We start from the raw sequence: 55,155 nt of genomic DNA on the forward strand, positions 1-55,155 counted from the left end.
GGCGCCGACGGCGGGAGCGGTGACCCCCAGCCCGATCAGCTCGGACGGGTCGAACCGGGTGAACCGGTGGTCGTCCAGGCTCTCGGGCCGGGTGTCCGCGAGGGCCGGGAACGCCTTGAGGGACGGATAGGCCCGGGGGAGGTATTCGGCGAGGCCGCTGGTGTGGTTCAGCAGCATCCGGACCGTGACGGCCGCGCCGCGGTCACCGGGGACCACCCCCGGGAGGTACTGGCCGATCGGCGTGTCGAGACCGATCCGCCCGCGTTCGACCTGCTGCAGGACCGCGGCGGCGGTGAACGTCTTGGTGATGCTGCCGACCCGGTGGCGCATACCGGCGTCGGCCGGGCGGCCCGTGGCCGTATCGGCGACCCCGGCGGCGCCCCGCCAGACCTGATCGCCGTCGATCACCTCGGCGAACAGGCCCGGCATCCCGGCGCGGTGGACGTCCTCCAGGGCTGCGTCCAGTTTCTCCGGATCCAGTGAGTCACTCATGACACGGGTCCTTCCCAGCTCTTCGACTGCCCTTGCACCCCATTATGCACGCACCGCGTGCAACACCAAGTGCTTCGAAGGGCACAAGTGATCGGGCCCGCCGTGCACCGGGTATGGCCACTCCCGCCCCGGGTAGGACCTTCCGTACGAGGGCGTGTCGCCAGGGCCCTGAGAGCGAGGAGTGCCGGACGTGATTCGAAAGCTGCAGGCCGTGGCGCTGGACTGCGCCGACCCGGTACGGCTCGCGGAGTTCTACGCGGAGCTGCTCGGCGGGCGGGTGGTCGCGGACCCGGACGAACCCGAATGGGTCGAGGTGCACGGCTTCGAGGGGACGCCCCTGGCCTGCCAGCGGGTGGACGGCTACCGGGCGCCCGAATGGCCCGGCCAGGACCGGCCCCAGCAGGTCCACCTGGACTTCGACGTGGACGACCTCGAAGGCGAGGAGAAGCGGGCGCTCGCCCTCGGTGCGACCGTCCTGGAGCGGACGGACCAGCTCCGCCCGGACGCCAACTGGCGTGTCTACGCCGACCCGGCCGGCCACCCCTTCTGCTTCTGCCTGCACTGAACCGCCCGGGGTTCCCGACCGTCACCGTCGCCGCCACGGCCCCCGCCGGCTCCGCCCCTGCTCTCGACCACGGCTACGGCTCCGGCTCGGACGGAACGGTGCCCGTCAGGGCGCCTCGGCCGCCGCGGCCAGGATCCGGGCCAGCTCGACCGGCTTGGTGATCATGGGCCAGTGGCCCGAGTCGATGTCCACGCAGTCGACCTGCCCGGCCCGGGACAGTTCCGGCACGTCGTCCGCGTCGATCCACTTGCGCGCCTGGGCGGGCGTGAACTCGGGACACACGAGCACGACCGGGACGTCGTACCTACGCTCGTCGGTCAGCCGCACCACGCCCCGGGCCACGCCCTCGGGGACCGGAACCGCGTCCGCCGCGAACGCGCGTCTCGCCTCGTCGTCGAGGTCGGCGGCCTCCGGCCCCTGGAAGGGCTCCCAGCCCGGAAAACGCATCACTCCGTCTCTGACCTCGAAGAAGTCGGCGTACGGCTGCGCGTCGGCGACCGGGATGCCGCCGATGAGCGCGACCTTGGCCAGCCGCTCCGGTCGCCGGTCGGCGGCCAGCCAGGCCAGGGCGCAGGCCGCGGAGTGCCCCACCACCATGAGCCTGCCGGACGCCGAGTCCACCGCGTCCACCACCGCCCCCACCTGATCGTCGAGCGTGGTGGCCGCCGCACCGTCACCCTGGCCGGGCAGGGTCAGCGGCACCGGCCGGTGACCGAGTGACGTCAGCGTGGACGCGACGCGGTCCCACACGGACCCGTTCAGCCACAGGCCGCCGATGAGCAGGATGTCCATGATCGGTTCCCTTCGGTTCTTCCGACTGGCTTCACCGTAGGAGGAGATCCGGACGATCCACTGCCGGAATCAATTCCCGTCCGCTCCTCTCCCGCGCGTCCGGGACGCGGACTAGCCTGTCCCGGTGCCGAACGACGTCAGCCCCACCGCACGAGCGCTGCGCGCCCTGGAGATCCTGCGGACCCGCCCGGCGACGACGGCCGGCGAACTCGCCGTGCGGCTGGGCGTGACCGAACGAGCGGCACGCCGGTACGTCGGAATACTCCGAGAGGCGGGCATCCCGGTGGAGTCGGCCCGGGGACCGCACGGCGGATACCGGCTGGGGCGCGGGACGAGGCTGCCGCCCGTGCACTTCACGCAGGCCGAGGCCCTCGGCCTCGTCATGGCGGCGCTGAGCGGCCGACCGGCCGTCGCCGATTCCGACGACCTGGTCGGAACCGCCCTGGGCAAGGTCGTCAAGGCGCTGCCGGAAAGCGTCGGCCGGCAGGCCGCACTGCTGCGCGAGTACGCCGCCGCCGCACCCGACCCGTACGCGGCCCACCCGGATCCGGCGGTCACCAGCTCACTCGTCGACGCCGTCGCACACCGGCGCCGTGTGCTGCTCACCTACCGCAGCGAGGCCGGGAACGCGTGGGACGAGGAGGCGGACCCCTGGTCCCTCGTCGTCCGCTACGGGCGCTGGTACCTGCTGTGTCACTCCCACCGCGCCGGCGCGATCCGTACCTACCGGGTCGACCGGGTCGCCGAGGTCCGGGTCACCCGGCACGGATTCGCGGCACCGGGGGACTTCGACCCGGTGGCGGTGCTGGAGGAGAACCTCGGCACCGGATGGCAGTTCGCCACCCGCGTGGTGTTCGACGCCCCGCCGACCGAGGTCGCCCCGTGGATCCGTCCGCCGATGGGACGGCTCGAACCCCTGGATGACGGCTGCGTCCTCGTCGGCAGCACCCGCAACCCGGCCGTGTACGCGCAGGAGTGGCTGGCGAGGGTGCCGTTCGCCTTCCGCATCGAGGGCGGCGAGGAACTGCGTGCCGCGGCGGCCGCGCTCGCGGCGCGCTTCACCGCCGCCGTGCCGGGGGCCCGCGACGCCGCCCGCCCGCCCACGCCGTGAGGCGGCTTCCGGTTCGCCGCGGCCGCATGCGGCCGAGCGCCCCTGGCCCCGCACCGCGGCCGGCCGCCGACCGCTGCGGCCGGCGGGCGGGAGCGGAGTCAGGAGGAGCGGATCGCGGAGATGTCGAACTGGAGGCGTACCTTCTCGCTCACCATGCTCCCGCCCGCCTCGAGCCGCTGGTTGTAGACCAGTCCCCAGTCCCTCCGGTCGATGGTGGTCGTCCCGTCGAAGCCCGCCCGCTCGAAGCCGAACGGGTCCACGACCGAACCGAGGTAGTCCAGCTGCAGTTCGACGGGCCGGGTCGTGTCGCGGATGGTGAGGTCCCCCGTCATCCGGAAGGCCCCCGCCGACTCCTGCGTGGTGGAGGTGGAGCGGAAGGTCATCTCTGGGTGGCGGCGCGCGTCGAAGAAGTCCTTGCCGACCAGGTGAGCGTCCCGCTGCTCCACCCCGGTGTCGACCGAGGCGACGCGGATGACGATCTCGGCCCGGGACTCGGAGGGGCGGGCTCCGTCGAAGTAGAGCGTGCTGTCGTAGTCGGCGAAGGCCCCGCGGACCGTGGTGACCATGGCGTGCCGCACCGAGAAGCCGATCCGGCTGTGCGGGCGGTCGATGGTCCAGTGCCCGGTCAGCGCGCGGAGGGCCGGGTCGGGCTCGGCCAGCGCCGTCGCCGACCGCACGGCGAACCGGTCGTGGTCGGCAGCCGTGTACGGCTCGGCGGTGGCGGTCTGTCGGCGGCTGAAGATACCCATGAGTCGTAGGCCTTTCGAAGTGATCACTTCGTGTTATCACGAAGCGGATCAGCCGCCCACGGCGAGATGGGCGGCCTCGTCCGGGTTCCATCACCCCAGCCGCAAAGCTGCACCGGTTCGACACGCGGTCCTTCACACCTGCACGCGGGGGAACCCCTACCCGAGCCGCCCGAGGGCCTCCCGCAACCGCCGTGCGTCCCGCAGCCGTTGCTCGTAGGTGGCGCCCAGCACGAGCAGCACCAGACCCGCCAGGGCCGGAGCCGCCCACCGGGGAAGCGCGCCGACCGCCTGGACGAGGTACGGGGCGAGTTCGTGCAGCGTGACCAGTGCCAGCACTCCCGCGCCGAGCACCAGCGGCGCCTGGAGCCGGTGCCGGGCCCCCACCAGAGTCACCGCGAGCGCGGCGGCGCCGAGCAACAGGGGGCGCAGCCAGTACGGGTCGTCCCAGGCCGCGAGCAGGCTCGGCACGAGCGTCACGCTCAGCCCGGCACCGTACGCCGTCCACGAGGAGACCGCCGTGTCGCGGCGCCGGCGCAGCAACCCGACGACCAGCGCGGGCACGGTCACCGGCAGGGTGTACGCCTCCGGCACGTCGACGTCCCAGGCAGCCAGACGCACCCAGGCGGCCAGCAGGAGCAGTACGGCAGCCGCCCAGCCTGCCGGACGCCGCTCAGGACGCAGCGCGGTGCCGGCCGCGACGACACCGCAGACGGAGAGCACCAGGGCCAGCACGGGCGGATCCGGCACGGCGAGCGCACAGGCGAGCAGGCCCGCGACCCCGCCCGCCACCTCGACCGGCACGGTCGCGCGCGGGCCGATGGGCCCGGCGCAGACGGCGGCGACGGCGGGCACGACGAGGACGAGCAACGCCGTGTGGTGCGGCGGCCGGTCGGCCCACGCACCGATCGCGCAGGCCAGGGCAGTGGCGTGCGCGAGGGCGGCCGGCGCGGCGAACGGAGCCGGCCCGGGGCGGCACGCCGCGGCCCCGAACAGGACCGTCAGTGAGGCAAGTGCACCGATCGTCGCCTCCGCGGAGCCCAGCGAGAGGAAGGCGAGGTCGACCGAGGAGAGGAGTGCCAGCAGGAGCGCGGTGAGGGCCGGTGACGACGGCCACCGGTCGGCACGGCCGGACCGCACGGCGAAGCCCAGCGCCGCCACGACCACCGCCCCCTGCGCCACCAGCCCGGCCCCGTACGGCAGCCGAAGCACCACCGGGAGCACGGTCACGGCGGACCAGCCGAGGACGAGCGCCCCCACGGTCAGGACGGACCGCCGGGCCGTGGACCGTCCGGCGACGAGCAACACACCTGTCACGGCGGCGAGGACGAGCGGCACGGTGCTCGCGTACGAAGGCCAGGACACGTTCGTGAACACGGCCTCCCGGATGTCCCGCGGTGTGCCGGACCACGGCCGCGCACCCGAGGCCGCCGGACCGAGCACCGTCCCGGCCACCAGGGGCACCGCCCACAGCACGGCGCAGCACTGGACAGCGGTCGACGCGTGGACCAGCCCGCGGACCAGGGGCCGGGGCAGGGGTGTCCGCCCTGCCGCCGGCAGAGCGATCCCGCAGGCCAGGCACCCCGGCACGGTCCACTCGCCGGGCAGCGAGACCCACAGCACGCCACCGGTGCCCGCGACCAGGCACAGTCCCGCGACCGAAGCGACGGCCACGGCGACGTCCGGGTTCCTCACGAACCGGCCGGTGACGAGAGCGACCGCCGCCGCCAGGGCCAGGAGGCCCGCGGCCCGGGCGGCCGACCCCGGGTCGGACGCGCTCCAGCAGAGCCACCCGGCCGACAGGACACCGGCGGCGCCCACGCCCGACGCACCGGTCACGGCGACGACACGTACCGGCAGGGAGGCCGCGCGCAGGGCGACGGCGCTGCTCGCGGCGGCCGTCGCCAGCAGCACGGCCGTGAGGCCGTACGGGCCCGCGCCGGTGGCGACCGCCCACAGCAGGAGGGGAAGGTGGGCGGTCGCCACGGCGAGCGGGACGGGATGCCGGAGCCCGGCGCGTGCCCTCCGGGCGGCCGGGGCGGCCCCGGTGGCGGCGGACCCCTCGGCGGCGGGCGGCACCGGCGAGCCCGTCGCCACGCCGTACGCGCCCCAGAGCGCAGCCAGGACGGCGGACGCGGCCGCCGTGTACCCGACGCCGCCGGTGCCGGCCAACGCCACCTCGTGGAGCGCGTAGGCGTCGAGCACCGTCAGGGCCGTCCCCAGGGCGGCCACGGCCTCAGCGGTCGACCGCAGCCCGCGCCGCAGCAGCACCACGGGCGCGCCCAGCGCCGCGACGGTCAGCGCGCCGAGGACCAGCGCGCGTCCCGCGATCCCCAGGTGGCCCCAGCTGACGAGGGTGAAAGCGATCGCGGCGACCGTCAGCAGCACACCACCGAGCAGCAGCAGGACGTTCTGCACGCCGGGGGCGGTGGCCTCCGGCCGCCGGGCGACAACACCGGCGCCGGCGCCCGGCGGGCCACCCGCCGGCGTGGCCCCGGAACCGGGGCCGGGCCCCTGCGCGGTGGCCGCCCGCAGGATGTGGATCAGCCATGCGCGGCGGTGCAGCAGTGCGGCGCGGCGCAGGTCGAGTTGCCGCAGCTCGGCGTCGAGGAGCCGGAGTTCCTCGGCCGGAGGCGGAAGGTTCGTCATGACTCGGAGTGTGGCCCTCGCCACGTGCCGGGACATGAGCGCGCGTACTCACCCCGTACTCATTCAGCGCCCCGCGGTCACCCCCCGCGCGGTGGCGGCAGAGCCGGGTCCGGTCCCGGAGCCGAGTGCGTCCAGGATCGCCTCGACGCTCTGCTTGGCGTCGCCGAAGAGCATGCTGCTGTTCTCGCGGAAGAACAGCGGGTTCTGCACGCCCGCGTAGCCGGACGCCATCGAGCGCTTGAAGACGACGACCTGCTCCGCCTCCCAGACCCGCAGCACCGGCATACCCGCGATCGGACTGGCGGGGTCCTCGGTCGCCGAGGGGTTGACCGTGTCGTTCGCCCCGATGACCAGCACGACCGAGGTGTCCGCGAAGTCGTCGTTGATCTCGTCCATCTCCAGGACGATGTCGTACGGCACCTTCGCCTCGGCCAGCAGCACGTTCATGTGCCCCGGCAGCCGGCCGGCGACCGGGTGCACGCCGAAGCGCACCTCGATGCCGCGCTCGCGCAGCCGCCGGGTCAGCTCGGCGACCGGGTGCTGGGCCTGCGCCACCGCCATGCCGTAGCCGGGTGTGATCACCACGGACCGGGCCCGCGCGAGCAGTTCGGCCGCTTCGTGCGCCCGTACCTCACGGTGCTCGCCCTGCTCCTCGGCACCGCCCCGCGGGGCCTCGACGCCGAAGCCGCCCGCGATGACGGAGAGGAAGGAACGGTTCATCGCCTGGCACATGATGTAACTCAGATACGCACCGGAGGATCCGACCAGGGCACCGGTGACGATGAGCAGGTTGTTGTCGAGCAGGAACCCGGCGGCAGCCGCGGCCCACCCGGAGTAGCTGTTGAGCATCGACACGACCACGGGCATGTCGCCGCCGCCGATCGAGGCCACCAGGTGCCAGCCCAGGGCGAGGGCCAGGGCCGTGACCGCCACCATCAACGGGAGACTCGGCGCGAGGGTGAACCAGACGGTCAGCACCGCGAAGAGGGCCAGCGCGCCCACGTTGAGGGCGTTCTTGCCGGGCAGCAACAGGGGCCGGGACTTGATCCGCGCCGACAGCTTCAGGTACGCGACGACGGAGCCGGTGAAGGTGACCGCGCCGATGAAGACGCCGATGAACACCTCGGCGTGGTGGATCCCGATCAGATCGGAGGCGATCCGGCCCCGCGAGCCGTGGGCCTCGACCTCCAGGTAGCTGTTCCAGCCGACCAGGACGGCCGCGAGACCGACGAAGCTGTGCAGGACCGCGATCAGTTCGGGCATCTGCGTCATCTCCACGCGCCGGGCCCGCCACAGGCCCGCCGCGGCGCCGATCACCATGGCGAGCAGGATCAGCGCGACCGGCCCTGCGGAGACGCTCCGTGCCGAGACCACGACGGTCGCCACCAGGGCGAGAGCCATTCCGGCGATGCCGTACACGACACCGGCGCGTGAGGTCCGGTGCTGGGACAGACCGGCGAGGCTGAGGACGAAGAGCAGCGCCGCGACCAGGTCGGCGGCGCGCGAGGCGGTCAGGGACGTCATCGGGATCCGCCTCCCGAGAACATGGACAGCATGCGGCGGGTGACGGCGAAGCCTCCGAAGATGTTCACGCTCGTCAGCAGGATCGCCACGAAGGACAGCACGGTGACGAGGGTGCTCTCGTGTCCGATCTGCACGAGGGCACCGATCACGACGATGCCCGAGATGGCGTTGGTCACCGACATCAGCGGCGTGTGCAGGGAGTGGTGGACCTTGCCGATCACGTAGTAGCCGATGACGACGGCAAGTGCGAACACCGTGAAATTCTGCGCCAGTTGCGCCGGAGCGAAGGCGACCATCAGGAAGGTCGCCAGCATCCCGAGGCCGATGAGTCCGAAGCGTCCCGCCGGGGTGAGCCGGGGCGGCCTGGTGCCCACCGGCGGGGCGGAGGCGGCCGGTGGTTCGGTGGCGGGCGGGGCCGCGGACACGGCGACCGGGGGAGGCGGCCAGGTGACCGTGCCCGCACGGACCACGGTCACGGTCCGCTGCACCACGTCGTCGAAGTCGAGCACGATCCGGCCGTCCTTGCCGGGGGTGAGCAGCCTGAGCAGGTTGACCAGGTTGGTGCCGAAGAGCTGCGAGGCCTGGGCCGGCAGCCGGGAGGCGAGGTCGGTGTAGCCGATGAGGGTCACACCGTTGGCGGTCACCACGCTCCGGCCCGCGACCGTCCCCTCGACGTTGCCGCCCTGGGCGGCCGCCATGTCGACGACGACGCTGCCGGGTCTCATCACCGCGACGTCGGCGGCGCTCAGCAGCCGCGGGGCGGGGCGTCCGGGAATCAACGCGGTGGTGACGACGACGTCCACGTCCCGGGCCTGCTCGTGGTAGAGCTCGGCCGCGGCGCGGTCGTAGTCGGCCGAGGTGGCCCTCGCGTAGCCGTCGGCGCTCTCCTCCTGGGCCACGTTCACCGAGAGGTACTCACCGCCCAACGACCGCACCTGGTCGGCGACTTCCGGCCGGGGGTCGGTGGCGCGCACGATCGCCCCCAGACTGGACGCGGCCCCGATGGCGGCGAGCCCCGCGACACCGGCCCCGGCGACGAGGACCTTCGCCGGCGGCACCTTGCCCGCCGCGGTGACCTGTCCGGTGAAGAAGCGGCCGAAGGCGTGCGCGGCCTCGATCACCGCCCGGTACCCGGCGATGTTCGCCATGGAGCTGAGCACGTCCATCGACTGCGCCCGCGAGATCCGCGGCACCGCGTCCAGGGCGAGCACCGTGACGTCACGTGCGGCCAGCGCCTCCAGCCGCTCGGGTCGCTGTGCGGGAGCGACGAGTGCCACCAGCGTCGTCCCCGCGCGCAGCGTGGCGATCTCCTCGGCGGTCGGGGCGTTGACCTTCAGGACGACGTCCGCGGCCCAGGCCTCGCCGAGACACGCGCCCGCCTCGGAGTATGCCTCGTCGCCGAAGCCGGAGGCGGCACCCGCTCCCGGCTCGACGACGACCTCGTAACCGAGGCCGAGCAGCAGGCGCACCGTGGAGGGCGTCGCGGCGACGCGAGTCTCCCCGGGCAGTGCCTCGGCGACGACGCCGACGCGCTGGGGTGGTTGGTGATCGAGTTGCTGTCCAGTCATGTCCAGTCTCTCGTCCAGGCGTTGTTGCCGGGTTCCGTACCCAAAGGAGGCGGACGCGGCACCGGAAACACGGATCCCGGCCGCCACTCCCGCCCCCGGGGCCGGGCGCCCCGGCCTCCGGCGTCCGTCAGTTCGCCCTCGTCGGCGAGTACGACGGTGGCGGCGACCGACCTCCCCGGACGCCGTGGATCCGCCGCCCCGGTCTCGCCCGGCCGGTGGGCCAGCACCACGACGGCGGGTCCGGAACATCTCGTGGGTCCGGACCCGGTCGAAGCGCTCGCGCTCTTCGACCGGGTCCAGCCGTCCCGTTGAGCGGTGGCCCCCCGGGCCGCCGGGGGTGTGTCAGCGGGCCGGCTCGCCGAACCAGCGGGCCAGGTGCTCGTCCAGGTCCCGCTGGTCGTCGCCGATCCAGGCCACGTGGCCGTCGGGGCGTACCAGGACGCACGGCACGTCCAGCGCCGCGCCCCGGTCGGCGAGGTGGTCGACGCGGTCCGACCAGTGGCCCGCGGTCAGGTGCCCGGTGCGGTCCAGCAGCAGGCCGCGGCCGCGGTGCAGCAGACCGTAGAGGCGGCCCTGTTCCACCTCGACGTCCTCGATACGGCGGCCGAGCAGGTCGGGGCCCTCGCCGAAGTCGTACCGGACGCCGGTCGCGGTGATCTTCTCGGTGAGGCGGCGGTTCACCTCGTCGAAGGCCATCAGCTCGGTGAGCAGTCTGCGTACGGCCTGCGGGCCGGGCTCGGTGGAGTGCAGTTCCATCTGGGCCCGGGTGTTGTCCAGCACGTCCTCGGCGACCGGCCGGCGTTCGGCCTGGTAGGTGTCCAGCAGGGTGTCCGGTGCCCAGCCGCGGATCCGCGCGGCCAGCTTCCAGCCGAGGTTGAACGCGTCCTGGACGCCCAGGTTGAGGCCCTGCCCGCCGGTGGGCGGGTGGATGTGCGCCGCGTCGCCGGCCAGCAGCACCCGTCCGACCCGGTAGTGCTCGGCCAGCCGGGTGGCATCCCCGAAGCGGGACAACCAGCGCGGTGAGTGGACGCCGAAGTCGGTCCCGGCGACGGCGCGCAGCCGCTCCTTGAAGTCCTCCAGGGTGGGCGCCGCCGTGCGGTCGCCGACTCCCGCGTCGGGGACCACGACGCTGTAGACCTCCGTACCGAAGGGCCGCAGCCAGAACCGGTGCCGGGTCTCGCGGACCTGTGCCACCCTGGCGGCGACCTCCTTCGGTGGCAGACCCACCTCCATCTCGCCCATCAGCGTCTCGTTGCGCGAGGGCTCGCCCGGGAAGCCGACGCCCAGCAGTTTGCGCACGGTGCTGCGCGCGCCGTCACAGCCCACGAGGTAGCGCGAGCGCAGCCGTTCCCCGCCGGCCAGCTCCACGGTCACCCCCGTGTCGTCCTGCTCGAAACCGGCGACCACGCCACCGTGCCGGACCCGTGCCCCCAGCGCGACCGCGTGCTCCTCCAGGAGCCGGACGACGACCGGCTGCGGAATGCCCAGCAGATAGGCGTACTCGGAGTCCAGGTCCGCCGGCGCAGGCCCCGGGATGGCGGCGAAGAGACCGCCGATCGGGCGCCGCCTGCCGTGCCGGAGGAGGCGGTCCAGGAGTCCGCGCATGGCCATCAACTCGATGCTGCGCATGTGCAGGGCCACGATGCGGACGTACGGCGCGGGCTCGGTCTCCCGCTCGAGAACGAGTACCCGCACACCGTGCAGCCGCAGCTCGGCGGCCAGCACGGCGCCGGTCGGTCCGCATCCGGCGACGATCACGTCGAAGTCGTGCCCGGCCGTCTCGTCGGACGACGGCGCGGCGGTGAACTGTCCAGAATGCATGGGTGTTGCCTTTCGGGAGTGCCTTCAGGTCGAGGCGCTCCCGGCGACACCTGCGTCAGTCGCCGGCCATGACGGGAAGGGGGAGCACCCACGTCGATACAGCGTTCATGGGTCTCACCTCCTCGGGCGGTGTCACGGTCGACCGAAAGGTACAGGCACGGGAGTCACCGGGTCCAATCGTTTTCCGCGGCGAACCGTTCGGGCGCCAGAGTGCCCAGCAGTGAGCGGATCACCAGATCCGTGGACGCGGCCATCTCGACGGCGCCGGGATCGAGCAGCCACTGGACCTGGAGGCCGTCCATGACCGCGATGATCGCGTTGGCCGTCTGCCCCGCACGGGCCGCGTCGGCCGCGGTCAGTCCGCAGGCCTCGGTCAGCGCGTCGGTGACGAAGGCGCGCAGCCCGGTGTAGCGGTCGCGGAAGTAGGCCTGTGCGGGATGCTCGTCGGTGACGGACTCGGCGGACAGCACGGCGTAGAGCCGGACGATGCCCTCCCGTTCGGCGTTGCGCCCGGCCGTGTCGACGAGGTGGCGCAGGAAGGCCAGCCCCTGCGGGCGCTCGGCGCCCAGCTGTTCGATGTCCTGCTGGTCGCGGAGTTCGAGCACGCTGGTGAGCAGCAGCGCCTTCGACCGGAAGTAGTGCAGGACGCCGGCCTGGGTCAGCCCCGCCCGGTCGGCGATCTCCGCGAGGGAGGCGTTGTTGTACCCGCGGGCGGCGAAGGTGTCCGTGGCGATGCTGAGGATCTCCTGCTGGCGCCGGACGGCTTCGGGACTGCGCGGGGTGCGGGGCCCGGCCTTCGGTCTGCGCGTGGGCCTGCCCACTGATCGGTCGCTCACGGCGACAGCCTACGGTCTGTCCCGCCGTCCGCTCCGTGCTCCGCCGACCCGCCGACCGGAGTGACGCAGACCACTTACTAAGTACTTAGTAAGTGTGCTTTCATGGCGCCGTCGTTCCGCGCTCCACGGTCTGGGTACCGCCCGCCCCGGAGACCGGCTCCGTACGCCGCTCCGGGTCGCCCGGTACACCCCGCCCCGCACCGAAGCGAAGGAGTACCGCACCATGCCGACCAGTACGAGATCCCGCCCCTCGACCGCGCGTCCCGTCACCGCGGGCGTCGTCGCCCTGGCCCTCACGGGTCTGACTGCCCTCGGTCTCGGCCTGGCGGGCACCGGAACCGCCCGGGCCGCCGACCCGGTCGCCCAGGTGTGGGTCACCACACCGGACGGCGCCAAGAGGCTCGCCGCCGAGGGCGACGTCCCCTTCACCGGCAGCCCCCAGCCCGTCGACATCCGGATCGACGGCGGGGCCGAGGGCCAGCGGTTCACCGGCGCGGGCGCCTCCGTGACGGGTGCGTCGGCCCACCTCGTCCAGAGCCTGCCCGCGGACCGGCGCGGTGAGCTGATGCGGTCGCTGTTCTCCACCGCCGGGGACGGCATCGGCCTGAACTACCTGCGCCAGCCGCTCGGCAGTACCGACTTCGACGCGACCGACGACCCCCACTCCTACGAGGACACCCCCGGCCGGTTCTCGATCGACCGGGACAAGACCGAGATCATCCCCGTCCTCCGACAGGCCACCGCGGTCAATCCGCGGATCCGCTTCATGGGGACACCCTGGTCCCCGCCGGCCTGGATGAAGAGCGGCAACTCCCTCAACGGCGGGAGTCTCGCGCCGGAGCACTACGGGGCGTACGCCGACTACCTGGTCAAGGCCATCAAGGCCTACGGCCAGGAGGGCATGACACTCTCCGACCTCACGGTGCAGAACGAACCCGAGTTCGCGACCACGTACCCCTCGATGTCGATGACGTCGGCGCAGCAGGCCGACTTCCTGAAGGTGCTGGACCCGAAGCTGACCGCGGCCGGGCTGCCCACGGAGATCCTGGCCTTCGACCACAACTGGGACCACCCGGGCTACCCCCTCGACGTCCTCTCCCGCACCGCGGGCATCGACCGCGTCGTCGGCGCCGCCTTCCACTGCTACGGCGGCCAGGTCTCCGCACAGCAGCAGGTCGCCGACGCGGGCGAGCGCGTCTTCTTCACCGAGTGCTCCGGCACCGACAGCGCCGACACCTCCCGGACCTTCGCCGACACCCTGCGCTGGCAGGCCGAGAACCTCGTCGTGCAGAACTTCCGCCACGGCGGCGAGACCGTCCTCACCTGGAACCTCGCCCTGGACCGGAACGGCGGCCCCCACCAGGGCCACTGCGCCGACCGCTGCAACGGCGTGGTCGAGATCGCCGGCGGCGACGTGACCCGCAACGCCGAGTACTACGTGCTCGGCCACGTCAGCAAGTTCGTCCGGCCCGGCGCCGTCCGCATCGGCTCCAGCAGCCAGGGACCCGGAGGCGTGCAGAACGTCGCCTTCCGGAACCCCGACGGCTCCCGCGTCGCCTACGTGGTGAACACCGCCTCCGGCTCCCAGCGCTTCTCCGTCACCGACGGCGGCAGGTCGCTCGCCTACACGCTCCCGGCCGGCGCGGTCGCCACCTTCGTGTGGAGCGGCACCGGCGGCGGACCGACCGGGCCGATCGACCCCGGCGCCTGGTACCACGTCGTGAACGGCGGCAGCGGTGCCTGCCTGGACGCCGCCGACTGGGGCACCGCCAACGGCACCGCCCTGCAGCAGTGGGCCTGCGGCAGCGGCGCCAACCAGTCCTGGCAGTTCCGCCCCACCGGCGACGGCTACTACCAGGTGGTCAGCCGGCACAACGCCAAGGCGTGGGACGTCGACGGCGGGCCCGGCGCCGGCGCCGACGGCACACGCGTCCAGCTGTGGGACTACGTGGGCGGCGCCAACCAGCAATGGCGCCCCGAGCCGGCCGGCACCGCGGGCGGGTACCGCTTCGTCGCCCGGCACAGCGGCAAGTGCCTCGACGTCGACGGCGCCTCCACCGCGAACGGGGCCCGTCTGTCCCAGCGCCCCTGCGCGTCGTCCGCCGCGCAGACCTTCACCCTGACGGCCGGCTGACCGCGCCGACCCCTCCTCCGCCGGGCCGATGACTTTCGGGCCCGGCACCGGTCGTAACCGGTGGACACGTCACCGCAGGAGGGACAGACCGATGCCCGACCTCATGATCGACTTCATCATCTCGCTCGACGGGTACGCGGCCGCGGAGGGCTGGCCCGGCTTCTGGGGCATGGAGGGGCCCGAGTACCTGGCCTGGCTCGACGAGGACGCCGAGAAGCAGCACACCACTCTCATGGGCGCCACGACGTACCGGCTGATGTCCGGGTTCGCGCGTGACATGCCCGACGACTCCGGCATGGCCGGACTGACCGCGATGCCGAAGGTGGTGTTCTCCTCGACGCTCGCGTCCCCGTTGTCCTGGGACAACGCGGAGCTCGTCCAGGGGGACCCCGTCCCCGCCGTCCGGGACATGAAACGGGACGGGACGAGGCCGCTGCGCACCCTCGGCAGCCTCACCCTGTGCCGGTCGCTGCTCGAAGCCAGTCTGGTCGACCGCTTCCGCGTGGTCGTCTTCCCGGTCATCACCGGCGCGACGGGCCGGGACAGGATCTTCGACCAGTACCCGGACGTCAGCCTCGACCTCGTCGACAGCCGCGTCTTCGACGGCCGGCTCCAGCTCCTCGAGTACGCCCCCACGGTCCTGGACGGGCCGCCGTCGGCACGCGCTCGCTGAACAGCCGGCGCCCTCCGCGGCGTCAGGCGCTTCGCCCGGTGGCCCGCACCACGAACCGCAGCGACTCGTCGAACACGGCCTCGACCTGGGCACCGGACAGGCCGTACCAGCCGTGGTCGGCGCCGGGCACGGTGCGCAGGCGCACCGGTGCGCCCAGCCCGTCCAGTCGCGCCGCGAGATCCCGGCTGTGCGAACACGCGACCATGCTGTCCTCCTCGCCGTGGAAGAGGAGGAGAGGCGGTGCGCCCCGGTGGGCGTGGGCGAGGGGACTGGCCTCCCGGGCGCGGTCCGGTGAAGTCGCCGGGGGTCCGCCCAGCAGCAGGGCTTCCGGCGTGGTGGGGGAGTGCGGATCGAAGGGGCCGCGGGCGGCGGTCAGATCGGCGGGCCCGTACCAGACGACGCCCGCGACGGGGGCCGGCTCCGTGCGGGTGAGGGCCAGGAGCGAGGCCAGGTGCCCTCCGGCCGACTCGCCCCAGACCACCGTCCGGTCCAGGTCCAGGTGCAGCTCGCGGGCACGCAGCCCGAGCCAGCGCAGTGCGGCACGAAGGTCCTCGACGGGCGCGGGAAAGGGCGCTTCCCCGCTGAGCCGGTAGTCGGCACAGGCCACGGCCAGACCGGCCGCGGCGATCCGCGCGAACGGTCCGGGGTCCCAGTCCCGGGTCAGCATCCCCATGTCGTCGCGGCGGCCGCGGAGCCAGGCGCCGCCGTGCACGAAGAGCACCAGGGGGAGGGGGCCCCGGCCGGTGTCGCCGGGCAGCCAGAGGTCCAGTTCCAGCGGCCGGCTCCCCACGCGTTCGGCGAAGGGGACACCCCGCAGCACCCGCGTGCCCGACGCGCCGCGGGCCGCGGGAGGCAGGGGTGCGACGTCCGGGTGGGGCGCGGCGATCAGCTCGCGCAGCGGGCGGTGGCCGGGGGTCACGGGGTGTGCCACCGGTGGTCGGGGAGGAACCGCACGTCGTACTCCTGGGGCACGGTGGCGAACCGCTGGGGTTCGGGCACGTACGGCTCCGGCGGCAGTCCCAGTGCTTCGGCGGGGGTGCCGAGGGTCTCGAAGAAGCGCTCGAAGGTGTGGCCCGGCCCGGCGGCGACGCCGACGACCTGGCTGTGGTGGCGTTCCATGCGATAGGCGTGCCGGCAGTTCTTGGGCACGAAGCCGAAGTCGCCGGGGGTGAGCAGCTTCTCCTGCTGGTGGCCCTCGGTGTCCTCGACGAACAGCCGGACCGCGCCCTGGGTGATGTAGAAGACCTCGTGGGTGTCGGTGTGCAGGTGGGCCGGGATGATGTCGCCCTTGGGCCCCTCGACCGTGAAGAAGTTGAACGTGTTCTCGGTCTGCTCCCCGCCTGCGTAGACCGTGATCAGATCGCCGAACAGGTGGGCCCGGTCCCCTTCACCCTTCTCGATGAAGTAGGGCTTGCCCGGTTCGGCGGGTATGCGAGAGGCGCGCCGGTAGCGTGTGGCGTACTCGATGGTCATGGCTCTCCCGGGTCGGCGTCAGTGCAATGTCAGGTAGCCTGACACAGCGGGTCGCCGACCGCCAAGTGGGCCGACGCGCGACCCACCGCCCACCGTGAGGACCTGATGCACACCGGCGACCGAAACCTCCCGCAGTTGCTGGGCGACGCCCGGCGCTGGTTCGACGAGGCCCTGCTGGCCGCTCTGGAAGCGGCCGGTGCCTCGCAGGTGTCCCTGACGCAGCTGGGTCTCTTCAGCGTGCTGGACGAGGACGGCACGACCGTGTCCGAGCTGGCCCGCCGGATGGGCGTCACCCGGCAGACGGCACACCAGGCCGTCCACGGCCTGGTGCACCTCGGGCTGCTGGAACAGGCACCCGACCCCGCCTCGGCCCGGCGCCGGCTGATCCGGCGGACCCCCTCGGGAAGGCGTGCGCACCAAGAAGCAAACCAAGTCCTGGAGCGGCTGGAGGACACCCTCGCCGAACGGATCGGCTCCGACGCGGTCGGCGCGCTGCGGGCCGCACTGGAGGCGTCGTGGGGACCGGCGCCGGCCCCCGGCCCGGGCACCGGCCCCGCGCACCCGTGAAGGGCTCGCCGACCGGCCCGCCTACGGCGTGTAGAGAGCCTCGCTGCCGTACAGCTCCCTGGTGAACGCGGAGACGTCGGCGCTGCGATCGCCGCCGTCGAGGTTGTACGTCAGGAACACGCCGTACCCCTCGTCGACGGTCCGGCGGGCGAGATCGGCCGCCGTGCCCTGGGAGGTCCGGCCGATCTCGACGGCCGCCGGTGACAGCTGCGTCCTCGGCAGCCGGGCGCCGGGGACCCGCCAGGTGCCGTAGTACGGGTTCCAGGAGTAGTCGAACGCGGAGGAGACGTCGACGCCGCCGTACGACAGCCGTGACGCGGCCGGACCGATGTCGTAGAGGCTGATGATCTTGTCCGGCATGTTCGCGCGCAGCGCCGTCACCAGGTGCACGAAGGAACCGTCGTTGGGCTGACCGGTGCCGTTGTTGCCGTACTCGGCGTATTCGTCGTCGAAGTCGACGCCGTCGAGGCCGTACCGGGCCACGGCGTCCGAGAGCTGCTTCGCGAACGCCGAAGCGGCCTGCTGGGACGGGAAGTTGGCGAATCCGGCGCCCTGATGGTTGCCGAGCACCGAGAGGAGGACCTTGATGCCCTTCTGCTGCAACGGCCGCACTTGGGTGGCAACGTTGTCGAGCACGCGCTGCACGTTCTCGTTGAAGTGCAGGTACGCCGTCTTCGTGCCGGTGTCGTAGTTGATGTTCGCCGCGAAGATCACGGCGACGTCGAAGACGTTGCCGCCCCCGTCCGCCAGGGTGTACTTGCCGGCGTTGAGCATGCTGTTGTTGTTCACCTCGATGTAGGCCACCGAGGTCGGTCCCTGCTTCGTGGGGGCGGGGCCGGCCGGTGCACCGGCCGCCGCGCTCGCACCGAGGACGAGGGCCGCGACGGCCGCGAGCGCCAGCGTCGCCCTCCGCACTCTTCTCCGTACCGGAGTGAACATGGGTGTTGCCTCCCAACGCCGGTCGGCGCCCCGCCTGTTCGGAAACGCCGAACGAGTGCTTCCAGTCTTCCCCCGTGGTGACCGGAGCCCGGGGGGTGTGCCGGAACTCTTCACGGCTTCCCCGCACGGCGCGGTGCGGACGAGTGCCCGGGTGGTGCGGACGGGTGCCCGGCCGTCGCGGAACGGCCGGGGCGGCCCGGCCCCCGGAAGGCCGGGCCGCCCCGGGCCTGTGCCGGCCGTCCCTGCCGTCGGCTCAGCAGGTGCGGCCGGTGTACCAGGCGCCGTCGATGTCGGAGCTGGAGCCGATCCAGGTCACGCCGGGCACCACGCACCGTTCGCTGTTGGGCCCCCAGTCGTCGATCTCGATGACGATGTGGGAGCCGTCCGAGGTGCAGTGGTTGTAGTAGGCGTCGGAAGCGGTCTCGTAGAAGCCGCAGGGGTTCGCGGCGGCCGGACCGGCGCTCAGGGTGAGGGCGCCGACGGAGGCGAGCGCCAGGGAGAGCGAGGCGAGCGCGCTGGTCACGATGCGACGAAGGGGCAAGGTGAGCTCCTAACAGTGGGGGACCGGCAGCAGGACTGCGGTGCCCGTCGATCCGTTGTCGATGCGAGCCCAGACTCACAGTTCGCCGGAGGCCGTGGTGAGCGGCGGCGGCACCGTTCACCCGGCGAAACGATTAGGTGCTGCGCCGATCAGTTGATCTCGGCCGGTTTCACCGGAGGGCGCCGCCCGTGCCGTGGAAGAGCGGCCCCGAAACCCTGCTGGTCCCGCGCCGGGCACGGTCCGTGCCACCGCCTTCCGCAAGTGGCTCAGCCCACCGCCACCGAAGTGGCCCACACGGGGGGAGCGGCCCGGGCATACGGTCGAGATCATGACGCGCGGCGTGCCCACCGGACCGCCGGGGGGCACCGTGTGCTCGACGCCCACGCTTCTTCCGAGGACTCCTTATGCAAGCCATCACCGTCCACGACCGCGACGCAGGCGCCGGCGGGCTCGCCCTGACGGAACTGCCCCACCCCCATGCCGCCGAGAACGACGTCGTCGTGCGGGTGCACGCCGCCGGCTTCACGCGCGGCGAACTCGACTGGCCCGGCACCTGGACGGACCGGGCCGGCCGCGACCGGACCCCGAGCGTCCCCGGGCACGAACTGTCGGGGGTGGTCGTGGAACTGGGCTACGGCACCACCGGCCTCACCGTCGGCCAGCGGGTCTTCGGCATGGCCGACTGGACGCGCAACGGTTCACTGGCCGAGTACACCGCCGTGGAGGCGCGCAATCTGGCGCCCCTCCCGGTGGACGTGGACCACACCGTGGCCGCGGCGTTGCCCATCTCGGGGCTGACGGCGTGGCAGGGCCTCTTCGAGCACGGGCGACTCGCCGCGGGTCAGACCGTCGTGATCCACGGCGCCGCGGGGAGCGTCGGCTCGGTCGCCGTCCAACTCGCCCGCGAGGCCGGTGCCCGGGTGGTCGCCACCGGCCGGTCGGCCGACCGGGAGACCAGTCTCGCCCTCGGCGCCGACGTCTTCCTCGACCTGGAGTCGGAACGCCTGGAGGACGCGGGAGAGGCCGACGTCGTGTTCGACGTCATCGGCGGTGAGATCCTCGACCGCTCGGCCGCGCTCGTCCGCGCCGGTGGCACCCTCGTCACCATCGCCGCGCCGCCCGAGGTCAGGCCGGTGGACGGCCGCGCGGTCTTCTTCGTCGTGGAGCCCGACCGGGCCGGCCTCACGGCCCTCGTGCGGCGGGTGCGGGACGGGCGGCTCAAGCCGGCCGTCGGAGAGGTGCGTCCGCTCGCCGAAGCGCCCGCGGCCTTCGCCCCCGGCGGCGGCAGGAGAGGCAGGACGATCATCCGGGTCGTGCCCGACGGCCCCGCGGCGGAGGGCACCCGGTGAACGACATCTCGCTCGAAACCCTTCCCGTGCCCGGCGGGGCGACGGCGGCCGCCGCACTGGACGTGGCGAACGCGTACCTCTCCCCGGCGCTGCTCAACCATTCGCTGCGCGCCTACCTGTGGGCGGCGGCCCGCGGCACGGCGGACGGCCTCGCCTTCGACGCGGAACTCCTCTACGTCGCGGCGCTGTTCCACGACATCGGGCTGGTGCCGGTCTTCGACAGCCACACCGTCGCCTTCGAGGAGGCGGGCGGACACGTCGCCCGGGTCTTCGCGGCCGGGGCAGGCTGGCCGGCCGAGCGGCGCGAGCGCCTCTCGGACGTCGTCGTCCGCCACATGTGGCCGCAGGTGGACGCCGCCACCGACCCCGAGGGGCATCTGCTGGCCCGTGCCACCGCCACCGAAATCGTCGGCAGGGAAGCGGACACCTACCCGTCCCGCTTCCGCGACGAGGTGCTGGAGCGCTACCCCAGGCTGGACCTCGCCGCACCGTTCCTGGCCTGCTTCCGGGACCAGGCGGCGCGCAAACCCGACAGCGCGGCGGCCGGCGCGGTGCGGTCGGGGCTCGCCGACAGAATGGCCGCCAATCCGCTCGACTCCGACCGGGGCCGGCGGCGTACGTGACGGCCGGCCGGTCCCGTCGTGACGGCGACGCGTACGTGCCGGCCGGTCTCGTCGTGTCCCGCGGTACATCGGTCCGCCCGTCCCTCCGCCGGGGCTTTTCACCCGGCCGGACCTGGGCACACGGTCGCTGACCGCGCCGTAACGAGACACGGGAGACCGACGTGGCGGACGACCAGCATCGCCAGCAGGACCCCACCGACCAGTACCCCCGCCCGGACTTCGCCGGTCAGGACCAGCCGCACCCGGGATGGACCGGGCCGATGGACCCGCCGCCCGACCACGGCGAGGAGTCGTACCGAGGGTCGGGGCGCCTGACGGGCCGCAGGACGGTGGTCACGGGTGGTGACTCCGGCATCGGCCGGGCGGTGGCCCTGGCCTTCGCGCGGGAGGGCGCGGACGTGCTGTTCACCCATCTGGACGAGGAACGGGACGAAGCACGGGAGACCTGCCGCCTGGTGGAGGACGCCGGGCGCAAGGCCGTGGCCGTCTCGTGCGACATCCGCGAGGAGAGCAACTGCCGGTCGCTCGTCGAGCGTGCCGTGGCGGAGTTCGGCGGCATCGACGTCCTGGTGAACAACGCGGCCTATCAGATGGCCCAGCCGGACGGCATCGAGGCGATCACGACGGAGCAGTTCGACCGGGTGATGCGGACGAACCTGTACGGCATGTTCTGGCTGACCAAGTTCGCGCTGCCGCACATTCCCGCGGGCGGCAGCGTCATCAACACCACCTCCGTGCAGGCGTACAAGCCCAGTCCGCCCCTGCTGGACTACGCGATGACCAAGGGCGCGATCGTGACCTTCACCCAGGGACTCGCCCAGATGGTCGCGGAACGCGGTGTCCGTGTGAACGCGGTGGCGCCCGGGCCGGTCTGGACGCCGTTGATCCCGGCGACGCTGCCGGACACGGCCGAGTTCGGCAAGCAGAGCCCGCTGGGCCGGCCCGCGCAGCCGGCCGAACTGGCACCGGCGTACGTCTATCTCGCCTCCCAGGAGTCCGGGTACGTCACCGCGGAGATCCTCAACGCGACCGGCGGGACCCCCCTGCCCTGAGCGGGGCACCGGTCCGGGCGGCGGCTGCCGGCCCGCGGCGGGCGCCGTGCTCAGGCCGCCTGGACGAGTTCCGCGCGGCCGAAGAGGATCGCGTAGCCGGAGCCCAGCTGGGCGAGGACGCGGTCGAGCAGGGCGGGGCCGGCGAGGCGGGCGACGACGCCCAGGACCGAGCCGACGTCCCACCGCGTGGTGGCGAGGGAGCCGCCGGTGCGGGTGGCCAGGTCCCGGACGAAGGCCCACCCGGTCATCGGGTCGGTCTCCGGGACCTGGGCGGCGAAGATCCGCGCCGCCTCACGCGGGAGACGGGCGGCCAGCTCGACGCGTTCCTCGCCGGTGACGCGACGGCCGAGGGCGGCCAGGACGGCGGACACGACGTCTTCGGCCCGTTCCCGGGTGGAGTAGGCGCCGTGGTAACGGACCTGCTCCAGCATCTCGGCGAACGACACGGGCGACGCGGTGGTGATCGTCGCCGAAGCCGTCTTGGTGTGCATCGGTGAAGGGCGCCTTTCTGGGTCGTTGGGTGGCACGGCCGGGTCGGCCGGTTGCCGGGCGGTCCCGGGTCCATGACGGCCCGCCCCGGCGTCCCGGGCGGCGGTCGGAGACGGGAGGCACGGGGCGTCCCGTCCTCCGCCGCCCGGAGCGCGGCTTCCGCCTCAGGCGGAGATCTCCTTGTGGTCCTGGCCGTCGCCGATCGAGATCTTGCGCGGCTTGGCCCGCTCGGCGATCGGGACGCGCAGGGTGAGCACGCCCGCCTCGTAGTCGGCGCTGATGCGCTCGGTGTCGAGGGTGTCCGCGAGCATCACCTGGCGGGAGAAGACCCCGAAGGGGCGTTCCGCGAGTTCCATCTGGGCCTCGCCGCCGGCGGAGACGGGACGGCGCTCGGCCCGGACGGTCAGCATGTTGCGCTCGACGTCGATGTCGATGGCCTCCCGGTCGACCCCGGGAAGATCCAGGGCGATCACGTAGACGTCGCCTTCGCGGTACGCGTCCATGGGCACCGCCGAGGGACGCGACCAGGTGCCGGACGTGCTCGGGAACAACTGCTGGGCGAGCCGGTCGAACTCACGGAAGGGGTCGGTGCGCATCAGCATGGTGAAACACCTCCAGTGCGAGTAGATCCGCTCATGCGCTGGTCTTGCACATGTATGTAGCATGTCATCGGAACGATGACAACTGCTTGTGTCGTCCACTGGACGACACCCCTCGGGAGGTGACCATGACCGCAGATCAGCCGGGATCCGCATCCCGGTCCGTGTCCTTCCTCGCCGCCGAGGCGGCACTGGCGTCGATCGAGGAGGCCGTGCACGGCGCCCAGGCACCGGCGCCCGGCCCGCAGACCGACGCCGAGGTCGGCTCCGACCAGGCGCTCGCCGCCCTGCTGCTCCTGCGGGAGATGCGCGACCAGCTCGCCGGGTGGGAGACGGGCCTGATCGAAACGGCCCGTGAGGCAGGGGCGAGCTGGGCAGAGCTCGCCCGCACCCTCGGCGTCGCCAGCCGGCAGGCCGCCGAACGCCGCTATCTGCGCCTGCGTCCCGGCGCCCCCGGCAGCACCGGCGAACAGCGTGTCCGGGCCACCCGCGACCGCCGTGCCGCCGACCGGGCGGTCACCACCTGGGCCCGGGGCAACGCCGCGGACCTGCGTCAGCTCGCCGGACAGGTCACCGCACTCCCGGCCCTTCCGGCGCACGCTCGCACACCGCTCGTACGTGCGCTGGGCCGGGACGACGCCGCCGGCCTCATCGCACCGCTGTCCGGCGCCCGCGAGCACCTGGGCGCGGACCATCCCGAACTGGCCGACCGCATCGACCGTGTCGTCCGGCGCACCGACCGGCTCCGCGGCACGCCCGGCGGCGGCGACCGGTCGCCCGGGAAGACCGGGTGAGCGCCGAGCCCGACCGGGGAAGCAGGGGGCGTGCCCACCACCATGCGGGAGCGCCGTCGCCGGGGGACGCGGCGGCCGGGTCCGTCCTCGCCACCGGGCGGGAAGGCGGCGACGAGCATGATCCCGCCCGCGTCGTTGACGACGAGGGCCGACGCGTAAAGGGTGGCCGTGGCCGGGTGTCCCGCTCGCACGGGCGAGGCACGGAGACCGGTCGTGGAACGCCTGACCGCCGCTTCCGAACTCCGAGGACGGGATCCCGTGAAGATCACCGCTGCCGACGTCGTCGTCACCAGCCCGGGCCGCAACTTCGTCACCCTGCGCATCACCACCGAGGACGGGCTCACCGGTCTAGGGGACGCCACCCTCAACGGGCGCGAGCTGGCCGTCGAGGCATACCTTCGGGAGCACGTGGCACCCCTGTTGCCCGGACGGGACGCCCACGCCATCGAGGACACCTGGCAGTACCTGTACCGCGGTGCGTACTGGCGCCGGGGCCCGGTCACGATGGCTGCCGTAGCGGCCGTGGACATGGCGCTGTGGGACATCAAGGGCAAGGCCGCCGGCCTGCCGGTGTACCAACTCCTCGGCGGTGCCTGCCGCACCGGCGCGCTGGCCTACGGCCACGCGTCCGGCCGGGACGTACCCGAACTGCTCGACTCGGTGCGCGAGCACCTGGCCGACGGTTTCCGGGCCGTCCGGATCCAGAGCGGCATCCCCGGCCTCGACTCCGTCTACGGCGTCGCCCCCTCCGCCGCGGGACAGGGGGAGCGCTACGACTACGAGCCCGCCCGGCGCACGGGCACCGCCCACCCGCGTCCCACCGAGGAGACCTGGGACACCCGCGCCTACCTGCGTCACATGCCCACGGTGTTCGAGGCCGTGCGGCACACCTTCGGCCCCGAGCTCCCGTTGCTGCACGACGGGCACCACCGCATGACGCCCGTCCAGGCGGCGCGGCTCGGCAAGGACCTGGAGCCCTACGACCTGTTCTGGCTGGAGGACGCGACGCCGGGGGAGGACCAGGGGGCCCTGCGGCTGATCCGGCAGCACACCACCACCCCGCTGGCCATCGGGGAGGTCTTCAACTCCGTCCACGACTACGCCACGCTGCTCCAGGAACGGCTGATCGACTACGTCCGCTCCGCGGTGACGCACACCGGCGGCATCACCGCCGTACGGAAACTCCTCGACATGGCCGCCGTGTACGGGGTCAAGTCCGGCATGCACGGTCCGACCGACATCTCACCCGTGGGCATGGCGGCCGCCCTCCACCTCGACCTCGCCGTGCACAACTTCGGCATCCAGGAGTACATGCGCCACGCGCCGGAAACCCTTGAGGTGTTCCGCACGTCCTACCGCTTCGAAGACGGCCTCCTGCACCCCGGGGACGCCCCCGGCCTCGGGGTCGAACTCGACGACGAGGCAGCCGCCCGCTTCCCCTACGCGCCCGCCTACCTGCCCGTGAACCGCCTCCGCGACGGCACCGTCCACGACTGGTGAGGCACCCGGGACCGGGCGGGGCCCGCCGCGGCCCGGCCCGGCCGGTCCCCCGGGCCGCGACCGCGGGCCGAGGGCGGGGCGTGGCAGAGTGGAGATGCCCCGTCGCCTTCCGGAAAGTCCCCTCGCATGCGTCTCCTGCTCATCAGGCACGGCCAGACTCCGTCCAACCTCAAGCACCTCCTGGACACCGCCGAGCCCGGCCCCGGACTGACCGCCCTCGGCCAGGAACAGGCAGCGGCGCTCCCCGGCGCACTGGCGTCGGAGCAGATCGACGCGCTGTACGCGTCGACGCTCGTACGCACCCAGCTCACCGCGGCGCCCCTGGCCGCCGCCACGGGACTGGAGGTCCGGGTCCGGCCGGGGCTGCGGGAACTGGTCGCCGGTGATCTGGAGATGCGCGGCGACGACGAGGCGGCGCACACCTACATGCACACCGCCTTCGCCTGGTCCGCGGGGGACGTGCGGCGCCGCATGCCCGGCGGCGAGACCGGGGTGGAGGCGCTGGCCCGCCTGGACGCCGTCGTCGCCGAGGCGCACGACAGCGGTGCGCGGACGGTGGCGATGGTCAGCCACGGCGCCGCGATCCGGATGTGGGTGGCGGCGCGGGCCGACAACGTGGACATCGACTACGCCGCGCACCACCCCCTGGCGAACACGGGCATCGTCGTCCTGTCCGGGACCCCCGACCAGGGATGGCGGGCGCTGCTCTGGGAAGGCAGCTCCCTGGGCCCCCGACCCCGTACGCCCGACCCGGAAGATCCCACGGGGTCGGCCATGCCCACGCCCTGACAACGGGCTCGCCGGGGTGCCGGAGCCTCCGCGCGCCCCGACCCGCCGGAGGGACGCCGACCGGGGCCGCGACCCCGCGGGGCCGGTGTAGAACCGTGCCATGACAGCGCGCTCGGGCAAGGTGATCTGCGACCTCACGATCTCGGCCGACGGATATGCGGCCGGACTCGACCAGACGGAGGAACGTCCTTTCGGAAGCGACGGAGGCGACGGCACGGGCGAGAGGCTGCACGCATGGATGTTCGACCATGCCGACGAGAACCGTGCCGAGGTCGCCAGGATGGCCGCGGCGGGGGCGTTCGTCATGGGGCGCAACATGTTCGGCCCGGTACGGGGCGCCTGGGACCGGCAGTGGAACGGCTGGTGGGGTGAGACTCCGCCCTTCCGCGCCCCCGTCTTCGTGCTCACCCACCACGCGCGCGAGCCGCAGCCGATGGACGGGGGCACCACGTTCCACTTCGTCACCGACGGCATCGAGTCGGCGCTGGCACGGGCACGCGCCGCGGCGGATGGCGGCGACATCGCCGTCCTGGGCGGAGCGACCACCGTCGACCAGTACCTTGCCGCCGGGCTGATCGAGGAGCTGCGGCTGCACATCGTCCCGTTCACCCTCGGGGCGGGGACGCGCCTGTTCGACGGCGTTCCGCCGCTGACGTTCGAGCAGACGGCCGTAAGGGCGGCGACCTCGGTCACCCACCTGACCTACCGCGTGGTGAGGTGAGCCGGCGGCCGGGAACAGCGAGCCCGGCACGCGCCGTTGCACAGGCGGAGAGACCGGCCGCCGGCCGCACGCCGCCGTACCCGGAGTTCGACTTAAGTCTGTGGAGGACAGTTTCATGACCGACCGACCCTTGACGCTCATGGCCGTGCACGCCCACCCCGACGACGAGGCCACCGGCACGGGCGGCGTCCTCGCGCGATACGCGGCGGAGGGCGTCCGCACGGTGCTCGTGACGTGTACCGACGGCGGATGCGGTGACGGACCGGGGGGTGTGAAGCCGGGCGACCCGGGCCACGATCCGGCGGCCGTCGCCTCCATGCGCCGCCGTGAACTGCAGGAGAGCTGCGAGGTCCTGAAGATCAGCGCCCTCGAGACGCTGGACTACGCCGACTCCGGCATGATGGGCTGGCCGAGCAACGACGCCCCCGGGTCCTTCTGGCGGACCCCCGTGGAGGAGGGCGCCGCGCGACTGGCCGAACTCATGCGGCACTACCGGCCCGACGTGGTCGTCACCTACGACGAGAACGGCTTCTACGGCCACCCCGACCACATCCAGGCGCACCGCATCACCATGGCGGCCCTGGAGATGACGGGGCTGACGCCGAAGGTGTACTGGACGACGATGCCCCACTCGATGATGCGGCGTTTCGGCGAGATCATGCGTGAGTTCAACGAGGACATGCCGGAGCCGGACCCCGCCGAGGCCGCCGCGATGGCCGAGATCGGCCTCCCCGACGACGAGATCACCACGTGGGTGGACACCCTCGCCTTCAGCGGTCAGAAGTTCGACGCGCTGGCCGCGCACGCCAGCCAGGGCGAGAACATCTTCTTCCTCCGGATGGGCAAGGAGAGGTTCGGCGAGTTGATGGGCACGGAGACCTTCCTGCGGGTCCGGGACACCACCGGCGCGGACGTACCGGAGACCGACCTCTTCGCCGGACTGCGCTGACCCCCGGCCGAGGGAGACCGTGAGGAACCCCGGGTCCGGCGCTGCCCGGGCTGCTAGCCTGCGGCCATGCCGGACCCGGGACCCGTCGCCTGGCCGGCCGATCCCAAGGGCGCGCGGATGCCCAGTACTTGGTCCCCTGGGCGGCAGCTCTGTGTGAAGCTTTGCCCATGAGTCATCCGAGTGAAGAAGTCAGGGCCAGACTGCAGACCGACCGTCCGCACTCCGCCCGTGTCTGGAACTACCTGCTGGGCGGCAAGGACAACTATCCCGTCGACAGCGAGGCCGGCGAGGTCATCCTGACGACGTTCCCCGAGTTCGCCGCCGTCGCCCGGCTGCAACGACGGTTCCTGGCACGCGCGGTGCGCTTCCTCGCGGGCGAGGCCGGCATCCGCCAGTTCCTCGACATCGGCACCGGACTGCCCACCGCGGACAACACGCACGAGCTGGCCCAGCGCATCGCGCCGGAGAGCCGCATCGTGTACGTGGACAACGACCCGCTCGTCCTCACCCACGCGCAGGCCCTACTCACCAGCAGCCCGGAGGGCGCCTGCGCCTACATCGACGCGGACGTCCGGGACCCGGAACGCATCCTGGCCGAAGCCGCCAAGACCCTGGACCTCAGCCGCCCCGTCGCGCTGACCATGCTCGGGATCATGGGGCAGATCTCCGACGCCGAGCGCCCCGCGGAGCTGGTCGGCGCGCTGCTCTCGGGGCTGCCCGCCGGCAGCTACCTGGCCCTGAGCGACGGAACCAACGGCAACGAGGCCCTCAACAGGGCGGTCGAGGTCTACAACGGGCAGTCGGCCAACACCTACCACCTGCGCTCACCGGAAGAGATCGCGACGTACTTCGCCGGACTCACCCTGGTGGAGCCGGGCGTCGTCTCCACGGCCACCTGGCGTCCGGACACCGGCCCGGCCGACGAGTCCACGGCCGACGTGTCCGTGTGCGGAGTAGCGGTCAAGAACTGATGTGCCCTGCCCCGCGGCGCCGACCGGGGCGGGACTCCGGACGCGACCGGAGCCCCGCCGCGGGGCGGCTCAGCTCGTCGGGAAGTTGTCCGCGGTGCTGATCCGGCTCTTCAGCAGGGACCCGGACTCCGTCAGCACGCCGCTGCTGCTGTAGTCGGTGCCGTTGCAGGTGCCGGGCTTGAGGGCCGCACTGCCCTCGTCGGCGTCGGAGTACGTCCAGTTCGCGTAGCTGATCTGCAACCGGTCGAGCAGGTCCAGCCACGCGGTGCTGCTCGACCGGTCCACCGCACCGCCGCCGGTGGCGCTCACCGTGCCGAACTCCGTGACGAACAGGGGCAGCTGGGAGGCGGCCCGGCTCACGGCCGCACGGTAGTTGTCCTTGTGGCTCGCGGCGTAGAAGTGGAACGTGTACATGATGTTGGTCGCGTTCACGGGGTTGTTGATCACCTCGGTCTCGCTGGAGCCGTCCGAGACGCCCAGCGAGGACCAGCCGCGGGTGCCGACGATGACGACGGCGTCCGGGTCGGCGGCCCGGATCACCGGGATGACCTGCTCGGCGTAGTTCTTGATGGCCGACCAGCTCACGCCGTTGGGCTCGTTGGCGATCTCGTAGATCACGTTCTTCTTGTTCGCGTTGCGGGCGGCGACGGAGGAGAAGAAGGTCTTGGCGCGGGCCAGGTTGAAGTTCGGGTCACCCGGCGTCAGCGTGTGGAAGTCGATCACCGCGTACATGCCGCGTTCCTCGGCCTCGTCCACCAGGCCGTTCACCCGGCTGGTGAACCCTGCCGGGTCGGTCTCGTAGCCGTCCTCCTGCACGTACATGGCGATGCGGAGCAGGTCCGACTTCCAGTCCTCGGCCAGTGCGTCCAGGGAGGCGTCGTTGTAGCACTGGCTGAACCACTGGATGCCGTGCGTGCTCATGCCGCGGAGTTGCACCGGCCGGTCGTACTGGTTGCACAGGTGCACGCCGCAGACGTGCAGCTGCCCGTTGACCGCGACCGGGGTACCGGTCGCGGGCGGGTCGGTCGGCGGGTCCGTCGGCGGATCGGTGACGGAGCCGGTGCAGGTGACGCCGTTGAGGGAGAAGGACGTCGGGACCGGGTTGGAACCCGAGAAGGACCCGACGAATCCCAGGTCGGCCGATGCGCCGGTGGACAGGGTGCGGTTCCAGTCGACCCCGCCCGCCTGGACGGTTGAGCCGGACTGCGACCAGGTCGCGTTCCAGCCCTGGACGACCTTCTGCCCGGCGTTCGGCAGGGTGAACTTGAGCGTCCACCCGCTGACGGGATCACCCAGGTTCGTGATCTTCACGCCGGCCTGGAAGCCGCCGTTCCACTGGCTGGTGATCGTGTATGCGGCCGTGCAGCCGGCCGCCGCCTGCGCCGGAGGCCCGGCGAGCGCGGTGAGACCGACGACCGATGCGGCGGTCGCGAGTAGGGCCAAGAGGCGTTTCAACGCTTCCTCCTTGAGTGGCATGAGCATGTCAGGACATGATGGGAGCGCTCCCAAAGGCCATCGGCCCGAGACCGTACACCTGCGTGCCGGTGTGCGACAGGTGTTGGACCGTCGAACTGTTCCCAATCGGCCACGGATCGCGGACCGTTGCGCCGCGGACACCTCGGCGACCGCGCCCGGAGGGGCCCCTCTCCTCCCTGCGGTGCGGCCCCCGACGCGCGGTCGCCCGGTACGCGGCTCCGGGGCCGACCTCGGAGCTCGCGGACCGGCATCGCCGGGAACGCTCGCTAGGGGGAAGCGCGACGGGCGGAGATCCGGGAGAAGGTGCGGGCGCTCGGCACGAAGGCGGCGGCGGCCGGTGCCGCGAAGCAGACGAGTGCGCAGCCCGCGAGGACCGCTCTGGCGCCGAAGGCGTCGATGGCCGGCGCGATGACGGCGAGGCCGACCGGGGCCAGGCCGTAGGAGAGCAGGAAGTCCAGGGACGAGACCCGGGCCAGTTTGTCCGGGGCGACCTCGCGCTGGGCGGCCGTGAACCAGGGCACGTTGAAGACTTCGATGCCGATCCCGGCGACGGCGTAGGCCGCCGCCACGGCGACCGGGTGCACCGGGAACACCAGGCTCAGCGGGGCGAGCCCGTAGGCGGCGAGACCGGCGAGGGCGACCCAGCCGGGGGAGCGCGGGCGCAGGCGGGCGATGAGCAGCGCCCCGCCCAGCGCCCCGGCGGTGTAAGCGGTCATCGCGCCCGCGAGGACGACCTCGGTGCCGTACTCGTCCCTGCTGACCAGGGGCAGCGCGACACCGGTCGCGGAGTATCCGGTGGCTATGACGGCGGTCAGCGCGCCCAGGCCGGCAAGGAACCACGGGTGCCTGCGCGCCTCGCGTACCCCTTCGGCGAACTCTCCGAGGAGCGACGTCCTGCCCGTCCCGGACGGAGGCTCCGGCGCGTCGTGCGCGGCGGCCGCGCACCGCGCACCGCGTCCGGGCACGAACGCGGCGACCAGCCAGAGCAGGCCGATCCCCACCAGCAGGCCCTGGGTGTGCAGCAGGAGGGCGAGCAGGGCGGCCAGGGAGGGGCCCACGAGCGTGGTGACCCGCACTGCCAGGGTCATGGCGGCGTTGGCCTGTTGCCTGCGGTCGGTGTCGACCACTTCGGCGGTGAGTGCCTGGTAGGCGGGTCGGCAGGCGCCCTGGCCCGCACCGGCCACCGCGGCGGCCGCCGCCGTCAACAGCACCGAACGGCCCAGGCCGTAGGCGAGCACGGGGGCCGCGACACCCGAGGTGATCCCGGCCCACAGGACGACGCCCCGGCGGGAGTGCCGGTCGGCGAGCACCCCGGCCACGGGTACCGCGGCGAGGAACCCGACCGTGCGTGCCGCGAGGAGCAGGCCGAGGTCGGCGGCGGCCAGGGTCCGGTCGAAGACGGCGAGGCCGAGCACGAAGGGCAGGGCCCAGGTGGCGAGGCCGGATGCGGTGGCGCCCGTCCACAGGCGAAGGAAGCCCAAGTCGAGCAGGATCGGACGCCGGCCGGGGGGCGGCGTCCCGGTGGCGGTGGGCGGGGCGGCGGGGGTGGGCACGAGCAGGCGCTCCGGTTCTGTCGGGGGTGGCGGGCCGGTCATGAGATGACATCAACTGACGCCGCCGAGCGCTCGGTTGGGCTGAGCTGTCGGCTGATCCGCGCAGCAGGCAGGGCGGCGGCAGTGCATGGAGCGACACACTATCGCAGTGATAATCATTTCCATTAGTGTGCTCCTGGTCGCCGCGTCGGGAACGCGTGCTAGGTTCTCCTCATGAAAATGATTGTCATTAATGAGCGGAGGTGAGGGGGTTCTGATGTCTCTGTCCTCGGCCTCCGTGCCGTCGCCGGCCGACGAAAGGGCTGGCGAAGCAGTCGACGTGCCGGCGCGAGGTGCGCCGGCCGTACGCCGACTCGCGTCCCGCAAGGCGCTGCTGTCCGTCTGCGCCGTGCTGGCCGCCACCCTGCTGCTCACCGTCGTCGTCGCCATCGGGCTCGGGCCCGCGGTCGTCACGCCCGGCGAGACCGCTCGCCATCTGTGGGCGGCTCTCAGTGGCGGACGCGTCGACGCCGACGAGGTGACGACGTATCAGATCGTCTGGCAGATCCGTACCCCGCGTGTGCTGCTGGCGGCGCTGGTGGGGGCCGGACTGAGTGCGGTCGGAGTGGCGATCCAGGCCCTGGTGCGCAACGCGCTGGCCGACCCCTTCGTCCTCGGCGTCTCCTCCGGCGCCTCGGTGGGTGCCGTGGGCGTGACGGTCACCGGAGGGCTCGCCGTCCTCGGCATCCACGCCGTCTCCGTCGGCGCCTTCCTCGGTGCGCTCGTCGCCTCGGTCCTGGTGTACGCCGCGTCCTCCGGCCGGGGGGTGCTGTCGCCGCTGCGCCTCGTGCTGACGGGCGTGGCCATGTCGCTGGGCTTCCAGGCTGTCATGAGCCTGATCATCTACGCCGCGCCGGACAGCGAGGCGACGAGCATGGTCCTTCACTGGACCATGGGCGGTTTCGGCGCCGCCACCTGGGGCGCGCTGCCCCTCGTCGCCGTGGTGGTGACGGCCGGACTCGTGGTCCTGTACCGGTACGGGCGGGTGCTGGACGTGCTCTGCCTCGGCGACGAGACCGCAGCGAGCCTGGGCTTCGACCCCGACCGGTACCGCAGGGTGCTCCTGGTCGTCGTCTCGCTCGTCACCGGCGTCATGGTCGCCGTGAGCGGTGCCATCGCCTTCGTCGGGCTCGTCATGCCGCACGTGGTGCGCATGACCGTCGGTGCCGGCCACGCCCGGGTGCTCGCCGTGGCCCCGCCGGCCGGCGCGATCTTCATGGTGTGGGTGGACCTGGCGGCGCGGACCCTCGTCGCCCCACGCGAACTGCCGCTCGGGGTCATCACCGCGCTCGTGGGGGTGCCCGTCTTCATCACCCTGATGCGGCGCCGGGACTACACGTTCGGAGGGCGCTGACGTGGACCTGAGACTGGACGCCCTCTCCGTGGTGACGGACGGCAGGAGTCTTGTGCGAGGGCTGTCCCTGGAGGTGCCGGACGGCCAGGTCGTCGGCCTCGTGGGACCCAACGGCAGCGGCAAGTCCACCGCGCTGCGGTGCGTGTACCGCGCGCTGCGGCCCAGCTCGGGGACGGTCTGGGTGGGCGAGCAGGACCTGGCGCGGCTCGAACCGCGTCAGGGTGCCCGCACCGTCGCTGCCATGACCCAGGAGGGCGGCGTCGACGTCGACTTCACGGTGCAGGAGGTCGTCGCCCTCGGCCGCGCACCCCACCTGCGCGGCAACCGGGCACTCGGTGCCCGGGAGCGCGAGGTGTGCGCGCGGGCGATGGACCGGCTCGACATCGCGCACCTCGCGCACCGCGGCGTCCTGACCCTGTCGGGCGGCGAACGCCGGCGCGTCCTGCTGGCCCGGGCGCTCGTGCAGGAACCGGAGATCCTCGTCCTGGACGAACCGACGAACCACCTGGACGTCCGCCACCAGGTCGGCCTGCTCTCGTTCCTGCGGGGGTCCGGACTCACCGTCCTCGTCGTCCTGCACGACCTCAACCTCGCGGCCGCGGCCTGCGACCGCCTCGGCGTGCTCTGCGAAGGCCGCCTGGTGGCCTCCGGTTCGCCCGCGGAGGTCCTCACCACGCAACTGATGGATGACGTCTTCGGCGTCCGGGCCAGCATCGTCTCCCACCCCCTCACCGGCGGACCTCAGTTGCTGTATTCGCTCGACTCCACCCGTTGAAAGGCTGCCCACGCATGCGTACGTACCTCACCCGTGCCACCCTTCGCCGCCCGGCCGCGCTCGGGACCGCTCTCGCGACTGCACTGGTGCTCGGCGGCTGCGGCGCCGAGGTCGAGTCGGACGCCGAGCGGTCCGACAAGGCCACCGTCAAGCGCTGCGGTGAAGCCGTGCGGTACGCCGTGCCCCAGCGCGCCGTCGCCTACGAAGGCGGCAGCGCGGACAAGCTGTTCGCCCTGGGCCTGACCGATCACGTGTACGGCTACGTGATGCCGCCCGCGAACCCCCCGGTGAGCGAGTCCCCTTGGGCGTCGGAGTACGCGAAGGTGAAGATGCTCAGCGACGACCTGCTGAACAAGGAGGTCGTCGTCGAGGCCGGGGCCGACCTCGTCGTGGCCGGCTGGAACTCCGGGTTCAAGGACGAGCGGGGGATCACCCCGGCGATCCTGGACAGACTCGGCGTCCAGAGCTTCATGCACACCGAGAGCTGCTTCAACTACCCGGGGCACCAGGAGCACATGAGCCCCTTCGACGCCCTCTACACCGACTTCGAGCGGCTCGGCGCGATCTTCCGGGTCGAGAAGAAGGCGGAAGACGTCGTAGCCGGGCTGAAGAAGCGCGTGGCAGCCGTCGAGAGCAAGGCTCCGGCCGGTGACCCGCTCCCCGTCTTCCTCTACGACTCCGGCACCGACCAACCCTTCACCGCGGGCAACCAGGTACCCCCGAACGACATCATCAGGACGGCAGGCGGCCGGAACGTCTTCGACGGCCTCGACGAGCGCTGGACCCAGGTCAGCTGGGAATCCGTCGCGGAAGCCGAACCCGAGGTCGTCGTCATCCTGGACTACGGCGACCAGCCCGCGGACAAGAAGATCGACTTCCTCAGGAACTCCCCCCACACGAGGGAGCTTCCCGCCGTGAAGAAGAACAACTTCTTCGTCCTCGACTACAACGAGGGCATCAGCGGGCCGCGCAACATCGACGGCCTGGAGAAGTTCGCCGCCTACCTGCGCGAACTCAAGGGCTGACCCGCCGCACACGCCACGGCCTGCCGCCCAGCGACCAGCCTGCGCCCGGCAGGCCGCACTCCGGCACGGACACGTGCCACTCCGTCATGTGACAAGGAAGGACCCATGGACCGCCATACGATCGGCCTGCCCCGGCCGGACCAGCCGCAGCACCCACGACTCGCCCCGCACCGGAGGCCGGCGCCGAAGAGCACCGGGGAACTGCTGGCCGCCGTCCTCGCGGGCGACCACGGTCCGCGTCCGGCCGGCCTCGTCGCCACCAGCGTGTTCTGGGTGCACCACGGCACCCGGCTGGCCGACGGCGACACCACGTACCTCAACCAGTACCTCCTGGTCCGCCTGGGCGACGCCTTCGGTGCCTGCGCGTTCGAGGCGGGCGAGGCCGACCCGTCCCTGTGCCGCGACGCCTCCGGCAGCGCCCTCGACACGCTCCTGCGCGAGGGACCCCCGCCGCTGCGGATCGCCGCGCTCGACGCCTACCTCGGCTCGGTGCGGTCCCACCGGGAGGCACCCGGGGCGGAGCCGGTCACCCTGCCCGCCGGGACCCCCGAGACCCGGGCGCGGGCCCGGGACGCCGCCATAGCCGGGCTCCTGGACATCGGCGCGGGGGCCAGGGTCGGCGTGATCGGGGTGGTCAACCCGCTCGTCGCAGCCGTTCGCGAACGCGGGGCCGTCCCCCTCCTCTGCGACTTCAACCTGCGCACCACTCAGTGGGGCGATCCGGTCACCGACGACATGCACGAGGTCCTCGACGCCGCCGACGCGGTGGTCGCCACCGGCATGACGCTCGGCAACGGCAGCTTCGACACCGTCCTGGCCCGCTGCCGCGAACGCGACGTGCCCCTGGTGGTGTACGCCCAGACCGGCAGCGCCGTGGCGCGCGCGTTCCTGGGCGCGGGGGTGACCGCCCTGTCCGCGGAACCGTTTCCCTTCTCCCAGTTCAGTGCCGGAGCCACCACCCTGTACCGCTACCGGGCCGCGGCCGGCGCATGACCTCCGCCATCCGCCCGTCCGAAACAGCCCGTCACACGACGGGCACCGGACGCGCCGCCTGCCACCACGGCGAGATCCTGCAAGGGTGCTTCCTCGACGACCGGCGCCGCCCCGTCCACGCCCTGGTCACGCTGCCGATGAACGGACCCGGCAGCACCGCGGGGTTCACCCACCGGCCCGGCAGCCCGCCGGACGAGGTGACGGTGATGCCCGGCAACCGCACCAAAGCCCGTACGGCGGCCGTGCTCACGGTCCGGGAGTGCGCCGCACGCCGTGGCTCGGACCCGTGCGGCGGGGAGCTGACGCTCACCGGGGACCTCCCCGTAGGGCTCGGCATGGGCTCCTCCACCAGCGACGTCATCGCCACCGTCCGGGCGGTCGCCGACTCCTGGGGACTTCGCCTGCCGCCGGAGACCGTCGCGCGGATCGCGGTGCGCGCGGAGGGGGCCAGCGACCCGCTGATGCACGGCCCGCGGCCGCTGCTCTTCGCCCAGCGCGAGGGGCGGGTCCTCGAAGTCCTGGGAGCCGCGCTGCCGCCCGCCGTGGTGGTCGGATGCACGCTCGCCGGAGGCGGACCGGTCGACACCCTCGCCCTTCCCGCCCTCCGTAACGACGGCGACCTCCCCGCCTACGGACGCCTGCGCCGCATGCTCCGCCGGGCGGTGGCCGACACCGACACCGCGCTGCTGGGCAGGGTCGGCACCGCCAGCGCCCGCCTGCGACAACGCACCCTGCCCAAGCCGGAGTTCCCGACCCTCCTCGAAATCGCCGACAGCACGGGCGCCGCCGGTGTGCAGATCGCCCACAGCGGCAACGTCGCCGGCATCCTGTTCGACCCCCGCATCCCGGGTCTGCACCGGAGAGTGCGCTGCTGCGCCCGTGCCCTGGAGGACGAGGGCTGCGCGCCGATCCGGACCTTCACCACCTTCCCGCCCCCCACCAGTGAGGAGCTTCCGTGGACCCGCACGTCTCGGAATCCATCGGCCGACCGGACCTGATACGTCTCGACGACGGCCTGCTCTGCCTGCGTTTCGAGACGATGAAGATCGTTTCCGCGCTGGCGGCCGTACGCCACCTCCTCGACACCGGGACCGTACGCCGAGGCGACACCCTCGTCGACAGCTCCAGCGGCATCTACGCCTATGCCCTGGCGCTCGCCTGCCACCGCTACGGCATGCGCTGCCACATCGTCGGGTCGACCACCGTGGACCACACTCTGCGCACCCAACTCGACGTACTCGGCGCGCACCTGGAGCAGATGCCGCCCAGCCGCGACTTCAAGCTCGACCAGAGCCGTCGCGTCGCCCGCGTCCGCGAGATCCTGCGCGACCACCCCGGCCACCACTGGATGCGCCAGTACCACGACGACGTCCACTACCTCGGCTACGAGGCGGTCGCCGCGCTGGTGCGGGAGGAGACCGGCGGTGGGCCCCTGACCCTCGTCGGCGGCGTGGGTTCGGGGGCGTCCACCGGCGCCCTCGCCCACTACCTGCGCAAGAACTCCGTCGACGTGCTGCTGGTCGGCGTCCAGCCGTACGGGAGCGTCACCTTCGGCAGCGAACACGTCGCCGACCCCGAGATCATCATCGCGGGCATCGGCAGCTCCATCCCCTTCGGCAACGTCCGCCACGACCTCTACGACACCGTCCACTGGCTCGCCTTCGACGCCGCTCTCGCCGGCAGTGTCGACCTGTTGCGCCGTCACGCCGTGTTCGCCGGCCTGTCCTCCGGCGCCGCCTACCTCGCCGCCCGGTGGGAACGGAGCGAACAGCCCCGCAGAGAGACCCTGTTCATCGCCGCCGACACCGGACACCGCTACGTCGACACCGTGTTCGCCCGCCACCGGGAGGCCGCCGCCGTCGAAGACCTGACACCCCGGCCGGTACACGGCACCGCGGAACTGACCCTGCCGTGGTCACGCATGACCTGGCAGGGCGCCCCCGCACCCCGGGCGGCGATCAGCGACCAGGTCAGGACCGGCCGTCCGCGTCCCGGCGGGGCGTCACGGCCTCGGCGTCCCTAGGCCCTGCCGACGTCATGCCACCGCTCACCCGTGCTGATCCGTGTAGTGCCCGCGGAGCAGGTCCGCCCCCCAGTCGTGGCGCACGTGACGCCAGACGGAGTGGGCGTGGTTGCCGTCGTCCTGCGTGTTGTCGTACTCGATCAGGAAATCCGGGGCGCGCACGCAGTAGTAGTGGCGGTCCCCGGGTTCGAGACCGCCGGCCCAGGCGAAGGAGAGGGAGTCCAGCCCGCGGGTCACCGCGCCGGACCAGCACTCGTTCGCGTACGCCGTCGGCGCGCGGTCCAGGTAGCGGCGTACCAGCCGCTCCAGGAGGCGCTGTTGACCGGGTGCCATGCGGGCGTGAGGGAGACCGTCCGGCAGCAGCCCCGGGTCGGCGAACGGATCGTCCCGGGTCAGGATGTCGTCCGGCGGCGTGGCGGCGAAGACCGCGGTCGCCCGTGCGGTGCCCCGCAGACCGGTGATCAGCTCCCTGGCCAGGTCCTCCTCCGGGCCGAGGAGCCGGAAGCCCGCCCGTGGGCCGCTGTCGATGCGCGCCGGCTCCGAGCCGACGAAGTGCGGTGTCACGCGGATCCCGGCCGCCGTGACCAGCACGTGCACGGCGAGGTGGTGGCCGTTCAAGCGCCAGCCCCAGGGTCCTTCCCCGCCCGGGTCGCCGAGCAGCCGTACCCAGTAGCGGTCCGCTCCCGGGGACCCCGGCCGGCCACGACGGTGCCGCTCCACCTCGATCGCCCCGCGCACCAGCTCCGCACCCGTCGCGCTGTGCGCCGTGGCCATGAGGGCGTCGAGCGCCTCGCGCTGCCGGTCGTCCAGACCTACCGTGGAGAGCCCGGGACGCGACCCCGGCAGATAGGTCCACTCGCGCAGCTCGGGCGCGTCCAAGCGGGCGGGCATCGTGCGCAGTTCACGCACCTGCTCCGGCTCCAGGACGGCCAGCAGCGCGCGTGCCGCCTCCCGCATCGCACCGGACACGTCCTGCGAAGGGATCCCGGACACGCTTCTCCTTCCGCCGACGGCCACGGTGCCGGCGACGGGGTTCATTCTGCGCGGGACACCGCGCGGTGTCATGCGTCCCGGCTCAGTGTGGCGCCGGTGCGGGGTGCAGGGCGTTCGCGACGGTGCAGCCGCCCTCTCCGGGCATCCGCTGGATGCGGGGCGGCGTCCACACCTCGGTGGCGCCGGGCGCGACGCGGGCCAGCAGGCAGTCCTGCGGGTCGAAGTGACTGCCCTCGACCGAGAGCATGACACCCACCCGGTCGCCCTCCGCCTTCACCTCGGTAAGGATTCCCGCGTCGAGGTCGAGCGAGGTGAGGGCACGGCGCACTTCGGCCTCGTCCGCCCGGCCGCCCGACGGGACCCGGGGGAGGGCCGCCCGCAGCTCCCCGTCGGGCAGTCGGGGCGGCTCGGGCGGCGGGGCGAAGGTCATCGGGGGGCCGTCCGGGCAGTCCACGTCATCCGGCTGCGCACGCCACCGCGACGTGGGGGACACCCGCACCGTGAAGCAGCGCCGCACGGTGATCTCCTCGACGTCGAACCAGCTGTTGTACGCCGATCCGGACGTGCGGAGGACCACGCGGACGCCGTCCCCGTCGTGCGTGGAGTCGCCCGTCACCCGCATCACCTCCACCCCGTCGATGAGCGAGGCGGCACGCCCGACCTCCTCCGCCGTGCGGGGGCGCTGACCGTACAGCTTCTCGCCCGCCCGCTGCGCGACGTGCCGGGCGGCGTCCGTCGCATCGGCCTCCGAGGACTGGGGCAGCCCGCAACCGGCGGCGCACAGCAACAGCGGGACGACGAGCAGTGTGCGACGCATGCGTACAGCCTCTCCGGTGTCCCGTGCGGCGGGCCTGCGACCGCGTACTCGACCGGGCCCAGGTGATCGTACACACCTTCGATGCGGGGCCGGGCGGCTCTCGTGCCGGAGCGCCGTCCCCGTCTGTAGGGTGCGGCGATGACACGTAGCGAGCGGCTCGCGGAGCAACTTGACTGGTACTGGCACAAGAACCTGCGGCCGCGGCTGGACGGCCTCACCGACGAGGAGTACTTCTGGGAGCCGGTGCCCGACTGCTGGAGCGTTCGCCTCCGTGATGCGTCGGCCGCACCGACGTCGGCAGGTTCGGGGAAGTGGACGATGGACTTCGCGTCCCCCGAACCGGTGCCGGCTCCGGTGACCACGATCGCCTGGCGGCTGGCGCACATCATCGTCTCGTGCCTGGGCTACCGGGTCGGGTGGTACTTCGGCGGCCAGGACGTCGACTCCGCCGCGTTCCCCTACGCGGGGACCGCTGACGAGGCGCTGAAGCAGCTCGACGAGATGTACGGGAGATGGAACGCGGGGGTCCGCGGACTCTCGGACGCCGACCTGGAGAATCCGCCCGCGGTGGGGCCCGAGCGGTACTCCATGGAGAACAGGGTCCTGCACGTCAACAGGGAACTGATCCATCACGGCGCCGAGATCTCCCTGTTGCGCGACCTCTACAGCCGGCAGGAGGGAGCACTGACACGATGAGATCGGCGCTCCGCCATTCCGCACGTCACCCCCCTTCGGTCGCGGCAAATCGCGGGAGCCGCAGGGAATTTGACGAGCCGTAGGTGTGAAAGCACCTCCAGGGGCAACACGAAGGTCACCGAAGGAGAAAAGCAACCGATCTACCAGAGCCCGGGAGAAAACATGGCGACCTACAGCAGAACAGACACCCGAAAGGGCGGCAGGACCAGCGGACTGGCGATCGCCGGACTGGTCTGCGGCATCGTCGGACTCTTCATCCTGCCGATCATCCTGGGCCCGCTCGCGATCGTCTTCGGTGCCGTGGCGCTGCGGCAGACCGGTTCCGCGATGGCCAAGTGGGCGATCGGCCTGGGCGTGGTCGACATCCTGCTCATGATCGTGATGTTCGCTGTCGCCGCCAACAACGGAGGCAGCTTCTCCTGGCACATCGGCTGACTCCGCTCCACCGGCCTTCACCACGGGGCCCGCGCCGCTTCCCGCAAGCGGCGCGGGCCCCGTGGTGTGCGTCGGCGAGTCACCCGTCCTCCCTGGCACCCGCCCCATCCGGGACCGCGTTAGGGTGCGGGCCATGCACTCCACCACCCTGCGCGGCATCACCGTCCGCTACGACGACTCCGGGCCCAGAGGCGGCCTGCCGGTGCTCCTGATCCACGGCCACCCCTTCGACCGCACCCTCTGGGCACCGCAGGCCGACGCACTGGCCGACGCCGGGTACCGGGTGATCACCCCCGATCTGCGCGGTTACGGCGGCAGCGGGGTCACTCCGGGCAAGGTGCTCCTCGCCGACTTCGCGGACGATCTCGCCGCGCTGCTCGACGAGTTGGGGATCGACCGGGCCGTGGTCGGCGGGGTCTCCCTGGGCGGCCAGATCAGCATGGAGTTCCGTCTGCGGCACCCGGGGCGGGTGCTCGCCCTGGTCCTCTCCGACACCTCCGCCCCCGCCGAGACCGAGGAGGGGAAGAAGGTCCGCAACCGGATGGCCGACCGGCTGATCGCCGAGGGGATGGGCGGTTACGCGGCCGAGGTGATCGACAAGATGCTCGCGCCGTACAACGTGGCCGCGCTGCCGGAGGTCGCAGAGCGGGTGCTCCGGATGATGCGCGCCACCGACCCCGAGGGCGCCGCGGCGACCCTGCGCGGACGGGCCGAACGGCCCGACTACCGGCCGGTGCTGACCGACGTGGACGAGCCGGTCCTGATCCTGGTCGGTGCCGACGACGTGTACACCCCGGTCTCCGAGGCGGAGGCGATCCGCACGCTGGTCCCGCACGCCGTCCTGACGGTGATCGAGAAGGCCGGCCACCTCCCCGGCGCGGAGCAGCCCGCCGCGTTCAACGCGGCCCTGCTCGACTTCCTGGACACGGTCACGGACCGCGGCTGACCTCGGAGACGAGACAGCCCGTGTGGCCGCCCCGAGAGGGGACGGCCCCGGCACGTACGGCTCCGGTGAGGACCGCTCGCGATGCCTCAGCCCCCGCCCTGACCGAGTCGACGAGTGACCGGCGGGAAGGGCACATGACCCGCCGGACGGAACCTAGCGCAGTGCGATCGCCTTCACGGCGGTCAGGTCCTCCCCGGTCAGTTCCGCGACGCGGTGGGCGGGCACGCCGGCCGCCAGGGCGCGGACGAGCAGTGCCTCCCGCCCCTCGACGCGGGAGCGGTAGGCCAGCAACTCCTCCTCCAGAGCCGCGACGTCCTGGGGAGCGGCGTGCCGGCGGACCCGGCTCAGCTCCTCGTCACCGAGGGGGACCGGGAGCCGTTCGGCCCCCTCGGGGATGGCCGAGGTCTCCTCGGGAGGCAGGAGACGAAGACCCGGGGACGACACCGTCACCCCCTGCGCGTCCAGCCACCCGCGCACCGCGGGCGTGTCCAGGCAGGCGATGTCCGCCATCGCCGCCAGGGGCACGCCGAGCGTCGAAGCCGTGCCGTTCAGCAGCACAAGGTAGGCGTCGTCGGTCATCCTCGGTTCCTCACGGGAGTAGGGGGTGGTGTCCTGACGGCCACACCTCTACCCCCTGCCGGCGGTCTCACCGGCTCGCACACGCCGGACACCGGCGTCGCACCCCGGCCCGGGACGGAGCCCCGGTCGCGCCGTGCCGTCGTGGCGCCGGGCAACCGTCCCGGTCATCGGCCAGGTGTACCGCGTGGATGCGGGGGTAAAGGCTGTCGATGTGACTGGGGAACGAATGACGGCCGTCGTGATGGAGCCCGCTCCGGCGGCGCAGGGCGGCACAGCACCGGAGCGCGGCTCCCTGCGTACGAGCGTGGCCCTGGAGGGGACCGCCGGCATCGCCGAGGCTCGTCGGGCGGCCGACACCTTCCTCGCCCGGGCGCGGACCGAGCACGGCGTGTTCGTCTCGCAGCGCGCCTGGGATCTGACCCGGCTGGTGGTCAGCGAGCTCGTCACCAATGCCTGCAAGTACGCCCCCGGCCCCGCGCTGATGGATCTGCACCTGCACGGTGGCACCGTGGAGGTCGCGGTGTGGGACTCAGGACCGGAACTGCCGATCGCTCGTGCCGCGGACGCCGGCCGGGTGGGACAGCACGGTCTCGAGATCGTGATGGCGGTCGCCCAGGGCTTCGAGGCGCGACGGGAACCGGTCGGCAAACGGATCATCGTTCGCCTCTCCCTGGAAGACGACCCCCACGACGTCGTCCCAGCGCGCCGCCTGGGGTAGGGCTTCGGCCCGGCGGGGAACCGTCAGTCCTCCCGATGACGGAAAGGAGGAATGAACGGCCCCGAACGGAGCAGACGAGGTTCGTCGGCGTGGGCCGGCATACCGCGGGGTGGGTTTCACCGGGAGGGCACATGATGACGACGACGACCGCACGGGCCACCGAGCACGCCACTACGGCGGTGCCGGAGATCGCGGACCCGTCCAAGGTGGCGCCCAAGGACGCGCGGGAGTTGTCGAAGCTGTTCTTCGAGCAGCTGACGGTGCTGGAGGAGGGCACGCCCGAGTACCAGTACGCGCGCAACACGCTGATCGAGATGAACATGTCCCTGGTCCGCTTCGCAGCCGGCCGGTTCCGCAGCCGCGGCCCGGAGGAGATGGAGGACATCGTCCAGGTCGGCATGATCGGTCTGATCAAGGCCATCGACCGGTTCGAGCTGTCCCGCGAGGTCGAGTTCACCTCCTTCGCGGTGCCCTACATCGTCGGTGAGATCAAGCGGTTCTTCCGGGACACCTCCTGGGCGGTGCACGTGCCCCGGCGGCTGCAGGAGGCCCGCGTCCAGCTGGCCCGGGCCACCGAGGAGCTGCGCACCCGCCTGGGCCGCACCCCCACCACCCGCGAGCTGTCCGAGCTGATGAGCCTGCCGGAGGACGAGGTCGTCGAGGCCCGGCTGGCGGCCAACGGCTACAACTCCGCCTCCCTGGACGCGGCCATCAACGGCAGCGAGGACGGCGAGTCGGCCCTGGCCGACTTCATCGGCACCGAGGACACCGCGCTGGCCCTGGTGGACGACTTCCACGCCCTGGCCCCCATGATCGCCGAGCTGGACGAGCGCGACCGGCAGATCATCCACTGGCGGTTCGTCGAAGAACTCACCCAGAAGGACATCGGCGAGCGCCTCGGCGTCTCCCAGATGCACGTCTCCCGCCTGATCTCGCGGCTGCTGACCCGCCTGCGGGAAGGCATGCTCACCGAGGGCTGACGCCCCCGGCCGGGGCCGCGGGCCCTCCGACGGGACCGCCGCGCGTCCGGCGGGCCGGCCCGAACGGACCGGGCCGACTCCGCCCCGCTCACTGCTGTCACCCCACGATCGCGCATGCGTATGCGCATGCCCACGTAAGAAAGGGAAGTGCAATGACGACTGTCCAGGAGGCGTCGTCGGCCTCGGTTGCCTCCGCGGACGACCACGGACACCCGGACGAGCGCGCCGTACGCATACGGCGCCGGCTGGAGCGTCTGATCGGTATCGCGGCGACCGAGGGGAACGCCCTGTCCGCCCTGCGCAACGGGGACGAGATCTTCCCGGCCATGCTCGACGCCATCCGGTCCGCCGAGCACACCGTGGACATGATGACGTTCGTGTACTGGAAGGGCGACATCGCCCGCGACTTCGCCCACGCACTGGCGGAGCGCGCGCGAGCGGGGGTGCGGGTACGCCTGCTGCTGGACGGCTTCGGCAGCAGGCTCATCGACAGCGACCTGCTGGCGGAGATGGACCGGGCGGGCGTCCTGGTGTCCTGGTTCCGCAAACCGGCGCACCTGTCGCCCTTCAAGCAGAACCATCGCTGCCACCGCAAGGTCCTGGTCGTCGACGAGCAGGTGGCCTTCACCGGCGGTGTCGGCATCGCGGAGGAGTGGTGCGGCGACGCGCGCAACCCGCAGGAGTGGCGGGACACCCACGTGGAGGTCCGCGGCCCGGCCGTCGACGGTGTCGCGGCCGCCTTCGCACAGAACTGGGCCGAGTGCCACGACGAACTCTTCGACGCACGCGACCGGTTCACCGGCCACCGCCCCCAGGGCGACGCGGTGGTCCAGGTCGTGCGCGGATCGGCGAGTTTCGGCTGGCAGGACATGCAGACACTCGTCCGGGTCATGATCGAGTCGGCCGAGGAGCGCTTCCGGCTGGCAACCGCCTACTTCTCCCCGGACGCCTACTTCGTCGAACTCCTGTGCGCCGCCGCGCGGCGCGGGGTCGAGGTGGAGATCCTGCTGCCCGGCCCGCACACGGACAAGCGCGTCTGCCAGCTGGCGGGGCAGCACCACTACGAGGCACTGCTGGCCTGCGGGGTCAAGATCCACCACTACCAGCCGACGATGATGCACGCCAAGGTGATGACCGTCGACCGTACGGCTGCCCTGGTCGGTTCGACCAACTTCAACCGGCGCTCCCTCGACCACGACGAGGAAGTCATGCTCGCCGTGCTCGACGCGGAGTTCACGGCCACCCTGGACCGGCACTTCGAGGCCGACCTGGCGGTCAGCGAGCCGATAGAGCGGGGCCGTTGGAGACGGCGGCCTACGGTGCAGCGCGTTCGTGAGGCCGCCGTCCAGCCCATCCGCCGGTTCCTGTAAGGGCGCTCCCGCGGCAGTCCGCCACCTGGGGCGTCGAGCGGGTCAGCGCCCCAGGGAGGAGATGGCGGCTTCGGCGCTGTCGTGGAAGGTGAAGACCTGGTCCAGCCCCACCACTTGGAAGATGCGCATCTGGTCCGGTCCCACGCCCGCCAGACTGAGTGGCGCGGCCGTCGCCTGCGACCGCTGGTAGGCGGTGAGGAGAGCCGTGATGCCGGTGGAGTCGCAGTAGGTCAGACCGGCCAGGTCGAGGACCACACCGTTCTCGTCGAACGGCGCGTCCTTCACGGCGCGGTTCAGGTAGTGGGCGGTGTGGTGGTCCAACTCACCCGACACCTTCAGCACGTACGGCCCCCCGGGCGTCTGGTGCGGGGTGACGGTCAAGAGGTGGTCGGAGTCGGTCACCGGGTCTCCTGGATCCTGTTTCCTGGGGGCACGAACGTGGTGGCCCTGACGAACTGCTATTCGGGCAGCATACCGATGACCTGCCGGAAACCTCCGGTGCCGTCGACGGACGGCGGCCGAGCGGCTCAACCGGGGGAGGGAGAGCCGCCGGGTTCCGGGCCGCGGACCGTGGCCATGTCGCCGAGCCCCGAGACCGTCAGGACCGGTTCCAGCAACGGGGGCGCGATCAGTTCGAGGCGGGCCGCGTGGGCGAACAGCACGCTCAGCCCCGCACTGTCCAGGTACTCGACCTCGGTCAGGTCGACCACGACCGGTCCCGGTGTCTCGTCCAGTGCCCTGGCGAGGACCCCACTGTTGCTCATGTCGATCTCACCGGCGGCGGTCAGCCGGGGACGGCCGTCCGAGTACCGGCCGGAGGTGATGGAGAGCGGAGTGGTCATCAGGCGATCCTCGTGTGCATGTCGACGACGGTGCCGGACGGGCCGGGAGTGATGGTGACATGGTGCATCAGGGCGCGCATCAGCTTGATCCCGCGGCCGCGGTGCGCGTTGTCCTCCGGACGGGGGGTCTTCCAGTGGCCGCTGTCGGCGACGGTCAGGCGCAGGTCGTCGACGAGGGCCTCGGCCCGGAGGTGGATGGTCTCGCCGGGGGCGTCGCGGTGGCCGTGCTCGATGGCGTTGGCGCACGCCTCTCCGACCGCGACCAGGACGTTCTGCACCGTGCGGGGCGGCAGGTCGCACCGGCCGAGCCAGGTGCGCAAGGCGTGGCGGACGGGGGCCAGCCGGGACGACTCGGCAGGGAAGGACAGCTCCAGCGGAGCGGGATGGCGGTACAGGAGCAGGGCCACGTCGTCGTCGAACCCGTCTTCGGGCGCCAGCCGGTACATCAGGTGGGCGGCGAGACCGTCGACGGCGGTTCCCCGTCCTTCCCGGACGGCTTCGCAGGCCTGCTCGATGCCCTCGGTCAGGGCGTGGCGGCGTCGCTCGACGAGGCCGTCCGTGTACAGCAGCAGGGTGGCGCGGGCGGGTACGGTGCACTCGCCCTCCGGCCGGGCCCTGCCCGGGCGGACGGCCAGCGGAGTGGAACGGCCTCCCTCCAGGAGCACGGTGGTGCCGTCGGCACGGGCGAGTATGCCGGGCGGATGACCGGCGCTCGAGTAGACCAGATGCCCGCTCTGCGGATCGAGGACCCCGCAGAAGACAGTGGTGCACGGCGCGCCGGAGATGCCCGCGGCGAACGTGTCCAGCGCTGCCAGGGTCCGCCCGGGACTCGCGTCCTGCAGCAGCAGGGCCCGGCAGGCGCTGCGCAGCTGCCCCATGACCGCTGCCGCCTGCAGACCGCGTCCGACGCAGTCGCCGACCACGATGCCGATCCGGCCGTCGGGCAGGGACACGGTGTCGTACCAGTCACCACCCACTTCGAGGGGCCGGGTCGCCGGCTCGTACCGGACGGCGAATCCGTCCGGCAGCCGGGAGGGCCCAAGGAAGGAGCGCTGCAGGGTGATGGCCGTCTCGCGCTGCTGGTCGATCTGGTGGGCCCGCGTCAGCCCCTGGGAGAGGTGACCGGCCAGCAGGGTCAGCAGCAACCGGTCCTCGTCGGTGAACGACCGGCTGCCGCCCAGGTCGATCCAGAGGGCCATCGTGCCTTCGGGATGCTCCAGGAGGATGCCGGCCCCGGTGCCGTCGGTCGTCGGGCTCAGCAGGGCTCCCGTACACAACTCGGCCAGCCACACGCGGCGCTCGGCGCTCAGCTCTTCCCACGACGAACCGTCGGTGGCGGTGAGCGAGGGAGCGTCGCCGTGGCCGAAGACCGCGGCCGCCGCGCACTCGGCGCGCCACAGGGTCCTCAGCTCGTCCAGGGCGGCGGTCAGCGCCTCGGACAGGCTGGTGGCCCGGGACAGGCCGGTGCTCAGCGCGGCCACCGCCGTCTCGCGCTGCACCGCGTAGTGCTCGGCCGTCACGTCACGGAAGGTCCCCACGACGACGGAGCGCCCCGTGTCGGGATCCTGCGCCTGGGCGAAGGTGGCGGTGACCCACAGACGGTGCCCGTCCCGATGGGTGACCGGGATCGTGTACGTGCCCCGTGAGGTGCCCATGAGCCGCCCGAAGGCTTCGCCGACCAGCCGGTGTGCCTCGGGGTCGGTCGCGGCGTCCGGCCACCACGGGTGGGACGGCGGGTAGGGCAGGCCGTCGGGGCCGTAGCCGATGATGTCCGTGAACGCCGTGTTGATCTCGATGACGGCGCCGTCCTCGTCACAGACGAAGAACGCCTCCTGGAGCGATTCCACGAGCGCGGTGCGCCAGCGCGCCTGGTGCCCGCGCAGCCGCGCCAGTTCGATGGTGGCCCGGACCCGGGCCAGCAGCTCGGCTGCGGCGAACGGCTTGACCAGGTAGTCGTCGGCACCGGCGTGCAGCCCTTCGACGGAGTCCTCCTGCCCGGCCCGCGCGGACAGGAGCATCACCGGGACCGACGCGGTGCGCGGGTCGGTGCGCAGCGCGCTCACGAGTTGCAGACCGTCCAGACGCGGCATCATCACGTCGCTGATGACCAGGTCGGGTGCGTCCGAGCGGACGGTGTCCAGCGCCTCACCACCGTCGGTCACCGCCTCGACCCGGTACCCGTCGGCGGTCAGCAGCCGGGCGAGGTACTGCCGCATGTCGGCGTTGTCGTCGGCCACCAGCACGCGCGCCGGTGCGGCCGGCGACACCTGGGAGGTGCCGGCCCCGGTCGCAGCGGCCGGGTACGTCTCGGACGGGGCCCCAGGGGCTTGCGCGGGCAGCCAGCGCAGCGCCTCCTCCAGGTACGGATCCGCCGCGCCGGACACCCTGGTGCCGGCCGCCCCGGTGACGATCGACTCCGCCGGGAGGTGGGCGGTGCCGAAGGGAAGGCGGACGAGGAAGCGGGTGCCCTCGCCCTCGGTGCTGTGGGCGGTGATCGTGCCACCGTGCAGCGAGACCAGCTCCCACACCAGTGCCAGGCCGATGCCGCTGCCTTCGTTGGACCGCGACCGCACCTTCTCGATCCGGTGGAACCGCTCGAACAGCCGCGGCAGTTCGGCTTCCGGTACCCCGATCCCGGTGTCGGCCACCGTGACGACCGCCTGGCCGTCCTCCTCCCCGACGCCGACACGCACGGAGCCGTCGAAAGTGAACTTCAGCGCGTTGCTGAGGAGGTTCAGCACCACCTTCTCCCACATGCCGCGGTCGATGTACACCGGTTCGGGCAGGGGCGCGCAGTCGACGTGGAAGGCGAGGCCGGCCCGGTCGAACGCGGACCGGAAGAGACTGGCCAGCTCGGTGGTGGCCGCGGCCAGATCGACCGGCTCGTAGGCGGCCTGCATCCGGCCCGCCTCGATCCGGGAGAAGTCCAGCAGCGTGTTGACCAGCTTGCCCAGCCGCAAACCGTTGCGGTGGATCACCTCCACCTCCTCCCGGAGACGGGCGTCGGCGTGCGCCAGCCGTCCCCGCAGTTCCTCCGCGGGTCCCATGATCAGGGTCAGCGGGGTGCGGAACTCGTGACTGATGTTGGAGAAGAACGTGGTCTTGGCCCGGTCCAGCTCGGCCAGCTCCTCCGCGCGCCTGAGCTGCGCCCGATAACTTCGGGCGGAGGCGATGCCGGTGGCGAGGTGCCCGGCGGCCAGGGCGATGAACGCGCGGTAGTGGTCGTCCAGTGCGCGGTACCGGTTCAGACCCGCCACCAGGAAGCCGTACGGCATGTCTCCCTGCCGCAGCAGCGGGACGACGAGGGCCTGCGTGGGCGGCCCCTCCCAGTCACCGCACGGCAGGTCGGAAAAGGGGGCTCCGTCCAGCTCGACCACCACGGACTCGGCACGGGCCAGGCTCGCCGCGGGCCACACGGCGTCGGAATCGGCGACGTCCAGCCAGGCGGGAGCGGCGGGATGCGTTCCGGTGACGCCGGTGGTGGCCACCCGCCTGGCCACCGCGCCGTCCTCGAAGAGGTAGGTCAGGGTGAAGGGCAGATCCCGCCGGTTGCGGTCGAGCTGCCGGGCCGCGAAGGCCAGCATCTCGTCCTCCGTGCGGACCAGGTTCGGTTCGGAACCGAGGTCGCGCAGCGTCGCCATGCGGCGCTCGCCGAGAACCCGCTCCGTCTCCTCGCTGACCACGCACAGCATGCCGACCACCGCGCCGTCGTCGTCGCGCAGCGGGCTGTAGGAGAACGTGTGGTAGCTCTCCTCCGGGTAGCCGGAACGCTCCAGGAACAGGAGCAGCGCCTCGTCCCAGGTGGCCGAGCCGCTGCTGAGCACGGTGTCGATCCGCGGGCCGATGTCGTGCCAGATCTCCGCCCAGACCTCGCTCGCCGGCCGGCCCAGCGCCCAGGGGTACTTCTGGCCGAGCGTGTCACGACGGTAGGCGGCGTTGCAGAAGAACGTCAGGTCCGGTCCCCACGCCATCCACATCGCGAAGCGTGACGACAGCAGGATGCTGACCGCGGTCCGCAGACTCTGCGGCCAGCCGGACGGCGGCCCCAGCGGCGTGGACGCCCAGGCCACCGCCGCGAGGTCGCGGCCCACCTCCGGGTCCGCCCCGAACACGGCGTCCCCGGCCGCTGTCGCGGTCTCGTGCTCAGTGCCCTCGGGTCGTGCCACGCGACACCCTCCCATCCATGTCCGGCCGTCCCGCACCGCGGTGCGACTCCAGGCTTCCACCCCATCGGTCACGGCGATGACGGAGACGAGGCCATCGTCGCAGACCGCGACGACGGCTGTCCGCCATCGACCGGGCCGTCGTCTTCCCGCCCCCGTCCGGCGCCGCGGGCGTCACTCCCGGGACCGGGGCGGTGTGCGCAGGGCGAGCATGGCGACGTCGTCGTCGTTGTCGTCGGGCCGCACCTCGTGCAGCAGGGCGTCGCAGAACCGGGGGAGCGGACGGCGGGCGAGGGACGCCGCGTGCCGGCGCAGCCGGTCCAGCCCGCGGTCGATGGAACGGTGCGGAGACTCGACGAGGCCGTCGGTGTACAGCAGCAGCGTCGCCCGGGGCGGCAGGACGGTGACCATGTCGGGGCGCGGTCGGTCCGCCCCGGTGCCGAGGAGGATGCCGTGGGCGTCGTCCAGATAGCGGGCCTGGCCGTCATGGGTGACGAGCAGGGGCGGCGGATGGCCCGCGTTGGTCCACCGCAGGAGCCACAGACCGTCCTCACCGCGCGAGATCCTGCCGAGGATCATCGTCACCATGGGGACCTCGACGATGTGCATCACTGCCTCGTCGAGCTGTTTGACCACGGCACTGGGGTCGGCGGACGGCTGGGACCAGGCGAAGGCCCGCAGCATGTTGCGTACCTGCGCCATGCCGGCCGCGGCGTCGAGGTCGTGGCCGACGACGTCACCGATGGCCAGCGCGTGGGCGCCGGGGGACAGGGCGAAGGCGTCGTACCAGTCTCCGCCCACGGACGAGGCGTGCGGCGCGGGCAGGTACCTGGTCATCATCTCGAGCCCGGGCACGCTGGGGAGCTGGGGCAGCAGATGGCGCTGCATGGTCTCGGCGACCTTGCGCTGGCGCTGGTACAGGCGGGCGTTGTCCAGGGCGAGACCCGTGCGGCGGGTCAGGTCCTCCAGCAGCGGCAGGTCCGCCGCGGTGAACGGGACGGGGCGCTGGGAGCGGCCCAGGGTCAGGGCGCCGAGTACGTCCCGCAGACCCCGGATGGGTGCGATGATCGCCGAGTGCATGCCCGTCGCGGTGAAGAGGCGGCGCTGTTCGACGGCGATCCCCGAGTCGGGCTCGCCCTGGTAGGTGGAGGGACCGGCGAGAGAGGAGGCGGCGCCGCGCAGAGCCCTGGACAGCGGCATCGGGGACTCTTCCGGGACCGGCGGCATGGGGCCCTGCAGATCCTCCCGTGCGATCAGGACGCCGTCCTTGTGCTCCATCACCAGCGTGCGCGTCACCTCGTCACGTTCGGTGAGCAGGTCGAACACCGCCCAGTCCGCCAGTCGGGGGACCGTCAGGGCCACCAGCCGGTGCAGCGCCTCGTCCACGTCCAGCGTCGACGTGAGCCGCGTGGTCGTCTCCGCCAGCAGGGCCAGCCGCTCGAGTTCCGTCAGGGGGGCGGAGGCCTCTTCGCCGTTCTTGGCGAGTTCCACCTTGGCCTTCTCGTACAGGAGCACGAGCCCGCCCGGTGCCCCGGCGTCGAGCGCGAAGGGGGTGACGAACCAGGAGAGCGGGGCGAGGGAGCCGTCCCCGAGGGCGAACCGCCCGGAGTCGCCGTGCTCGGTGCAGCCTTCGAGAAGCGCCTTCCTCAGCGGGCAGCGGGTGCGGGGCATGGTGTGTCCGTGGTCGTCCCGGTGCAGCAGGTCGTGGAAGTCCTCCCCGACCAGTTCCACCAGGCTCCTGCCCAGCATCCCGAGAGCCACGTCATTGGCCGCGACGATGACGCCGTCGTCGTCCAGCACGATGGCCGACGCCCTCATGGCGTCCAGCGGGATGCGGAGCAGGGCATCGGACCGCGGCCGGTTCGTGGGCACGGTGGAGTCGTCTTGCGTCCGGCCGTCGCGCCGCCGAGGACCGTCCATGACGGCATGCTGTCAGGGCATGAGGTGCCGTCGCAACAGGCGCCGGGGAGCGAGTCGCGCTCCGGAGGCGGCCTCCGGCACCACGAGGCTTGCGGCGGCACCGGTCCGTCAACGTTGTCCGCACTTCTCTGTCCATGCGCCTGGTGTGAAGAAGGTGGGCAGGACGGGAGATGATCCGCCCTCCTTGGCGTGCGGTCGCCGCGACCTGCGACAGTGGAGTGATGAACATCGAGCGCAGGAACAACGTCAGGGTCACCGGCAACCCGCTCGGGCGCACGGTGGTGCTGGCGCACGGGTTCGGCTGTGACCAGAACATGTGGCGGTTGACCGTGCCGGCCCTCGTCGAGGACTACCGGGTGGTCCTGTTCGACTACGTGGGGTCGGGCCGCTCCGACCTGTCCGCGTTCACGGCGGACCGCTACTCGTCCCTGGAGGGGTACGCCCGTGACGTGGTAGAGGTCTGTGAAGCACTGGACCTGCGCGACGCGGTGTTCGTGGGCCACTCGGTGAGCGCGATGATCGGTGTGATGGCGGCCGGACTGGCCCCGACGCGGATCGGTGCCCTGGTCATGGTGGCGCCGTCCCCGCGCTACATCGACGACGAGGGCTACCGGGGCGGGTTCAGCGCCGAGGACATCGAGGAGCTGCTGGCCTCCCTGGAGTCGAACTACCTGGGGTGGTCGGCGACGATGGCGCCGGTCATCATGGGCAACGCCGACCGGCCGGAGCTGGGCGAAGAGCTGAAGAACAGCTTCTGCGCCACCGACCCGGACATGGCACGCGTCTTCGCCCGGACCACGTTCATGTCGGATTCGCGCGACGACCTGAAGGGCGTGAGCGTCCCCACCCTGGTGCTGGAGTGCACGCAGGACGTCATCGCGCCGCGGGAGGTGGGTGCCTTCGTGCACGGTGCCGTCCGGGGCTCGTCCCTGGTCACGCTGGACGCCACGGGACACTGCCCCCAGCTGTCCGCGCCGGAGGCCACCAATGCCGCGATCCTCGACTTCCTGGCGCGTGTGCAGTGATGTGCCGTACGGGGCAGCAACCCGACCCCTTCGAATCCGACAGCGGAGGGACGTCGGGAGAGGTCTTCGCCTCGCTGCTGGAGGACAGCGCCGACGACCTCTACGAGAGCGCGCCCTGTGGGTACCTGTCCACTCTGATGGACGGCACGATCGCCAAGATCAACAGCACGCTGCTGGGCTGGCTGGGCCTGGAGCGGCAGAGTGTGGTGGGACGGATGCGTTTCACCGACCTGCTGACCGTGGGCGGCAAGCTCTACCACGAGACGCACTTCGCGCCGCTGCTGCGGATGCAGGGCGAGATCGGCGGTATCGCCCTGGACGTGAAGGGGGCCGACGGCAGCCGCATACCCGTGCTCGTCTCCTCCGTGGTCAAGCGCGGCACGACCGGCGAGCCCCTGCTGATCCGGACCACCGTGTTCGACGCGCGGGACCGCCGGGCCTACGAAGAGGAACTGCTGCGGGCCCGGAAGGCGGCGGAAGAGGCGCGTGAGCAGGCAGAGGCCGACCGGGCCCGGCTCCAGGACGCCCTGGCCGTGCTCCAGCAGTCACTGCTGCCCGCCAGTCTGCCGTCCGTACCGGGGATGGAGTCGGCGGTGCACTACCGCACGGCCTCGCCCGATCGCCTCGGAGGCGACTTCTACGACCTCTTTCCGAGCGACGGCGAGAGCTTCGCCTTCTTCCTCGGCGACGTGTGCGGGAAGGGACCCCAGGCCGCGGCGGTCACCTCGCTGACCCGCTACACCCTGCGTGCGGCCGCCCTGCACGATCCGGATCCCGTCGCCGCCCTGACCACCCTCAACAAGGTGCTCAACGAGCGGTACAACGGTGGGGACCCGCGCTACTGCACGGTCATCTTCGGTCTCCTGGAGCCGGACCCGGAGGCCGGCACGGTCACCGTCCGCCTGGCTTCCGGCGGACACCCCTCCGCCCTGGTCCTCCGTGCGGGCGGCACGGCCGAGTTCCTGCCGACGCCGGGCGGGCTGCTCGTCGGCGTCCTGCCCACCGCTTCCTTCACCGCCGCCGCCACCGTCCTCGGCCCCGGGGACACACTCCTGCTGTACACCGACGGCCTGACCGAGGCGCGGACCGGTGAGGACCGCACCAGCCTGTACGGCGAGGAGGCCCTGCTCGACTTCGCCGCCGGCCACGCCGGTGAGTCGCCGCGCGCCGTGATCAAGGCCCTGACCGACCTGCTGGACGGCTTCGGGGACGGTCTCGACGACGACACGGCCCTGCTCGCCCTCGGTGTCCCCGCCGCAGGCCACGAGGGTGGCGACGCCGCATGAGCCAGCTGGAGATCATCACGCGAGAGGCCGCCCCCGGGCCTGTTCTGGAACTGCTCGGCGACCTCGACTACGACACCGCCGGCCGACTGCGCGGAGTGCTCTCGTCGCTCGCCCTGCGGCAGGGCAGTCGCCTGGTCCTGGACCTGGGGGGAGTGACGTTCTGCGACTCCAGCGGCATCACCGCGCTGATCGTCGCCCGCAACCACGCACTGGCCGCCCAGGCAGAGGTCGCGCTCGCCGACGTGCCCGACCACCTCATGCGCGTGCTGCGCATCGTCGGACTGGATCAGATCTTCCCCATCGACCCCGGCAGCGCCGCCGCCATGTGACCCGGGCCGGCCAGGGCGTGGCGCCCCGTGACGGGAGCGCCGCGCTGCCTCTAGCGCGCGCCGCTCGTCTCTGCGTGGCGGGACAGAGCGGCGCCGTGCGACGGCCGTCCGCGGTCGGTCTCGTCCTGGACGAGCAAGGACAGGAGCGAGGCCACGGTCAGGCCCGCTTCGGCGGGGTGACGGAGCACCCTGTCCGGCTGGATGCGGTAGGTGTTGGTGCGGCCGTCGCGGGTGTGGGAGAGGTACCCGTCCTGCTCCAGATCGGAGATGATCCGCTGGACGGCGCGCTCGGTGAGCCGGCAGTGGGCGGCGATGTCGCGGATCCGGATGTTCGGATTGTCGGCGATGGCCGCCAGGACGCGGGCATGGTTGGTGACGAACGTCCATCCGAAGTGAGATTCACGTACCTCTGCCATGCACGGCATTCTACTAATCCACCCAGCGGGAAAACAGCCGGTCCTCCGCGAAGTCGGGCGGACCGGCTCCGCGTCTCAGGCGGCCCGCATGCGGCCGCGTCCACCGCGGCGCTGTCGCGGGCGTCGGGGGGCCAG

General features: G+C 72.3%; 54 protein-coding genes (2 of these 54 only partly in view). 29 read left to right on the forward strand and 25 right to left on the reverse strand.

Annotated features, from left to right (window positions below; translation table 11 throughout):
* Positions 1–492 carry the 5' portion of a serine hydrolase domain-containing protein gene (locus tag ACIBCJ_RS31560; RefSeq protein ID WP_365981279.1) on the reverse strand. 627 nt of this gene lie to the left of the window's left edge, so only the first 492 of its 1,119 coding nucleotides appear in the window; it begins with the start codon at positions 490–492; its stop codon lies beyond the left edge, outside the window.
* A 190-nt stretch (positions 493–682) separates the two neighbouring features.
* Between ACIBCJ_RS31560 and ACIBCJ_RS31565 the strand changes: the two genes are divergently transcribed.
* A complete protein-coding gene (locus ACIBCJ_RS31565; protein WP_362105895.1) occupies positions 683–1,057 on the forward strand; it encodes a VOC family protein in 375 nt (124 codons plus the stop codon).
* 105 nt (positions 1,058–1,162) lie between these two features.
* On the opposite strand, the gene ACIBCJ_RS31570 is transcribed toward ACIBCJ_RS31565, so the two are convergent.
* On the reverse strand, positions 1,163–1,849 hold the full coding sequence (locus ACIBCJ_RS31570; RefSeq protein ID WP_365981278.1) for an alpha/beta hydrolase: 687 nt from the start codon (positions 1,847–1,849) through the stop codon (positions 1,163–1,165).
* A 124-nt stretch (positions 1,850–1,973) separates the two neighbouring features.
* Here ACIBCJ_RS31570 and ACIBCJ_RS31575 point away from each other — a divergent pair, with 124 nt between their 5' ends.
* The gene (locus ACIBCJ_RS31575) at positions 1,974–2,960 is read left to right on the forward strand and encodes a WYL domain-containing protein (RefSeq protein WP_365981277.1); all 987 of its coding nucleotides are present in this window, start codon (positions 1,974–1,976) and stop codon (positions 2,958–2,960) included.
* A gap of 98 nt (positions 2,961–3,058) precedes the next feature.
* Here the strand turns inward: ACIBCJ_RS31575 and ACIBCJ_RS31580 are convergent, their stop codons facing one another.
* The 6 genes from ACIBCJ_RS31580 to ACIBCJ_RS31605 all read right to left on the reverse strand — a co-directional run bounded on the left by ACIBCJ_RS31580 (position 3,059) and on the right by ACIBCJ_RS31605 (position 12,104).
* Positions 3,059–3,709: a YceI family protein gene (locus ACIBCJ_RS31580; RefSeq protein ID WP_362105885.1), complete on the reverse strand. Its 651-nt coding sequence runs from the start codon at positions 3,707–3,709 to the stop codon at positions 3,059–3,061.
* 156 nt (positions 3,710–3,865) lie between these two features.
* Complete coding sequence (locus ACIBCJ_RS31585; protein ID WP_365981276.1) at positions 3,866–6,355, reverse strand: SCO7613 C-terminal domain-containing membrane protein; 2,490 nt, start codon at positions 6,353–6,355, stop codon at positions 3,866–3,868.
* 63 nt (positions 6,356–6,418) lie between these two features.
* A complete protein-coding gene (pntB, locus tag ACIBCJ_RS31590; RefSeq protein ID WP_365981275.1) occupies positions 6,419–7,879 on the reverse strand; it encodes a Re/Si-specific NAD(P)(+) transhydrogenase subunit beta in 1,461 nt (486 codons plus the stop codon).
* A complete protein-coding gene (locus ACIBCJ_RS31595; protein ID WP_365981274.1) occupies positions 7,876–9,447 on the reverse strand; it encodes a Re/Si-specific NAD(P)(+) transhydrogenase subunit alpha in 1,572 nt (523 codons plus the stop codon). The genes pntB and ACIBCJ_RS31595 overlap by 4 nt, the downstream gene beginning before the upstream one ends.
* Positions 9,448–9,789: 342 nt before the next feature.
* Complete coding sequence (locus ACIBCJ_RS31600; RefSeq protein ID WP_365981273.1) at positions 9,790–11,268, reverse strand: FAD-dependent monooxygenase; 1,479 nt, start codon at positions 11,266–11,268, stop codon at positions 9,790–9,792.
* Between the two features lie 164 nt (positions 11,269–11,432).
* The gene (locus ACIBCJ_RS31605; protein WP_365981272.1) at positions 11,433–12,104 is read right to left on the reverse strand and encodes a TetR/AcrR family transcriptional regulator; all 672 of its coding nucleotides are present in this window, start codon (positions 12,102–12,104) and stop codon (positions 11,433–11,435) included.
* 223 nt (positions 12,105–12,327) lie between these two features.
* Here ACIBCJ_RS31605 and ACIBCJ_RS31610 point away from each other — a divergent pair, with 223 nt between their 5' ends.
* Together ACIBCJ_RS31610 and ACIBCJ_RS31615 are read left to right on the forward strand one after the other, a co-directional pair.
* The gene (locus ACIBCJ_RS31610; RefSeq protein ID WP_362105867.1) at positions 12,328–14,238 is read left to right on the forward strand and encodes an RICIN domain-containing protein; all 1,911 of its coding nucleotides are present in this window, start codon (positions 12,328–12,330) and stop codon (positions 14,236–14,238) included.
* A 91-nt stretch (positions 14,239–14,329) separates the two neighbouring features.
* Complete coding sequence (locus tag ACIBCJ_RS31615; protein WP_365981271.1) at positions 14,330–14,911, forward strand: dihydrofolate reductase family protein; 582 nt, start codon at positions 14,330–14,332, stop codon at positions 14,909–14,911.
* A gap of 22 nt (positions 14,912–14,933) precedes the next feature.
* Here ACIBCJ_RS31615 and ACIBCJ_RS31620 read toward each other — a convergent pair whose 3' ends face one another.
* Positions 14,934–15,830, reverse strand: coding sequence for an alpha/beta hydrolase (locus tag ACIBCJ_RS31620; protein ID WP_365981270.1), 897 nt, complete (start codon positions 15,828–15,830; stop codon positions 14,934–14,936).
* Positions 15,827–16,384, reverse strand: a complete 558-nt coding sequence (locus ACIBCJ_RS31625) for a quercetin 2,3-dioxygenase (protein WP_362105858.1) — start codon at positions 16,382–16,384, stop codon at positions 15,827–15,829. Before ACIBCJ_RS31625 ends, ACIBCJ_RS31620 begins: the two co-directional genes overlap by 4 nt.
* Before the next feature lie 105 nt (positions 16,385–16,489).
* Between ACIBCJ_RS31625 and ACIBCJ_RS31630 the strand changes: the two genes are divergently transcribed.
* Complete coding sequence (locus ACIBCJ_RS31630) at positions 16,490–16,951, forward strand: MarR family winged helix-turn-helix transcriptional regulator (protein WP_362105855.1); 462 nt, start codon at positions 16,490–16,492, stop codon at positions 16,949–16,951.
* Positions 16,952–16,972: 21 nt separating this feature from the next.
* Here ACIBCJ_RS31630 and ACIBCJ_RS31635 read toward each other — a convergent pair whose 3' ends face one another.
* A complete protein-coding gene (locus ACIBCJ_RS31635; RefSeq protein ID WP_365981269.1) occupies positions 16,973–17,890 on the reverse strand; it encodes an endo-beta-N-acetylglucosaminidase H in 918 nt (305 codons plus the stop codon).
* 253 nt (positions 17,891–18,143) lie between these two features.
* Positions 18,144–18,431 carry a DUF6355 family natural product biosynthesis protein gene (locus tag ACIBCJ_RS31640; RefSeq protein ID WP_166662033.1) on the reverse strand — a complete coding sequence of 96 codons (288 nt, stop codon included), beginning with the start codon at positions 18,429–18,431 and terminating at the stop codon, positions 18,144–18,146.
* A 404-nt stretch (positions 18,432–18,835) separates the two neighbouring features.
* Between ACIBCJ_RS31640 and ACIBCJ_RS31645 the strand changes: the two genes are divergently transcribed.
* The 3 genes from ACIBCJ_RS31645 to ACIBCJ_RS31655 all read left to right on the forward strand — a co-directional run bounded on the left by ACIBCJ_RS31645 (position 18,836) and on the right by ACIBCJ_RS31655 (position 21,455).
* On the forward strand, positions 18,836–19,780 hold the full coding sequence (locus ACIBCJ_RS31645; protein ID WP_365981268.1) for an NADP-dependent oxidoreductase: 945 nt from the start codon (positions 18,836–18,838) through the stop codon (positions 19,778–19,780).
* Entirely contained in the window at positions 19,777–20,403 is a 627-nt protein-coding gene (locus ACIBCJ_RS31650) for an HD domain-containing protein (protein WP_365981267.1), read from the forward strand. Before ACIBCJ_RS31645 ends, ACIBCJ_RS31650 begins: the two co-directional genes overlap by 4 nt.
* Before the next feature lie 161 nt (positions 20,404–20,564).
* Positions 20,565–21,455, forward strand: a complete 891-nt coding sequence (locus tag ACIBCJ_RS31655) for an SDR family oxidoreductase (protein ID WP_362511722.1) — start codon at positions 20,565–20,567, stop codon at positions 21,453–21,455.
* A 50-nt stretch (positions 21,456–21,505) separates the two neighbouring features.
* Here the strand turns inward: ACIBCJ_RS31655 and ACIBCJ_RS31660 are convergent, their stop codons facing one another.
* Together ACIBCJ_RS31660 and ACIBCJ_RS31665 are read right to left on the reverse strand one after the other, a co-directional pair.
* Positions 21,506–21,946 (reverse strand): DUF2267 domain-containing protein, encoded by a 441-nt coding sequence (locus ACIBCJ_RS31660; RefSeq protein ID WP_362511719.1) that lies wholly within the window; start codon positions 21,944–21,946, stop codon positions 21,506–21,508.
* 162 nt (positions 21,947–22,108) lie between these two features.
* A complete protein-coding gene (locus tag ACIBCJ_RS31665; RefSeq protein WP_362105835.1) occupies positions 22,109–22,546 on the reverse strand; it encodes an Hsp20/alpha crystallin family protein in 438 nt (145 codons plus the stop codon).
* 125 nt (positions 22,547–22,671) lie between these two features.
* Here ACIBCJ_RS31665 and ACIBCJ_RS31670 point away from each other — a divergent pair, with 125 nt between their 5' ends.
* The 6 genes from ACIBCJ_RS31670 (at position 22,672) to ACIBCJ_RS31695 (ending at position 28,267) form a co-directional block, all read left to right on the forward strand.
* The gene (locus ACIBCJ_RS31670; RefSeq protein ID WP_362105832.1) at positions 22,672–23,337 is read left to right on the forward strand and encodes a type III effector protein; all 666 of its coding nucleotides are present in this window, start codon (positions 22,672–22,674) and stop codon (positions 23,335–23,337) included.
* A 258-nt stretch (positions 23,338–23,595) separates the two neighbouring features.
* Positions 23,596–24,837 carry a D-mannonate dehydratase ManD gene (gene manD, locus ACIBCJ_RS31675; protein ID WP_365981266.1) on the forward strand — a complete coding sequence of 414 codons (1,242 nt, stop codon included), beginning with the start codon at positions 23,596–23,598 and terminating at the stop codon, positions 24,835–24,837.
* A gap of 126 nt (positions 24,838–24,963) precedes the next feature.
* Entirely contained in the window at positions 24,964–25,626 is a 663-nt protein-coding gene (locus tag ACIBCJ_RS31680) for a histidine phosphatase family protein (RefSeq protein ID WP_362105826.1), read from the forward strand.
* A 100-nt stretch (positions 25,627–25,726) separates the two neighbouring features.
* Positions 25,727–26,347, forward strand: a complete 621-nt coding sequence (locus tag ACIBCJ_RS31685) for a dihydrofolate reductase family protein (protein WP_365981265.1) — start codon at positions 25,727–25,729, stop codon at positions 26,345–26,347.
* A gap of 115 nt (positions 26,348–26,462) precedes the next feature.
* On the forward strand, positions 26,463–27,296 hold the full coding sequence (locus tag ACIBCJ_RS31690; protein ID WP_362511710.1) for a PIG-L family deacetylase: 834 nt from the start codon (positions 26,463–26,465) through the stop codon (positions 27,294–27,296).
* Positions 27,297–27,463: 167 nt separating this feature from the next.
* The gene (locus ACIBCJ_RS31695; protein WP_362105817.1) at positions 27,464–28,267 is read left to right on the forward strand and encodes an SAM-dependent methyltransferase; all 804 of its coding nucleotides are present in this window, start codon (positions 27,464–27,466) and stop codon (positions 28,265–28,267) included.
* A gap of 69 nt (positions 28,268–28,336) precedes the next feature.
* Here ACIBCJ_RS31695 and ACIBCJ_RS31700 read toward each other — a convergent pair whose 3' ends face one another.
* Positions 28,337–29,722 (reverse strand): cellulase family glycosylhydrolase, encoded by a 1,386-nt coding sequence (locus tag ACIBCJ_RS31700; RefSeq protein ID WP_362105814.1) that lies wholly within the window; start codon positions 29,720–29,722, stop codon positions 28,337–28,339.
* Positions 29,723–30,009: 287 nt separating this feature from the next.
* Entirely contained in the window at positions 30,010–31,296 is a 1,287-nt protein-coding gene (locus ACIBCJ_RS31705; RefSeq protein WP_365981264.1) for an MFS transporter, read from the reverse strand.
* Between the two features lie 373 nt (positions 31,297–31,669).
* Between ACIBCJ_RS31705 and ACIBCJ_RS31710 the strand changes: the two genes are divergently transcribed.
* The 6 genes from ACIBCJ_RS31710 to ACIBCJ_RS31735 all read left to right on the forward strand — a co-directional run bounded on the left by ACIBCJ_RS31710 (position 31,670) and on the right by ACIBCJ_RS31735 (position 37,505).
* Positions 31,670–32,689, forward strand: coding sequence for a FecCD family ABC transporter permease (locus tag ACIBCJ_RS31710; RefSeq protein ID WP_393528378.1), 1,020 nt, complete (start codon positions 31,670–31,672; stop codon positions 32,687–32,689).
* Position 32,690: 1 nt separating this feature from the next.
* Positions 32,691–33,464, forward strand: coding sequence for an ABC transporter ATP-binding protein (locus tag ACIBCJ_RS31715; protein WP_362105805.1), 774 nt, complete (start codon positions 32,691–32,693; stop codon positions 33,462–33,464).
* 14 nt (positions 33,465–33,478) lie between these two features.
* Entirely contained in the window at positions 33,479–34,489 is a 1,011-nt protein-coding gene (locus ACIBCJ_RS31720) for an ABC transporter substrate-binding protein (RefSeq protein WP_365981263.1), read from the forward strand.
* Between the two features lie 105 nt (positions 34,490–34,594).
* The gene (locus tag ACIBCJ_RS31725) at positions 34,595–35,482 is read left to right on the forward strand and encodes a Rossmann-like domain-containing protein (RefSeq protein ID WP_362105799.1); all 888 of its coding nucleotides are present in this window, start codon (positions 34,595–34,597) and stop codon (positions 35,480–35,482) included.
* Entirely contained in the window at positions 35,479–36,480 is a 1,002-nt protein-coding gene (locus ACIBCJ_RS31730; protein WP_365981262.1) for a GHMP kinase, read from the forward strand. The genes ACIBCJ_RS31725 and ACIBCJ_RS31730 overlap by 4 nt, the downstream gene beginning before the upstream one ends.
* On the forward strand, positions 36,438–37,505 hold the full coding sequence (locus ACIBCJ_RS31735) for a pyridoxal-phosphate dependent enzyme (RefSeq protein WP_365981261.1): 1,068 nt from the start codon (positions 36,438–36,440) through the stop codon (positions 37,503–37,505). Before ACIBCJ_RS31730 ends, ACIBCJ_RS31735 begins: the two co-directional genes overlap by 43 nt.
* A 24-nt stretch (positions 37,506–37,529) precedes the next feature.
* On the opposite strand, the gene ACIBCJ_RS31740 is transcribed toward ACIBCJ_RS31735, so the two are convergent.
* Positions 37,530–38,498 carry a DUF3500 domain-containing protein gene (locus ACIBCJ_RS31740; protein ID WP_362105790.1) on the reverse strand — a complete coding sequence of 323 codons (969 nt, stop codon included), beginning with the start codon at positions 38,496–38,498 and terminating at the stop codon, positions 37,530–37,532.
* A gap of 82 nt (positions 38,499–38,580) precedes the next feature.
* Positions 38,581–39,315 (reverse strand): translation initiation factor IF-2, encoded by a 735-nt coding sequence (locus tag ACIBCJ_RS31745; RefSeq protein ID WP_362105787.1) that lies wholly within the window; start codon positions 39,313–39,315, stop codon positions 38,581–38,583.
* A gap of 138 nt (positions 39,316–39,453) precedes the next feature.
* On the opposite strand from ACIBCJ_RS31745, the gene ACIBCJ_RS31750 reads away from it, so the two are divergent.
* From ACIBCJ_RS31750 to ACIBCJ_RS31760, 3 genes are all read left to right on the forward strand, one after another.
* Complete coding sequence (locus ACIBCJ_RS31750) at positions 39,454–40,011, forward strand: DinB family protein (protein ID WP_365981260.1); 558 nt, start codon at positions 39,454–39,456, stop codon at positions 40,009–40,011.
* Positions 40,012–40,173: 162 nt separating this feature from the next.
* Positions 40,174–40,446, forward strand: a complete 273-nt coding sequence (locus ACIBCJ_RS31755) for a DUF4190 domain-containing protein (RefSeq protein WP_362105781.1) — start codon at positions 40,174–40,176, stop codon at positions 40,444–40,446.
* A 133-nt stretch (positions 40,447–40,579) separates the two neighbouring features.
* Complete coding sequence (locus tag ACIBCJ_RS31760) at positions 40,580–41,392, forward strand: alpha/beta fold hydrolase (RefSeq protein ID WP_365981259.1); 813 nt, start codon at positions 40,580–40,582, stop codon at positions 41,390–41,392.
* Between the two features lie 153 nt (positions 41,393–41,545).
* On the opposite strand, the gene ACIBCJ_RS31765 is transcribed toward ACIBCJ_RS31760, so the two are convergent.
* Entirely contained in the window at positions 41,546–41,971 is a 426-nt protein-coding gene (locus ACIBCJ_RS31765; RefSeq protein WP_362105775.1) for a DUF6003 family protein, read from the reverse strand.
* A 241-nt stretch (positions 41,972–42,212) separates the two neighbouring features.
* On the opposite strand from ACIBCJ_RS31765, the gene ACIBCJ_RS31770 reads away from it, so the two are divergent.
* The 3 genes from ACIBCJ_RS31770 (at position 42,213) to ACIBCJ_RS31780 (ending at position 45,039) form a co-directional block, all read left to right on the forward strand.
* Positions 42,213–42,689: an ATP-binding protein gene (locus tag ACIBCJ_RS31770; RefSeq protein WP_365981315.1), complete on the forward strand. Its 477-nt coding sequence runs from the start codon at positions 42,213–42,215 to the stop codon at positions 42,687–42,689.
* Positions 42,690–42,823: 134 nt separating this feature from the next.
* Positions 42,824–43,669 (forward strand): RNA polymerase sigma factor SigF, encoded by an 846-nt coding sequence (locus tag ACIBCJ_RS31775; protein ID WP_365981314.1) that lies wholly within the window; start codon positions 42,824–42,826, stop codon positions 43,667–43,669.
* 152 nt (positions 43,670–43,821) lie between these two features.
* Positions 43,822–45,039 carry a phospholipase D-like domain-containing protein gene (locus ACIBCJ_RS31780; protein WP_362512414.1) on the forward strand — a complete coding sequence of 406 codons (1,218 nt, stop codon included), beginning with the start codon at positions 43,822–43,824 and terminating at the stop codon, positions 45,037–45,039.
* 42 nt (positions 45,040–45,081) lie between these two features.
* Here the strand turns inward: ACIBCJ_RS31780 and ACIBCJ_RS31785 are convergent, their stop codons facing one another.
* The 4 genes from ACIBCJ_RS31785 to ACIBCJ_RS31800 all read right to left on the reverse strand — a co-directional run bounded on the left by ACIBCJ_RS31785 (position 45,082) and on the right by ACIBCJ_RS31800 (position 51,964).
* A complete protein-coding gene (locus tag ACIBCJ_RS31785) occupies positions 45,082–45,441 on the reverse strand; it encodes an STAS domain-containing protein (protein WP_362103300.1) in 360 nt (119 codons plus the stop codon).
* 125 nt (positions 45,442–45,566) lie between these two features.
* Complete coding sequence (locus ACIBCJ_RS31790; protein ID WP_362103301.1) at positions 45,567–45,881, reverse strand: STAS domain-containing protein; 315 nt, start codon at positions 45,879–45,881, stop codon at positions 45,567–45,569.
* Positions 45,881–50,047, reverse strand: a complete 4,167-nt coding sequence (locus ACIBCJ_RS31795; protein ID WP_399283982.1) for a SpoIIE family protein phosphatase — start codon at positions 50,045–50,047, stop codon at positions 45,881–45,883. The genes ACIBCJ_RS31790 and ACIBCJ_RS31795 overlap by 1 nt, the downstream gene beginning before the upstream one ends.
* A gap of 171 nt (positions 50,048–50,218) precedes the next feature.
* Positions 50,219–51,964, reverse strand: a complete 1,746-nt coding sequence (locus ACIBCJ_RS31800) for a SpoIIE family protein phosphatase (protein ID WP_365981258.1) — start codon at positions 51,962–51,964, stop codon at positions 50,219–50,221.
* A 221-nt stretch (positions 51,965–52,185) separates the two neighbouring features.
* Here ACIBCJ_RS31800 and ACIBCJ_RS31805 point away from each other — a divergent pair, with 221 nt between their 5' ends.
* The 3 genes from ACIBCJ_RS31805 to ACIBCJ_RS31815 are packed head-to-tail and all read left to right on the forward strand — an operon-like array spanning position 52,186 to position 54,604.
* The gene (locus tag ACIBCJ_RS31805) at positions 52,186–52,989 is read left to right on the forward strand and encodes an alpha/beta hydrolase (RefSeq protein WP_362103303.1); all 804 of its coding nucleotides are present in this window, start codon (positions 52,186–52,188) and stop codon (positions 52,987–52,989) included.
* A complete protein-coding gene (locus ACIBCJ_RS31810) occupies positions 52,989–54,275 on the forward strand; it encodes a SpoIIE family protein phosphatase (protein WP_365981257.1) in 1,287 nt (428 codons plus the stop codon). The genes ACIBCJ_RS31805 and ACIBCJ_RS31810 overlap by 1 nt, the downstream gene beginning before the upstream one ends.
* Positions 54,272–54,604: an STAS domain-containing protein gene (locus ACIBCJ_RS31815; protein WP_365981256.1), complete on the forward strand. Its 333-nt coding sequence runs from the start codon at positions 54,272–54,274 to the stop codon at positions 54,602–54,604. The genes ACIBCJ_RS31810 and ACIBCJ_RS31815 overlap by 4 nt, the downstream gene beginning before the upstream one ends.
* A gap of 50 nt (positions 54,605–54,654) precedes the next feature.
* Here ACIBCJ_RS31815 and ACIBCJ_RS31820 read toward each other — a convergent pair whose 3' ends face one another.
* Both ACIBCJ_RS31820 and ACIBCJ_RS31825 read right to left on the reverse strand, forming a co-directional pair.
* Positions 54,655–55,020, reverse strand: a complete 366-nt coding sequence (locus tag ACIBCJ_RS31820) for a helix-turn-helix domain-containing protein (RefSeq protein ID WP_362103306.1) — start codon at positions 55,018–55,020, stop codon at positions 54,655–54,657.
* Positions 55,021–55,095: 75 nt separating this feature from the next.
* On the reverse strand, positions 55,096–55,155 hold the final stretch of the coding sequence (locus ACIBCJ_RS31825; protein WP_362103307.1) for a hypothetical protein. It continues 138 nt past the right edge of the window; 60 of the gene's 198 nt are visible here — the last part of the coding sequence; its start codon lies off the right edge, out of view; the stop codon is at positions 55,096–55,098.

It is taken from the genome of Streptomyces sp. NPDC051136 (assembly GCF_044455745.1).
Lineage (GTDB): Bacteria > Actinomycetota > Actinomycetes > Streptomycetales > Streptomycetaceae > Streptomyces.

Coding starts and splice junctions, on each gene's coding strand:
- ACIBCJ_RS31680 (WP_362105826.1), top strand. CDS start 24,964: ATGCGTCTCCTGCTCATCAGGCACGGCCAGACTCCGTCCAACCTCAAG.
- ACIBCJ_RS31615 (WP_365981271.1), top strand. CDS start 14,330: ATGCCCGACCTCATGATCGACTTCATCATCTCGCTCGACGGGTACGCG.
- ACIBCJ_RS31750 (WP_365981260.1), top strand. CDS start 39,454: ATGACACGTAGCGAGCGGCTCGCGGAGCAACTTGACTGGTACTGGCAC.
- ACIBCJ_RS31810 (WP_365981257.1), top strand. CDS start 52,989: ATGTGCCGTACGGGGCAGCAACCCGACCCCTTCGAATCCGACAGCGGA.
- ACIBCJ_RS31745 (WP_362105787.1), bottom strand. CDS start 39,315: ATGCGTCGCACACTGCTCGTCGTCCCGCTGTTGCTGTGCGCCGCCGGT.
- ACIBCJ_RS31645 (WP_365981268.1), top strand. CDS start 18,836: ATGCAAGCCATCACCGTCCACGACCGCGACGCAGGCGCCGGCGGGCTC.
- ACIBCJ_RS31690 (WP_362511710.1), top strand. CDS start 26,463: ATGACCGACCGACCCTTGACGCTCATGGCCGTGCACGCCCACCCCGAC.
- ACIBCJ_RS31625 (WP_362105858.1), bottom strand. CDS start 16,384: ATGACCATCGAGTACGCCACACGCTACCGGCGCGCCTCTCGCATACCC.
- ACIBCJ_RS31630 (WP_362105855.1), top strand. CDS start 16,490: ATGCACACCGGCGACCGAAACCTCCCGCAGTTGCTGGGCGACGCCCGG.
- ACIBCJ_RS31670 (WP_362105832.1), top strand. CDS start 22,672: ATGACCGCAGATCAGCCGGGATCCGCATCCCGGTCCGTGTCCTTCCTC.
- ACIBCJ_RS31600 (WP_365981273.1), bottom strand. CDS start 11,268: ATGCATTCTGGACAGTTCACCGCCGCGCCGTCGTCCGACGAGACGGCC.
- ACIBCJ_RS31695 (WP_362105817.1), top strand. CDS start 27,464: ATGAGTCATCCGAGTGAAGAAGTCAGGGCCAGACTGCAGACCGACCGT.
- ACIBCJ_RS31585 (WP_365981276.1), bottom strand. CDS start 6,355: ATGACGAACCTTCCGCCTCCGGCCGAGGAACTCCGGCTCCTCGACGCC.
- ACIBCJ_RS31765 (WP_362105775.1), bottom strand. CDS start 41,971: ATGACCGACGACGCCTACCTTGTGCTGCTGAACGGCACGGCTTCGACG.
- ACIBCJ_RS31760 (WP_365981259.1), top strand. CDS start 40,580: ATGCACTCCACCACCCTGCGCGGCATCACCGTCCGCTACGACGACTCC.
- ACIBCJ_RS31780 (WP_362512414.1), top strand. CDS start 43,822: ATGACGACTGTCCAGGAGGCGTCGTCGGCCTCGGTTGCCTCCGCGGAC.
- ACIBCJ_RS31685 (WP_365981265.1), top strand. CDS start 25,727: ATGACAGCGCGCTCGGGCAAGGTGATCTGCGACCTCACGATCTCGGCC.
- ACIBCJ_RS31800 (WP_365981258.1), bottom strand. CDS start 51,964: ATGGACGGTCCTCGGCGGCGCGACGGCCGGACGCAAGACGACTCCACC.
- ACIBCJ_RS31775 (WP_365981314.1), top strand. CDS start 42,824: ATGACGACGACGACCGCACGGGCCACCGAGCACGCCACTACGGCGGTG.
- ACIBCJ_RS31770 (WP_365981315.1), top strand. CDS start 42,213: ATGGAGCCCGCTCCGGCGGCGCAGGGCGGCACAGCACCGGAGCGCGGC.
- ACIBCJ_RS31755 (WP_362105781.1), top strand. CDS start 40,174: ATGGCGACCTACAGCAGAACAGACACCCGAAAGGGCGGCAGGACCAGC.
- ACIBCJ_RS31790 (WP_362103301.1), bottom strand. CDS start 45,881: ATGACCACTCCGCTCTCCATCACCTCCGGCCGGTACTCGGACGGCCGT.
- ACIBCJ_RS31660 (WP_362511719.1), bottom strand. CDS start 21,946: ATGCACACCAAGACGGCTTCGGCGACGATCACCACCGCGTCGCCCGTG.
- ACIBCJ_RS31820 (WP_362103306.1), bottom strand. CDS start 55,020: ATGGCAGAGGTACGTGAATCTCACTTCGGATGGACGTTCGTCACCAAC.
- ACIBCJ_RS31720 (WP_365981263.1), top strand. CDS start 33,479: ATGCGTACGTACCTCACCCGTGCCACCCTTCGCCGCCCGGCCGCGCTC.
- ACIBCJ_RS31805 (WP_362103303.1), top strand. CDS start 52,186: ATGAACATCGAGCGCAGGAACAACGTCAGGGTCACCGGCAACCCGCTC.
- pntB (WP_365981275.1), bottom strand. CDS start 7,879: ATGACGTCCCTGACCGCCTCGCGCGCCGCCGACCTGGTCGCGGCGCTG.
- ACIBCJ_RS31610 (WP_362105867.1), top strand. CDS start 12,328: ATGCCGACCAGTACGAGATCCCGCCCCTCGACCGCGCGTCCCGTCACC.
- ACIBCJ_RS31725 (WP_362105799.1), top strand. CDS start 34,595: ATGGACCGCCATACGATCGGCCTGCCCCGGCCGGACCAGCCGCAGCAC.
- ACIBCJ_RS31635 (WP_365981269.1), bottom strand. CDS start 17,890: ATGTTCACTCCGGTACGGAGAAGAGTGCGGAGGGCGACGCTGGCGCTC.
- ACIBCJ_RS31815 (WP_365981256.1), top strand. CDS start 54,272: ATGAGCCAGCTGGAGATCATCACGCGAGAGGCCGCCCCCGGGCCTGTT.
- ACIBCJ_RS31730 (WP_365981262.1), top strand. CDS start 35,479: ATGACCTCCGCCATCCGCCCGTCCGAAACAGCCCGTCACACGACGGGC.
- ACIBCJ_RS31595 (WP_365981274.1), bottom strand. CDS start 9,447: ATGACTGGACAGCAACTCGATCACCAACCACCCCAGCGCGTCGGCGTC.
- ACIBCJ_RS31665 (WP_362105835.1), bottom strand. CDS start 22,546: ATGCTGATGCGCACCGACCCCTTCCGTGAGTTCGACCGGCTCGCCCAG.
- ACIBCJ_RS31580 (WP_362105885.1), bottom strand. CDS start 3,709: ATGGGTATCTTCAGCCGCCGACAGACCGCCACCGCCGAGCCGTACACG.
- ACIBCJ_RS31570 (WP_365981278.1), bottom strand. CDS start 1,849: ATGGACATCCTGCTCATCGGCGGCCTGTGGCTGAACGGGTCCGTGTGG.